Raw genomic sequence first — 55551 nt, 5'->3', positions numbered from 1 at the left:
CTTCGAAACCCCGGAATGCGCTCAAGCGCATTTCTATCGGAGACTTACAAATGGAAAAAGCTCCTTGCGGAGCTTTTTCTTTTTACTGGCGTCCCCAAGGGGATTCGAACCCCTGTACTCACCGTGAAAGGGTGATGTCCTAGGCCTCTAGACGATGGGGACAAAAACTGTCCGACTGCTTGCGGCAGCCATGCTGCCTAAAATCAGGGGCCGCTCTGCGGCCCCGTCTCTGGCTCAGGCATTACTGCCTGGATAATGCTGGCGTCCCCAAGGGGATTCGAACCCCTGTACTCACCGTGAAAGGGTGATGTCCTAGGCCTCTAGACGATGGGGACAGAAAACTGCCCGTACTGCCGGCCCTTACTACCAAATCGCTGAACTGCTTTCCTGCTTCTCCTGCGGTGGTGGAGGTAAGCGGGATCGAACCGCTGACCTCTTGCATGCCATGCAAGCGCTCTCCCAGCTGAGCTATACCCCCCTGTGCGAAGAAGCGAGATTATAGCCTAGCAATACTATGCTGTAAATCGCCTTTGCTAAAATCTTGCGATCACCGCACTGTGCAACCTGAGCGTCTTCAAACAAAAACCCGCCAGCCTTTTGCGTCGGCTGGCGGGCCTGTCATGGCGTCCCCAAGGGGATTCGAACCCCTGTACTCACCGTGAAAGGGTGATGTCCTAGGCCTCTAGACGATGGGGACAGAAAACTGCCCGTACTGCTGGCCACACACGATATTGCCAAACCATTTGCTGTTGGTGGAGGTAAGCGGGATCGAACCGCTGACCTCTTGCATGCCATGCAAGCGCTCTCCCAGCTGAGCTATACCCCCGAACAGGCGGCGAATTATAGCAAAGGGTTTTCCGCAATACAAATATGCCCGGTGAACTTTTTTACTGGAACCGGATGCGGTTCAGGCTGCCCATTGCGCCAGCAGCGACATCAGGCAGCGGGTATCCGCCGGCTTGACGAAATACTCGTCGAAACCAGCCTGCAACGCGCGGGCACGATCCCGCTCATGGCCATAGCCGCTCAGGCCCAGCAGCCGGCAATCCTGCCCGCCCGATAGTGAGCGCACGCGGCGCGCCAGGCTGTAGCCATCGACATCCGGCAGGCCGATATCGAAGATGCAGACTTCGGGCATGCCGGCATCCAGCGCGGCCAGTGCGCCGCTGACGTCATGCCTGACCGTCACCTGATGTCCGGCGTCTTTCAGGAAAGCGGCCAGGGTCTCGGCAGCGTCGACGTTGTCATCCACCAGCAGGATACGCAGAGGATGGGCCGACACATGCGCATGCGCCAGCAGATCAGGCTGCATCTGTCCGGGCGCCACGCCCGGCAGCCGCAGGCGCGGCAGGCGCACGGCGAAACGGCTGCCCTGCCCGACCCCGGCACTGCTGGCGCATACCGTACCTCCATGCAACTCCGTCAGGCTCTTGACCAGCGCCAGGCCCAGGCCCAGCCCGCCCTGCGACCGGTCGGGCGAGCGCTCGGCCTGGGTGAACAGGTCGAACACCTGGGACAGCAGCGCTGGCGCGATGCCTATGCCATTGTCGGTGACGGCCAGTTCGACATGCTCCGGCTGCAGGCTGATCGTGAGCCTGATCTCGCCGCCTTCAGGCGTGTATTTGGCGGCATTGTTGAGCAGGTTGGCGACGATCTGGACCATCCGGGACCGATCGGCAAAGATGCAGGCCGGCTCTTCGGACGGCTTGACCGTCAACAGGTGGCGGCGTGCATCGAGCAGCGGACGCACCTGTTCGACCGCGTCGATCAGAAGCATGTTCAGGTCCAGCGCATGCTGCTCCAGCACCACCAGGCCGCGGGTAACGCGGGAAACGTCCAGCAAGTCATCCACCAGACCAACCATATGGCCGACCTGTCGCGCAATGACCTGGCTCAACTGGTCCACCCGGGCCGCATCGCCCGGCGCGCCCATCAGCAACTGCGCCGCCATGCTGATCGGCGCAATCGGATTGCGCAATTCATGCGCCAGCATCGCCAGGAACTCGTCCTTGCGGCGGTCGGCTTCGCGCAGCGCGGCGGCGGCGCGGTTACGCTCGGTGACATCGCGCACGATCGCAATCAGCACCTCCTCGCCGTGGATATCGATAATGTTGGCGGAGGCCTCGACCTCGATCACGCGGCCATCGGCGCAGCGCAGATAACCGGGATAATCGCGCACGGCCCGTTCCTGGCGCAGTTTCCTGGCATAAGCCAGGCGCTGATCCGTGCAGAATTCAGGCCAGATGCCGACTTCGTAGGAAGTCTTGCCGATGACATCCTCGCGCCGGAAGCCAAGCAGCCGCTCGAAACCGGGATTGACGTCGATGAAGCAGCCGTCCGACAACCGGCTGAAGGCAATATAGTCGGGCGACGCATAGAAGATGCGCCGGTAGATTTCCAGCTCGCTGGCGCCGGTTAATGCGGCCAGCGCGTTGACTTCCGTCTCCATCCTGTGCGTTTCCATTGAACGCCCTTGTTGTCCGGATCCCGAGTCGGACGGCGGCATCAAACGCCGCCACATTTCCGGCCGGTATTGTTCGAAGTCACCCTCATGGCGCGTACTCTGCCATAAAGCCGATGCAGTTTATTAACTTTCGCCAAATTTTTTAACTTATGGCGCGATGTCTCCTCATGGCTCCGTGCCTACCGTTGAAGACGCGCCAGCACCACGTCGCGACCGAAAAGCTCGATCACCGCGTCGATGGACGGCGTCTGCAGCTGGCCGGTCAGCAGAAGACGCAGCGGCATTGCCAGCTGCGGCATTTTCAGCTTGTGGGCTGCCAGCACTTCCTTGAGCATGGCCGACAGCGAGGCCTTGTCCCAGGCAACCGCCCTGAGCCGCTCGGCGTAGTCGGCCAGCGCCGGCTGCACCGCGTCGGTCAGGTGCTGGGCCAGCAATGCCGGATCGGGACGTGGCTGGCGATAGAACAGCATCGCCGCATCGGCCAGCTCCACGACCGTGGCGGCGCGTTCCTTCATCAGTGCAATCACAGCCGGCAATGGCGGCGCGCCATCGAAATCGGCGCCATCCCGCTCCAGCTGCGGCCGGGCCAGGGCGGCCAGCCGCTCGTTGTCGGCCGCCTTGATGTAGTGATTGTTCAGCCAGGCCAGCTTCTCGGGATTGAATTGGGCCGGCGACCGGGACAGGTGGTCCAGGTCGAACCAGCTGCAGAACTGCTCCATGGTGAAGACTTCCTCGTCGCCATGGCTCCAGCCCAGCCGCGCCAGGTAGTTCAGCATCGCTTCCGGCAGGTAACCCTGCGCCGGGTATTCCATCACGCTGACCGCGCCGTGCCGCTTGGACAGCTTCTCGCCATCGGCGCCGAGGATCATCGGCACATGGCCGTAGATCGGCGGCGTGGCGCCCAGGGCCTTCAGAATATTGATCTGGCGCGGCGTGTTGTTGACATGGTCGTCGCCGCGGATCACATGGGTGATGCGCATGTCCCAGTCGTCCACCACCACGCAGAAGTTATAGGTGGGCGTGCCATCGGGACGCGCGATGATCAGGTCGTCCATCTCGCGGTTGGCGATGGTGATCGGCCCCTTGACCGCATCTTCCCAGGTGACCTCGCCTTCCAGCGGATTACGGAAACGCACCACCGGCTTGCGGCCTTCCGGCACCGGCGGCAGCGTCTTGCCCGGCTCCGGGCGCCAGGTGCCGTCGTAGCGCGGTTTTTCGCCGAGCGCGCGCTGGCGCTCGCGCATCGCCTCCACCTCTTCCGGCGTGCAGTAGCAGTAATAGGCGGTGCCGGCCTCGAGCATCTGGGCGATCACTTCGCGGTAACGGTCCATGCGCTGCATCTGGTAGAACGGGCCTTCGTCGTGATGCAGGCCCAGCCACTGCATGCCGTCGATGATGGCCTGCACCGCTTCCGGCGTGGACCGTTCCAGATCGGTGTCCTCGATGCGCAGGATGAACACGCCTTCGAAGCGGCGGGCATAGGCCCAGGCGAAGAGCGCGGTGCGGGCGCCGCCGAGGTGGAGAAAGCCGGTCGGGCTGGGAGCGAAGCGGGTGCGTACGGTCATGGCGGGATATGTGGGCGGCCGCTCTGTCGGGCGGCCTGTGCTGGAAAAACCGCCATTCTAGCGCCTGCGCCGCCCGCCATCCATGCGGCCACGGTCCACCTGCGGCCGCGGCAAGCGCGCGCGGACTGCTAGAATTCACCCTTTATCCAGTTCGCCACTCTCTCTTACCCGAACGCATTTCCCTATGAGCCAGCCACAGCCGCGCAAGCTATTCGTCACGACCGCCCTGCCCTACGCCAACGGCGCATTCCATATCGGCCACATCATGGAGTACATCCAGGCCGACATCTGGGTGCGTTTCCAGCGCATGCAGGGCAACGAAGTCAACTTCGTCGGCGCCGACGACGCGCATGGCGCGCCCATCATGATCGCCGCCGAAAAGGCGGGCGTGACGCCGCAGGAATTCGTCGCCCGCATCGCCGCCGGCCGCAAGCAATACCTGGATGGCTTCCATATCGCCTTCGACAACTGGCATTCCACCGACGGCCCGGAAAACCACCAGCTGTCGCAGGACATCTATCGCCGGCTGCGCGACGGCGCCAAGCTGATTTCGGTGAAGACCGTCGAGCAGTTCTTCGACCCGGTCAAGAGCATGTTCCTGCCCGACCGCTACATCAAGGGCGAGTGCCCGAAGTGCCACGCCAAGGACCAGTACGGCGATTCCTGCGAAGTCTGCGGCGCGGTCTACGCGGCTACCGAACTGATCAACCCGTATTCCACCCTGACGGGCGCCACGCCGGTGATGAAGTCGTCCGAGCATTATTTCTTCCGCCTGTCCGACCCGAAGTGCCGCGACTTCCTGCGCGAATGGGCGCTGGACGACAAGCGCCTGCAGCCGGAAGTGGCCAACAAGGCGCGCGAATGGCTGGAAGGCGACGACGGCCTGGGCGACTGGGACATCAGCCGCGACGCGCCCTATTTCGGCATCGAGATTCCGGACGCGCCGGGCAAGTATTTCTATGTGTGGCTGGATGCGCCGATCGGCTACCTGGCCTCGCTGAAGAACTACTTCGCCAGAACCGGCCGCGACTACGACGCCTTCATGGCCGACCCCGCCACCGAGCAATATCATTTCATCGGCAAGGACATCACCTATTTCCACACCCTGTTCTGGCCGGCGATGCTGCATTTCGCCGGCCTGAAGGTGCCCAACAATGTGTTCGTGCATGGCTTCATCACGGTCAGCGGCGAGAAGATGTCGAAGTCGCGCGGCACCGGCATCTCGCCGCTGCGCTACCTGGAAGTCGGCATGAACCCGGAATGGCTGCGCTATTACATCGCGGCCAAGCTGTCGGCCAAGGTGGAGGACGTGGACTTCAACCCGGAAGACTTCATCGCCCGCGTCAACAGCGACCTGATCGGCAAGTACGTCAACATCGCCAGCCGCGCCGCCGGCTTCATCACCAAGCGCTTCGACGGCCGCCTGGCTTCCGGCTGGGCCAGTGCGGCAGACCCGTTCCTGGCGCGCCTGCGCGAGGCCGGCGCATCGATACAGGCGCTGTATGAAGGCCGCGAGTACGGCAAGGCCTTGCGCGCGGTGATGGAGGAAGCCGACGCGGTGAACGCCTATGTCGACGCCAACAAGCCCTGGGAACTGGCGAAGAACCCGGAAAACGGCGCGCTGCTGCAGGAAGTCTGCAGCCGCCTGATCGAGGCGTTCCGCATTCTGACCATCTATCTGAAGCCGGTGCTGCCGGCGCTGGCGCAGCAGGTGGAAACCCTGCTTAATATCGAGCCGCTGCAATGGTCCGACGTCGGCACGCCGCTGCCGACCGGCCATCGGATCAACACCTATTCCCATCTGATGACCCGGGTGGAACCCAAGATGCTGGACGCGCTGTTCGACGCGCCCGCCGCGCCGGCCGCAGCGCCGACCGACGAGGCGCCGGCCGCTGCCGGCATCGAGCCGCTGGCGCCCGAGATCAAGATCGACGACTTTGCGAAAATCGACCTGCGCATTGCGCTGATCGTCGATTGCGCCGCCGTGGACGGTTCGGACAAGCTGCTGCGCCTGACGCTGGATGTCGGCGAAGGCCGCATGCGCAATGTGTTCTCGGGCATCAAGTCGTCCTACGATCCGGCGCAGCTGGTCGGCAAGCTGACCGTGCTGGTGGCCAACCTGGCGCCGCGCAAGATGAAGTTCGGCATTTCCGAAGGCATGGTGCTGGCGGCATCGGCGTCCGACGAGAAAGCCGACCCGGGCATTTACATCCTCAACCCGTGGCCGGGCGCCAAGCCCGGCATGCGCATCCGCTGAGCTGCCATGGGCCTGGTGCTGCGCGAAGCCACGCTGGCCGATGCCACGCTGCTCGCTGAACTGACGCGGGCCGCGTGGCGCCAGACCGTGGCCGTGACGTCGAGCGGCCATCGCGAAACCGCGGTGCAGGTGGCGGAGCATCTGCAGCATGGCGGCGGCTTCATCCTGCTGATCGACGAGCAGCCGGCCGGCGCGGTGCGCTGGCTGCCGCTGGACGGCGATGCAAATGTGTGGCAGATCCTGCGCATGGGCGTGTTGCCCGACTATCGCGGCAGGCACCTGTCGCAGCATCTGCTGGAGGCGGTGCTGCATCATGCGCAGTCCTGCGATGTCGACGAGCTCAGGCTGGCAGTGCGCGCCGAGCAGACCCGGCTGGTGCATCTCTACGCCGCTTACGGCTTCGAACTGGCGCCGGAACTGGAGTACGGGCTGGCCAACCCGGTGGAGCCGCCGCCGGTGGTGATGCGGCGCCGGTTGCGGCGCTGATATTCAAGGCATTAATTCCCCCCAGCACCTCAGCACCTCACCACCTGAGCGTCTCAGTAATTCGCCTGCGGATCGGGCGACGCCGAGGTGCCGGTCACGCGGCCGGTATCTCGGTCGAAATGCACATTGAACATCCGGGTCTTCTGCGTGGCATCGAGATAGCGCCAGTCCCACACTTCCTCGTTCTTGCGCTTGAATTCCGCCACGCTCTTGGGTTTGCCCAGCAGGCGCCGGACCGCGTCGCGGCTCATGCCGGGCTTGATTTTCCCGAAGGTTTCCTCGGTCAGCACCTGCCGGTAATCCACCAGCTTGCCGCTGCGGTCGATCTCGAACATCCAGGTGCGGCTGCCTTCCGGCCCTTTCGGATATTCCAGCGTGCGCGCACCGTTTTCCTCTTCCCATACTGTATCGGGTTGTCCCATCACGCCGCGCACGTCGGCCTCGGTGGAAATGCCTTTCGCCAGTTTATCCAAGCCAAACTCCTGTATCGGACGTCCTTCCCGGTCGCAGGCGCCGAGCGACAGCAGGCAGGCCAGCGCCAGCAGTCCCGCAAGCAATGTTTTCATAGACTCTCCCGTGACGAAATCCTGCAACACTCAGGGTAGAATAGCGCCTGTTTCCATCCCACACCTTGTTTAAAACCCCATGAAACTCAGCAAGCAGCAGCAAGGCTACCAATCCGAACTGACCCAGTTCCTGTCCACCCTCAAACAGCAGAACCCGAATCTGGAAGCGTCGCAGCGCGAAGGCCGTGCCCGCCTGTGGGACCAGCAGGCGCTCGACCTCGACACCCAGGACCGCCTGAATGCGTCCCGCGTGCGCCAGAAGCCTTACGTCTACCAGAACACCTGATCGCCCTGTGATGACCGTCGACAGCGTGCTGGCGCCCGACACCGTCGCGGCGGACCCGGCGCATGACGACCTGCCGCTGGCGCGGCTGTATGGCGAGCCGCTGCTCAAGCTGCCCAACGACCTGTACATCCCGCCGGATGCGCTGGAGATCTTCCTCGAAGCCTTCGAGGGGCCGCTGGACCTGCTGCTCTACCTGATCCGCAAGCAGAACTTCAACATCCTCGATATCCCGATGGCGCAGGTCACCCGCCAGTATCTGGGCTACATCGAGCAGGTGCGGCTGCATAACCTGGAACTGGCCGCGGAATACCTGCTGATGGCGGCCATGCTCATCGAAATCAAGTCGCGCATGCTGCTGCCGGTGAAGAAGGCTGACGACGAGGAAGCCGCCGACCCGCGTGCGGAACTCGTGCGGCGCCTGCTCGAATACGAACAGATGAAGCTGGCCGCGCGCCAGATCGATGAACTGCCGCAACTCGGCCGCGACACCGTGGCTGCCCAGATCCATATCGAGCAGAGCCTGGTGCTGCGCTGGCCGGAGGTCAATGCGGCGGACCTGCAGGCGGCCTGGGCCGATCTGCAAAAGCGCGCCCGGCTGGTGGCGCATCACACCATCAACCGCGAAACGCTGTCGGTGCGCGCACACATGACGGGTATCCTGCGGCGCCTGCAGTCGGCGCGCTTCGTCGAGTTTTCCGACCTGTTTCAGCCGGAAATGGGCGTGCCGGTGCTGGTCGTCAATTTCATTGCGCTGCTGGAGCTGGCCAAGGAAACCCTGATCGAAATCACCCAGGCCGAGGCGTTCGCGCCTATCTATGTGCGGCTATCCTATACACCAAGCTGAAATCTTTCCCGCCGCGGATCGCGGCGCATTCAAGAAGGCTGATTCATGAAAATCATTTCCTCCATCGACGAGTTGCGCGACCAGATGCGCGGCCAGCTGCGCACCGCCTTCGTGCCCACCATGGGCAATCTGCATGAAGGCCATCTGTCGCTGATGCGGCTGGCGCGCAAGCATGGCGACCCCATCGTCGCCTCCATCTTCGTCAACCGGCTGCAGTTCGGGCCGAACGAGGACTTCGACAAATATCCGCGCACCTTCCATGCCGACGTCGAGAAGCTGGAAAAGGAAGGCGTCTATGTGCTGTTCGCGCCGACCGAAAAGGATCTCTACCCCGAGCCGCAGCAGTTCCGCGTCAGCCCGCCGAACGACCTTGGCGGCATCCTGGAAGGCGAATTCCGGCCAGGTTTCTTCGTCGGCGTCACCACGGTGGTGCTGAAGCTGTTTTCCTGCGTGCAGCCCAGGGTGGCCGTGTTCGGCAAGAAGGATTACCAGCAGCTGATGATCGTGCGCAATATGTGCCGCCAGTTCGCGCTGCCAACCGAGATCATCGCTGCCGAGACCTACCGCGCCGAGGATGGCCTGGCGCTGTCGTCGCGCAATGCCTATCTGTCGGAGCCGGAGCGGGCCGAAGCGCCGGCGCTTTACCGGACCCTGAATGAAGTCGCAGCGGAAGTGCGCAAGGGGCAGCCGGATATCTTCACGCTGGAACGCGACTCGATGGCAAGCCTGGCCGCCCGTGGCTGGAAGCCTGACTATATCTCCATACGCAAGCGCATCGACCTGCAGCCGCCTTCGGCCGGCGATATCGCGCAGGGCGAGCCGCTGGTGGTGCTGGCCGCCGCCAAGCTGGGCGCCACCCGCCTGATCGACAATCTCGAAATCTGATCCTGCCGGCAGCACCGAAGGTCATTCATCGCCCGGCAAGGCCTTGCAATGGGCGACCTCCGGCTGCCGCCGCCTTTCCGCGTCTCTTCCTCTTCCTGCCGGACCGCCCTTCCGTTCATCCTTTCCACTGCCTTTTTTCTGAAGGCAGAAAATTCCTATTGCATATCAATGAGTTGGGATTTTCGCAGCCTGTTTATCAACAGGGTAACCCACATAATCTGTGGAAAACTCCGGGCTTTTCCCGCGCTGGCTGTTGCACCGGCTGCATTCCTCATCGCTTGCATCGGGTCCACTGCACGCCGGGCAATGCCGTTAACTGATCATTTTCTCGACTTCGCGAATTAGTTCTTTTTTTTCAATGACTTGCATTTTTTGCATCCGGCTTATCCACAAACTAGCCCACATTTTTTGTGGAAAAAATTTTGGTGAGCTGGGAACAAAGTTATGCACCGCTCAATAAATATTCCCGTCGATGGTAAAAAAATATTTCCCATACGAATCAGTCACTTGCCGACTAGCCCACAGACTTACTCACAGAGTTAATCACATAAATTGTGGATAAGTATCTCCCATGAAAAAAGCCCGCCTCCGGGGAAGCGGGCTTTCTGGGTGAGCCAGTTCAAGCGACGGCTTTTTCGAAACTCAGTTCGCCGTTGCTGACGTTGACGTCGATGACGTCCTTCGGTCCGAACTTGCCCTGCAGGATCGCCTTGGACAGCGGGTTTTCGATTTCCTGCTGGATTGCCCGCTTCAGCGGCCGGGCGCCATACACCGGATCGAACCCGGCCTCCGCGATTTTCTGCAGTGCCGCATCGCTCATGTGCAGCGCCATGTCCATCTTCGCCAGGCGCTGTTCCAGCACCGCCAGCTGGATCTTGGCGATCGCGCCGATGTTCTTCTCGTCCAGCGCGTGGAACACCACGATCTCGTCGATCCGGTTGATGAACTCCGGCCGGAAATGGCCGCGCACTTCGGCCATCACCGCCAGCTTCACCAGCGCCGGGTCGCTGTCTTCCATCGACTGGATCTTGTGCGAACCCAGGTTGGAAGTCATCACCACCACGGTGTTCTTGAAGTCCACCGTGCGGCCCTGGCCATCGGTCATGCGGCCGTCGTCCAGCACCTGCAGCAGCACGTTGAACACGTCCGGATGCGCCTTCTCGATCTCGTCGAGCAGGATCACGCTGTAGGGCTTGCGCCGCACCGCCTCGGTCAGGTAACCGCCTTCCTCGTAGCCGACATAGCCCGGCGGCGCGCCGATCAGGCGGGCCACTGAATGCTTCTCCATGAATTCGCTCATGTCGATGCGAATCAGCGCCTCTTCGGTGTCGAACAGGAAGCTCGCCAGCGCCTTGCACAGCTCGGTCTTGCCGACGCCGGTCGGGCCCAGGAACATGAAGGAACCATACGGCCGTCCCGGATCGCCCAGGCCGGCACGCGAGCGGCGGATGGCGTCCGACACCGCGACGATGGCCTCGTGCTGGCCGATCACCCGCTTGTGCAGTTCATCTTCCATATGCACCAGCTTGTCGCGCTCGCCCTGCATCATCTTCGACACCGGGATGCCGGTCGCGCGCGACACCACTTCGGCGATTTCCTCGGCCCCGACCTGGGTGCGCACGAGCTGCGGCTTGCCCGGCGTGACTTCGTCGGCATCGGCCTGCTTCAATTGCGCTTCCAGCTCGGGCAGGCGGCCGTACTGCAGTTCGGAGACTTTCTGCCAGTCGCTCTTGCGCTTGGCCTCCTCCATCTGCAGCCGCACCTTTTCCAGCTCTTCCTTGATGTGCTTGCTGCCCTGCACCGCCGCCTTTTCCGACTTCCAGATTTCCTCCAGGTCGGCATATTCCCGCTCCAGCCGCCCGATCTCTTCCTCGATCAGTCCGAAGCGGCGCTGCGATGCCTCGTCGGCTTCCTTGCGCACCGCCTCGCGCTCGATCTTCAGCTGGATCAGGCGACGGTCGAGCTTGTCCATCACTTCCGGCTTGGAATCGATCTCGATCTTGATCTTGGACGCGGCCTCGTCGATCAGGTCGATCGCCTTGTCGGGCAGGAAACGGTCGGTGATATAGCGGTGCGACAGTTCGGCCGCGGCGACGATCGCCGGGTCGGTGATGTCCACGCCATGGTGCACCTCGTAGCGCTCCTGAAGGCCGCGCAAAATGGCGATGGTCGCTTCCACGCTGGGCTCGTCCACCATGATCTTCTGGAAGCGCCGCTCCAGCGCCGCATCCTTCTCGACGTATTTGCGGTATTCGTCCAGCGTGGTGGCGCCGACGCAGTGCAGTTCGCCACGGGCCAGCGCGGGCTTCAGCATATTGCCGGCGTCCATTGCGCCTTCGGCCTTGCCGGCGCCCACCATGGTGTGCAGTTCATCGATGAAGACGATGGTCTGGCCTTCGTCCTGCGCCAGTTCCTTCAGCACCGCCTTGAGCCGTTCCTCGAATTCGCCGCGGTACTTGGCGCCGGCCAAGAGCGCCGCCATGTCCAGCGACAGCACTCGCTTGCCCTTCAGGCTGTCGGGCACCTCGCCATTGACGATGCGCTGGGCCAGGCCTTCGACGATGGCGGTCTTGCCCACGCCCGGCTCGCCGATCAGCACCGGATTGTTCTTGCTGCGCCGCTGCAGCACCTGGATGGCGCGGCGGATCTCGTCGTCGCGCCCGATCACCGGGTCGAGCTTGCCCTGGCGGGCACGCTCGGTCAGGTCCATCGTGTATTTCTTCAGCGATTCGCGCTGTCCTTCGGCGTCCTGGGAATTCACATTGCCGCCGCCGCGCACCGCCGTGATCGCGGCTTCCAGCGCATTGCGGGTCAGGCCGTTTTCACGGGCCAGGCGGCCGGCCTCGGACTTGTCCTCGGTCAGCGCGAGCAGCACCATTTCGCTGGCGATGAACTGGTCGCCATGCTTCTGGGCTTCCTTGTCGGCCAGGTTCAGCAGCGACAGCAGTTCGCGGCCGATCTGGACCTCGCCGCCGGTGCCGCTGACCTTGGGCAGGCGCTGCAGCGCGCTCTTCAGGCCGCTGGTCAGGCCGCCGATATTGGCGCCGGCCCTTTGCAGCAGCGAACGGCTGCCGCCGTCGTCCTGGTTCAAAAGGGCGATCAGCAGATGCACCGGGTCGATGTACTGGTTGTCATTGCCCACGGCCTGGCTTTGCGCGTCGGCCAGGGCTTCCTGGAGTTTGGTAGTGAGTTTGTCGAGTCGCATCGTAATGCTCCTGATAGTTTTAATCTAAGCGACAAATTGGGCTGTTGATTCGCTTTTCAAGCGTGCGCCGAAAGCGCCGGCTGCAGTCACTGTAGCGGCTGCCCGGTCCAAGGCTGGTTGATATAGGTCAAGCGCCGCAGCATGAAGCGCGGCTGATCGCCGGGGCAAGCCGGCCATCGAAAAGAGAAATCGGGAAGCGGGAAACAGGCTGCAACGACAGGGGCGATGCCCTGCGGATTCAGCCCGCCAGTGCGCGGTAGGCGCCGAAGCCGGCGATGCAGCAGGCGATCGAGCCGACCAGATGGAGCGCAATGTGACCCAGCGCCCAGCCGTACTGGCCGCGCTGGAGCAGGATCATCGATTCGGCGGAGAAGGTGGAAAAGGTGGTGAGGCCGCCGAGGAAACCGGTGATGGCGAACAGCCGCCATTCAATCGGCAAGCCGGGGAAGCGCTCGAAGAACGCGACGGCGATCCCGATCAGGAAACCGCCGGCCAGGTTGGCCACCAGCGTGCCGTAAGGCAGGATCGCATGCGCGGTATTGAGCGCAATGCCGAGCAGCCAGCGCAGCCAGGCGCCGAGCGCGGCGCCCATTCCGACCGCAAGCCAGCTCACGCGGCCGGCTCCGACCACCTGCGCAGTGCGGCTTCGTCGCTGCTGCGGGCATCCACCCAGCGCGCGCCTTCGGGCGTCTGCTCCTTTTTCCAGAACGGCGCTTCGCTTTTGAGGTAATCCATGATGAATTCGCAGGCGGCAAACGCCTCGCCGCGATGGGCGGACAGGGTCACCACCAGCACGATCTGCTCCTGCGGCAGCAAGGGGCCGACGCGATGGATCACCAGCGCATCGGCCAAATTGAAACGCGCCGCGGCGCGCGCGACGATATCTTCCAGCGCCTTCTCGGTCATGCCGGGATAATGCTCCAGCTCCATCTCGGCGACGCTGGCGCCTTCATTGATATCGCGCACGGTGCCAGTGAAGGTGGCTACCGCGCCCACGTCGGGCCGGCCTGCGCGCAACTGGCGCACCTCGGTGGATAGATCAAAATCCTCGGTCTGCACGCGTACTGGCATGATTGGCTCCCGCTTCAGCCGCCGGTTACCGGCGGAAAGAAAGCCACTTCACAGCCTTCGGAGAGCGGCGTGGCCTCGTCCGCCATCTGCTGGTTGCAGGCCATGCGCAGCGCGCGGCCTGGCGCGAGCGCCGCCGTCCAGGCTTCGCCGCGCTCGCGCAGATGGCTGCGCAATGCGCCCACGGTATCGACCGCCTGCGGCAGTTCCAGCGTTTCCTGCGACGTCCCCAGCGCTTCGCGGATGCTGGCAAAAAAGCGCAACTGTATCTTCATGACAGGTAGAGCATCTGGTTGAACGGAAGGAAGCGCACCAGGTCGCCGGGCGCAATGGTCTGGCCGGGTGGATTGTCGATCAGGCCCTCACCCCAGACGGTGGAGGTCAGCACGCCCGAGCCCTGGTTGGGGAACAGGTCCAGGCCGCCGCCGGCATTGACGCGGGCGCGCAGGAATTCATTGCGGCGGTCGGCCTTGGGCCAGGCGAAGTCGGCGCGCAGCATGAAGCCGGCCGGCGCTGCGTCGGCCATGCCGGCCAGGCGCCGGATGAAGGGCCGAACGAACAGCAGGAAGGTCACGAAGGAGGACACCGGATTGCCCGGCAGGCCGAGGAAGAAGGCGCTGTCACCGTTGTTGCCGTTGCGGCTGACTTCGCCAAAGGCCAGCGGCTTGCCCGGCTTGACCGCGATCTGCCACATGTTGAGCCTGCCTTCGGCTTCCACCGCCGGCTTGATATGGTCTTCCTCGCCGACCGACACGCCGCCGGAGGTGATGATCAGGTCATGCCCCGCGGCGGCGGCACGCAGGGTATCGCGGGTAGCCTGCAGCGTATCCGGCACGATGCCGTAGTCGGTGATGTCGCAGCCGAGATTCTCCAGCAGGCCGCGCAATGTGTAGCGGTTGGAATTGTAGATCGCGCCCGGCGCCAGCGGCTCGCCCGGCATCGCCAGTTCGTCGCCGGTGAAGAACACCGCAACCCGCGGCCGGCGCAGCACCGGCAGTTCGGCCAGGCCGACCGAGGCCGCCAGGCCCAATTCCTGCGCCCGCAGCAGCGTGCCGGCCGGCAGGATCACGCTGCCGGCGCGGATGTCCTCGCCGGCGCGGCGGATCCAGGCGCCGGCCTGCGGCGCCGCATTGACCTGCACCAGATCGCCGTCAACTTCGCAGGCTTCCTGCATCACCACCGCATCGGCGCCGGGCGGAATCATCGCGCCGGTGAAGATACGGGCAGCGGTGCCGGGCTGCAATGGCTGGCCGACATGGCCGGCCGGGATGCGCTGCGATACCGGCAGCCGCGCCGCGCCGCTGGCGCAGTCGGCGGCGCGCACCGCATAGCCGTCCATCTGGGTATTGTCGGCCGGCGGCACGTCGAGCTGCGAGTACTGGTCGGCCGCCAGCACGCGGCCGTTGGCCTGCAGCGTGGACACGGTTTCGGTGTCGGTCAGCGGGCGCGCCGCGCCCATCAGAAAGTCGAGCGCCTCGCGCACGGTCAGCATGGGTCTGGCATTCATGGTCGCTTCCTAGAGTCCGGTATGGACTGCGATGTACTGCTTGACCTGGGCCGCGTCGGCCGGCATTACCACGAAGCGCTGCGGCAGCGACTCGATGTTCTCGAAGCCGTGCGGCCGCTCGGCGTCATGGCCCAGCGCTTCCTGGATGGTCTCGTTGAACTTGGCCGGCAGCGCGGTCTCGAGCACGATCATCGGCACGCCCGGCTTGATGCACTCCCGCGCCACCTTCACGCCGTCGGCGGTATGGGTGTCGATGGTCAAGCCGTAACGCGCATGCACGTCGCGTATCGTCGCCAGCCTGTCCTGGTGGATGGACTTGCCGGACACGAAGCCGTACTGCGCCACTTTGGCGAATTCATCGCCGTCGCTGCCAGGGCCGCCCGACAGGTCGAAGCCGCCATGGGTCTCGACCTTCCGGAACAGCGCCGCCACCCGCTCGCCATCGCGGCCCAGCAGGTCGTAGATAAAGCGCTCGAAGTTGGACGCCTTGCTGATGTCCATGCTGGGGCTGGTGGTGTGATAGGTCTCGGATGACTTGCGCACCCGGTAGATGCCGGTGCGGAAGAATTCATCCAGCACATCGTTCTCGTTGGTGGCCACCACCAGCTGGTCGATCGGCAGGCCCATCATGCGCGCGATGTGTCCGGCGCAGACGTTGCCGAAATTCCCGGATGGCACGGTGAACGACACCTTCTGCTCGTTCGATGTGGTCGCCAGCAGGTAGCCGCGGAAGTAGTACACCACCTGGGCCACGACGCGCGCCCAGTTGATCGAATTGACCGTGCCGATCTTCTGCGCGCCCTTGTAGGCCAGATCATTCGACACCGCCTTGACCATGTCCTGGCAATCGTCGAACACGCCTTCGACCGCGATGTTGAAGATGTTCTCGTCCTGCAGGCTGAACATCTGCGCGGTCTGGAAGGCGCTCATCTTGCGGTGCGGCGACAGCATGAATACCCGTATGCCCTTCTTGCCGCGCATTGCATATTCGGCCGCGCTGCCGGTGTCGCCCGAGGTGGCACCGAGGATGTTGAGCTCGGCATCCTGGCGGCGCAGGGTGTATTCGAACAGGTTGCCCAGGAGCTGCATGGCCATGTCCTTGAAGGCCAGCGTCGGACCATTGGACAGCGCCTGCAGCATCAGCTTGCCGCCATCCTTTTCCTCCAGCGTGCACAGCGGCGTGATCAGCGCGGCATCCTCGCCCTCGCGGCCGTTGCAGTACACCTCGGCGGAATAGGTTTTCCTCACCAGCGCGCGCAGGTCCTCGGCCGGGATATCGGTGGCGAAGCGCGACAGGATCTCGAAGGCGAGGTCGGCATATGACAGCTTGCGCCAGGCATCGAGTTCGGCGCCGCTGACTTGCGGATAGGCATCCGGCAGGTACAGGCCACCGTCAGGCGCCAGGCCGGCCAGCAGGATTTCGGAAAAGTTCTGGGCTGCGGCATGGCCGCGGGTGGAGATGTAATGCATCGGCTGTCTGGTGGCGTGTGACGTGGGGATGGCGAATTATAAGGCCTTGCCCCGGCGGACGCGGGGCAAGGCCGGGACGGCAGCATGCGCGGCCATGCCGCGCGGACTCAGGCCAGTTGCTCGAGCCTGATCCGGGTGACCCGGCCTTCCACCGTCGGCAGCGCCTCGATGCGGGCAATCGCCGCATCGACATGCTTTTCCTGGGTCTGGTGCGTCAGCAGGATGATGTCGGTCTGGGTCTCGCCCTCGCCCGGCTCCTTCTGCAGCATCGCATCGATCGAGATGGTGGCATCGGCCAGGATGCGGGTGATGTCGGCCAGCACGCCGAGCTTGTCGGCCACGCAGATGCGCAGGTAGTAGCTGGTGGTGACTTCCGACATCGGCAGCACCGGCGTGTCCGACATCGCGTCCGGCTGGAACGCCAGGTGCGGCACTCGGTGACCGGGGTCAGCGGTGGCCAGGCGGGCGATGTCGACCAGGTCGGCGATCACGGCCGAGGCGGTCGGCTCGGCGCCGGCGCCCTTGCCGTAGTAGAGCGTCGCGCCCACCGCGTCGCCCTGCACCAGCACCGCGTTCATCGCGCCTTCGACATTGGCGATCAGGCGCTTGGACGGGATCAGCGTCGGATGCACCCGCAGCTCGATGCCGGCGTCGGTGCGGCGGGCGATGCCCAGCAGCTTGATGCGGTAGCCCAGTTGCTCGGCATAGCGGATGTCGGTGGCGCTGAGCTTGGTGATGCCTTCCACATGCGCTTTCTCGAACTGCACAGGGATGCCGAAGGCAATCGCCGACATCAGCGTGGCCTTGTGGGCCGCGTCCACGCCTTCGATGTCGAAGGTGGGATCGGCTTCGGCATAGCCCAGGCGCTGCGCTTCCTTCAGCACGGTGTCGAAATCCAGGCCCTTGTCGCGCATCTCGGACAGGATGAAGTTGGTGGTGCCGTTGATGATGCCGGCCACCCATTCGATGCGGTTGGCCGACAGGCCTTCGCGCAAGGCCTTGATGATGGGAATGCCGCCGGCCACTGCCGCTTCGAAGGCAACCATCACGCCCTTGTCCTGAGCTGCGCGGAAGATCTCGGTGCCGTGGATGGCCAGCAGCGCCTTGTTGGCCGTGACCACGTGCTTGCCGTTGGCAATGGCCTTCAACACCAGTTCCTTGGCAATGCCATAGCCGCCGATCAGCTCGACCACGATGTCGATGTCGGGATGGTTCACCACCAGGTTCGCATCATCGACCACTTCGCACTGGCCATGGGTCAGCTCGGTGGCGCGGGCCGTGTTCAGGTCCGCCACCATCACAATCTCGATGCCGCGGCCGGCGCGGCGGCGAATCTCTTCCTGATTGCGTTTGAGGACGTCAAAGGTGCCGCCGCCGACGGTGCCTATGCCTAACAAGCCTACTTTGATGGGTTTCATGGTGATTCCGGACTCTGGTGACAAATGATTGGGGATGGGAATGGCGCCGGCATCGGCCGGCTGCCCGAGGCATGCGGACCGCCGGTCCGCCTTTGCCTCTGCGCTTGTTACGCGATGCTGTGACGCCGCCGGTAGCCGTCGAGGAAGCGCGCAATGCGGCCGATTGCTTCGGTCAGGTCGTCGGTATTGGGCAGGAACACGACGCGGAAATGGTCCGTTGTCGGGCAATTGAAGCCGGTGCCCTGCACGATCAGCACCCGCTCTTCCGCCAGCAGCTCATAGGCGAATTGCTGGTCGTCCGCGATCGGGTACATCTTCGGATCGAGCCGCGGGAACATGTACAGCGCCGACTTCGGCTTGACGCAGGTAACGCCGGGGATGTCGGTCAGGAGCTTGTGCGCCAGGTCGCGCTGGCGCAGCAGCCGGCCGCCCGGACGCACCAGGTCGTCGATGCTCTGATAGCCGCCGAGCGCGGTCTGGATCGCGAACTGGCCAGGCGCGTTCGCGCACAGCCGCATCGAGGCCAGCATGTTCAGGCCCTCGATGTAGTCCTTCGCATGCTTCTTCTCGCCCGACACCACCATCCAGCCGGCGCGGTAGCCGCAGGAGCGGTAATTCTTCGACAAGCCGTTCAGGGTGATGAACAGCACGTCGTCGGCCAGCGAGGCCAGCGAGGTATGGGTATTGCCGTCGTACAGGACCTTGTCATAGATCTCGTCGGCAAACACCACCAGCTGGTGCTTGCGCGCCAGTTCGACGATTTCCTTCAGCAGGTCGACGGAGTACAGCGCGCCGGTCGGGTTATTCGGATTGATCACCACGATGGCCCGGGTATTGGGGGTGATCTTCTTCTTGATGTCCTCGATGTCGGGCATCCACTCCGACTGCTCGTCGCAGACGTAGTGGACGGGCGTGCCGCCGGATAGGCTGACCGCCGCGGTCCACAGCGGATAGTCGGGCGCCGGCACCAGCACTTCGTCGCCGGTGTTGAGCAGCGCATTCATGCTCATCACGATCAGCTCGGAGGCGCCATTGCCCAAATAGATGTCGTCGATGGTCACGCCGCCGATGTTCTTCTGCTGGGTGTAATGCATCACCGCCTTGCGCGGCGCGAACAGGCCCTTGGAATCGGTGTAGCCGGAAGCGTTGCCCATGTTGCGGATCATGTCCTGCACGATCTCGTCCGGCGCGTCGAATCCGAAGGCGGCCAGGTTGCCGATGTTGAGCTTGATGATCTTGTGACCATCCTCTTCCATCTGACGTGCCTTTTCCAGCACGGGACCACGGATGTCGTAACAGACGTCTGCCAGTTTCCTGGATTTCTGAATCGGTCGCACGGGGCGCTTCCTTGAAATGTGAGGCGGTCAGGCTGATTGCTGCGCCGCGATAAAAGGGCCATTTTGCCGAAAGCAACTGGTTTTATCAATCGATACCGAAAGTCCGAAGATCGAAAACCGTTACAATGCCCCTCATTTCCGCCTGTGTGCCGGTGTTCGACATGGCCGGCCGATTCATCTCATGAAGCTACACGCCACCTCCACCCAGCAATACCAGACCGTCACTGCCTACGACGAGCACGGCGTCGAGATCAATGCGGTCCAATTTCGCAGCAGCCTGGTCGTGATGCCTGAAATGGCGCCGGTCGATTGGCCGGTCACGTCCTTCGATGCCCTCACCTCCGAGGACTTCAAGCGCATCGACGCCCTCTCGCCCGATGTCGTGATCCTGGGCACCGGCGCCCGCCAGCGCTTCATCCATCCGAAACTGATCGTGTCGCTCAATGCGCGCCGGGTGGGCGTCGAAACCATGGATAACCAGGCGGCATGCCGGACTTACAACATCCTTATGGCCGAGGGCCGTAAAGTGGCGCTGGCCCTGATCCTGGAAACGTCGCAGGGCTGAGAATCCCGACCGGTTGCACAGGTTCGTCCGGGTCCTGATGAATGCCGGATCGCCTGAACGATGTTGAACTTGAAACCCGGAAATCCGGCCCAACATGGCCTGCATTCCCGGGCAGGCGCCACCCGGCGACGATCGCCCGAGCGGTGAACGTTCTCCGTGCCGGCCCGCTCTATGGCTTTGACCGGCACCCATTGGCCGGCAAACATCGACGTAACAACAGGAGAACACTGTGGTAGAGAGCCCACCTGCGCTGCACGATATCGTGCCTGATTTTTCTGCCGACATGACCAGCGGACAGACTTTTCACCTTGCAGACTATCGGGGCAAGAACATCGTTCTGTACTTCTATCCAAAGGACAATACGCCAGGCTGCACGACGGAAGGCATCCGCTTTCGCGAACTGTATCCGGAGTTTCAACAGGCCAATGCCGAGATCTTCGGCGTCAGCCGCGACAGCCTGCGCTCCCATGAAAGCTTTCGCAGCAAGCTTGCGATGCCCTTCCAGCTGATTTCGGATCCCGCTGAAGCCGTCTGCAATCTGTTCAACGTGATCAGAAGCAAAACCATGTATGGAAAAGCCGTGCGGGGCATTGATCGCAGCACATTCATCATTGACGCTTCCGGGCGATTAGTGAAAGAATGGCGTGGAGTGAAAGTGCCCGGGCATGTTGATGAAGTGCTCGAATTCGTGAAGGCTATCCATTAATTCGCTCGATACGTTGAAGCCTAAAAGAAACCTCAGTCCAGAGCCGTTTGAAGAAAAGGACCCTTCCTTTTCCAAAACGGCTTTTTGCATTCTGCGGTACCGCAGCCATTCCATGCACTACCCCGCCAACCGTCCCTCCTGTCCGTCCGCCCACCCGGCCGACGGGCTGCGGACATCCTAGATTGAGGTCCTGATGCCCCTTCCGAAACTACCGACCAAGCCTGCAACGCTGCTATCCCCGAGCGACTATCCCAAGGCGGAAAAAGGCAAGACCGTCAAGCCATCGATCAAGCTGCTTGAACCTGCCGCCACGCCTGCCCAGCCGGAACCGGCTCCCGTCACCCGCGCCAAGCTGCCCGAACCCGCCGCCAAATCGCGCCCGAAGGTATTGAAGGCGGTCGAAACCCGCGCCAAGTCCAGCACCAGCCGCGCCGCCGACAAGGCTGGCAGCACCAAGCTGTTCGTGCTCGACACCAATGTGCTGATGCATGATCCGACCTCGCTGTTCCGCTTCGAGGAACATGATGTCTATCTGCCGATGATGACGCTGGAAGAACTGGACAACCACAAGAAGGGCATGTCCGAGGTGGCGCGCAACGCCCGGCAGGTATCGCGCTCTCTCGACGCGCTGGTTGCCGACATCGATGACAATGCGATCGATGATGGCATCCCGCTGGCCAAGCTGGGCAACAAGGATGCCCGCGGCCGCCTGTACTTCCAGACCAAGCTGCAGAATATCGAGCTGCCTGAAGGCCTGCCGGTGGGCAAGGCCGACAACCAGATCCTGGGCGTGGTGCGCGCGCTCGAAGCGCAGTATCCGGGACGCGCAATCGTGCTGGTGTCCAAGGACATCAACATGCGCATCAAGGCGCGTGCGATGGGCCTGCCGGCGGAAGAGTATTTCAACGACCATGTGCTGGAAGACACCGACCTGCTGTACTCGGGCATCCTGCAGTTGCCGGACGACTTCTGGACCAAGCATGGCAAGGGCATGGAGTCCTGGCAGGAGAGCAAGAACGGCACCGGCTATACCTATTACAGGCTGACCGGGCCGCTGGTGCCGGCGATGCTGGTCAACCAGTTCGTCTACATGGAACCCAGCAATGGCGAGGCATCGTTCTATGGCACTGTCACGCAGATCAATGGCAAGACCGCCGTCATCCGCACCTTGCGCGACTACAGCCACAACAAGAACAGCGTCTGGGGCATCACTGCGCGCAACCGCGAGCAGAACTTCGCGCTGAACCTGCTGATGGATCCGGAATGCGATTTCGTCTCGCTGCTCGGACAGGCCGGCACCGGCAAGACCCTGCTGGCATTGGCCGCCGGCCTGACGCAGGTGCTGGAGACCAAGACCTATAACGAAATCATCGTGACCAGGGTCACGGTGCCGGTCGGCGAAGACATCGGCTTCCTGCCCGGCACAGAGGAAGAGAAGATGTCGCCCTGGATGGGCGCCTTCGACGACAACCTGGAAGTGCTCAACAAGTCGGACAACGATGCCGGCGAATGGGGCCGCGCCGCCACCCAGGACCTGATCCGTTCACGCATCAAGATCAAGTCGCTCAACTTCATGCGCGGCCGCACTTTCGTCAACAAGTACCTGATCATCGACGAAGCGCAGAACCTGACGCCCAAGCAGATGAAGACCCTGATGACCCGCGCGGGCCCCGGCACCAAGATCGTCTGCCTGGGTAACATCGCGCAGATCGATACACCTTATCTGACAGAAGGCTCCAGCGGGCTGACCTATGTGGTGGACCGCTTCAAGGGCTGGTCGCATGGCGGCCATGTGACGCTGGCGCGCGGCGAGCGGTCGCGCCTGGCAGACCATGCAAGCGAGGTGTTGTAACAGCAGGGGAAGCGGGCCGATACCCGCATAGAGACGACCTTACACGTCACTCAACGACAACCGGGCCGGCGAATGCGATTCGCCGGCCCGGTTCTTTTTTCAGGGCTGCGGTTTCCAGGTCATTGCAGACGACAGCACCGCGTCGCCATGCGTTCCCCGCGCACGCCTGGGTTAGAGAATCAGCGTGCCTATCCACCATGCAATCGCCGCCATGAAGGCCGAAGCCGGGATCGTGAAGATCCAGGCCCAGACGATGTTGCCGGCCACCCCCCAGCGCACCGCCGACATCTTCCTGGAAGCGCCAACGCCGACGATAGCGCCGGTAATGGTGTGGGTGGTCGACACGGGCACGCCCATCGCGGTTGCAAGGAACAGCGTGATCGCGCCGCCCGTCTCGGCGCAAAAGCCGCCGACAGGCTTCAACTTGGTGATTTTCTGGCCCATGGTCTTGACGATGCGCCAGCCGCCGAACAGCGTGCCCAGGCTGATGGCGGTGTAGCAGGAGATCACGACCCACCATGGCAAATGCTCATTGGGCGACGAGGCGCCGGCTGCGATCAGCAGCATCCAGATGATGCCCATGGTCTTTTGCGCGTCGTTGCCGCCATGGCCCAGGCTGTACATCGAAGCCGAGACCAGCTGCATGCGACGGAACCACTTGTCGACGCGACGCGGCGTCGAGCGCACGAACACCCAGGACACCAGCACCATCATCAGCGAGCCGAAGATGAAGCCCAGCAGCGGCGACAGCACGATGAACAGGATGGTCTTGAGCAGGCCGCCGGCAATCAGCGAGCCAGTGCCGGCCTTTGCAACCGCGGCGCCCACCAGGCCGCCGATCAGCGCATGCGACGAGGATGAAGGAATGCCGTAATACCAGGTAATCAGATTCCAGACGATGGCGCCTACCAGCGCGCCGAACACAACGTAATGGTCGACCACGGCCGGATCGATCGTGCCCTTCCCTACTGTCGTCGCCACTTTCAGCTGGAACACGAGAATAGCCACGAAGTTGAAGGCGGCGGCCAGGGCCACGGCGGCCTGCGGCTTGAGCACGCCAGTCGATACCACGGTTGCGATCGCATTGGCGGCATCATGGAAGCCGTTCATGAAATCGAATATCAGCGCCAGCGCAACGAGGAATGCGAGAGCATAAATGCTGATCTGTAGAGTTTGCATAATTGTTCTTGGGATTCTATTGAGGCAGGCAGGCGCCAGGGGATGGCGCACGCCAGAGAAGGCGGCATGCAGCCGCCGGCACCGGAAAACGTCAGGCGTTTTCGACGATGATGCCTTCCAGGATATTGGCCACGTCCTCGCAGCGGTCGGTCACGGTTTCGAGGATCTCGTATATGGCCTTGAGCTTGATCAGGTTGCGAACGTCAGGCTCGTCGCGGAACAGCTTGGACATGGCGGCGCGCATCACATGATCGGCGTCCGACTCCAGGCGATCGATCTCGGCGCAGATGGCGAGAATCTCGCGCGAATTGTCCATGTTGTGCAGCAGCGCGACGCCGGCGCGGACCTTTTCCGTGCAGGCCAGGCACAGTTCGGCGAGGCGCTTGGCTTCCGGCGTGGTGTTCTTGATGTCGTACAGGGAGATCGTCTGCGCCGCGTCTTCGAGCAGGTCGAGGATGTCGTCCATGCGGGTAATCAGCTGATGGATGTCGTCGCGGTCCAGCGGCGTGATGAAGGTCTTGTGCAGCATTTCCAGCGTGTTGTGGGTGACCTTGTCAGCCTGCTTCTCGATGCCTTCGATGGCATGCACCCGGTTTTCCAGATCATCGAAACTCGTCATCAGCGCCACCATCTCGCGCGCGCCCTTGACGCACAGGTCGGCATGCTGAATGAACAGCTCGAAAAATTTACCCTCGTTGGGCATCAGACGTCCAAACATGATTGTTTCTCCAGATAAAAAGGGGTGACAGCGTCCTTGCGTTGGCGAGAACAGCGCTTATTCGCTGCTGTACATCGGTGCATTGCCAACGTAGTTGTCAAACTTGGTGAACTGGCCAAGGAAGGTCAGCCGAACCGCCCCGATGGGGCCGTTACGCTGCTTGCCGATGATGATCTCGGCAGTGCCCTTGTCCTGGGAATCGGGGTTATACACTTCGTCACGATAAATGAACAGGATGACGTCGGCGTCCTGCTCGATAGCGCCGGATTCGCGCAGGTCGGACATCACCGGGCGCTTGTTCGGCCGTTGTTCCAGCGACCGGTTCAGCTGCGACAGCGCAATGACCGGGCAGTTGAGCTCCTTGGCCAGGCCCTTCAGGTTACGCGAGATTTCCGAAATTTCCGTTGCCCGGTTTTCGCCGGCCGAGTTGGCCGACATCAGCTGCAGGTAGTCGACGATGATCAGGCCCAGCTTGCCGCACTGCCGCGACAGGCGACGCGAACGGGCGCGCAACTCGATCGAACTCAGCGCCGGCGTCTCGTCTATGTAGAGCTGGGCATCGTTCATTTTCTGGATCGCATGGGTCAGGCGCGGCCAGTCCTCATCGGCCAGCCGGCCGGTGCGCAGCCTGTGCTGGTCGAGCTTGCCCACCGAGCCCAGCATACGCATGGCCAGCTGTGCGCCGCCCATCTCCATCGAGAACACGGCCACCGGCAGGCCGCTGTCGATCGCCACGTTTTCGCCGATGTTGATCGAGAATGCCGTCTTGCCCATCGACGGACGGCCGGCGACGATGACAAGGTCGCCCGGCTGCAGGCCGGACGTCATGCGATCCAGGTCGACAAAACCGGTTGGCACGCCGGTGATGTCGTTCTGGCTGTCGCGGTTGTAGAGTTCGTCGATGCGTTCGACGACCTGGGTCAGCAGCGGCTGGATTTCCTGGAAGCCCTGGGCGCCGCGCGCACCCTCTTCGGCAATGGCGAAGATCTTGGACTCCGCCTCGTCCAGCATGTGCTTGACTTCCTTGCCCTGCGGGTTGAAGGCGTCACCGGAAATTTCGTCCGCGACCGTGATCAATTTGCGCAGCACGCCGCGGTCGCGCACGATCTCGGCATAACGGCGGATATTGGCGGCAGATGGCGTGTTTTGCGCCAGCGCATTCAGATAGCTGAGGCCGCCGACCTCCTCGGCCTTGCCGGAAGAGGACAGCGCTTCATAAACGGTAATCACGTCCGCCGGACGGGAGTTGTTGATTAATTTGACAATATGTTGGAAGATCAAGCGGTGATCGAACCGATAAAAATCTTCCTGGCTAACGAAATCGGCGATGCGGTCCCAGGCAGCATTATCCAGAAGCAGGCCGCCCAGCACGGACTGTTCTGCTTCGATGGAGTGTGGTGGGACGCGTAGGGAATCGACTTGCGGATCGGGACGGCTATTCATGGCGCGCATTATACCTGCTCGCCGCTGGCCAAAGCAGCAGGCTAAAAATTCGCTGACCGAACTGTTTACTGTGCGATACGGCACTTGATAATTGGATGAGCCCTGTTTACATTGGCTGCTCCCTTCACTCGACGCCGCCCATGAGCCAACCTTACCGACTGGACAACTACACCCCGGATGAGAGCATCGGCTATCTGCTCAAACGCGCCGGCGGCCAATTGAGCACGACGATAGACCGCGCGCTTGCCGAGTTCGACATGACGCATGCCCAGCTCGGCATTTTTCTGCGCCTGCTGCACGGCCATGCAGATACTGCAGCCGACCTGGCACGGGAAATGGCCATCGATACAGGCGCGATGACGCGTGCGCTGGATCGGCTGGAAGAAAAGGGTTTCATACGGCGCCTGCGCAGCCATGCCGACCGCCGCATGGTGCAGGTAAGCCTGACGGACAAGGGCAAGAGCCTTGCCGACCAGATGACGCTGGTGGCCATCAACGCGCTGAACCATCACCTGCGCGACTTCACGCCCGAGGAAGTCGCGCAATTCAAGATCTTCCTGCGGCGGATGATAGGCAACAGCTGACTGGGCCGGCGCAGCGCCACCGCGGTGGACGGCAGCACGACAAGCCTAACGCGCAAAAAAAATGCCGGGAATCCCCGGCATTTTTCATCGGATCAGAATCCGACTATCAGGCGTGCTCGCCCTGCACTGCAACGGTCAGTTCCACAGCGACGTCGGTGTGCAGCGAAACGCTGACAGGATGCTCGCCGGTGGTCTTGATCGGACCTTGCGGCATGCGAACCTGCGCCTTTTCAACGGCAAAGCCCTGCTTGCTCAGTGCTTCGGCAACGTCTGCATTGGTGACGGAACCGAACAGGCGGCCATCAACGCCAGCCTTTTGCGAAATCTGAACGGTCAGGCCGTTCATCTTTTCGCCTTGGGCCTGGGCAGCGGCCAGCTTCTCGGCGGCAGCCTTTTCCAGGTCAGCGCGCTTGACTTCGAATTCAGCCACGGCGGCCTGGGTTGCACGGCGCGCCATGCGGTTAGGGATCAGGAAGTTACGGGCGTAACCGTCCTTGACGCGAACGACATCGCCCAGATTGCCCAGATTGACGACTTTATCCAACAGAATGACTTGCATGTTTTTCTCCTATTCCAGTCGTCGATTACGCGTTGTGCAGGTCGGTGTACGGCAGCAGCGCGAGATAGCGTGCGCGCTTGATCGCGGTGTCGACCTGACGCTGGTAGTGGGCACGGGTGCCGGTCAGGCGTGCCGGCATGATCTTGCCGTTTTCCTGGACGAAGTCCTTCAGGGTGTCTACGTCCTTGTAGTCCACCTGCTCGACCTTGGCGGCGGTGAAGCGGCAGAACTTCTTGCGCTTGAACAGGGGGTTCTGCTGCTTGCGCTTTTCCTTGAGCTTGCTCTTGTCGAATTTTTTACCGAATGCCATTTTAGGCTCCTGTATCTATATCACTGTGTTGGTTGACTGCCTCGAAATCGCTGACATGAAACACGAGGCTTTTACTGTTGCGACTCTTGCGAGAGAGAAATCCGGAAAACCGGTAGGTTCCGCCCAGGTCGGCATTGTGGAATCTTCCTGAAATCTCGCCGGCGGCAACCGCGGCGATTTCGAATTCCACCCGTCTGTCTATTCTTGCCTCGGTCTGCTGCGAGACATGCAGCAAACGGGCGGAGACGATCGGGATGCCTGCCGGGGTGTAGCGCAGAACCTCGCGCTCGGCAATTGTTGCAACAAACTGAAACTGGTTCACGCTCCGGGAATATCCCTTGCCTTAGGCAGCGCTGGCTTCAGCGCGGTGGCTCTTGGCGGCGTCTTCCTTCTGCACTGCCTTCATCATCGGCGACGGGCTGGTTTCAGCGCGCTTCATCTTGACGGTCAGGTGACGAAGGACGGCATCGTTGAACTTGAAGCCGGTTTCGATTTCGGCCAGGGTCTCGCTGTCGCATTCGATGTTCAGGCAAACATAGTGCGCCTTGGCAAGCTTCTGGATCATGTATGCCATCTGGCGACGGCCCCAGTCTTCAACGCGGTGAACGATACCGCCGCGGCTGGTAACGATGCCCTTGTAACGCTCGATCATTGCCGGAACCTGCTCGCTCTGGTCCGGGTGAACGATAAATACGATTTCATAATGACGCATGAAAACTCCTTTTGGACTGATTGAAGAATCGCCCACCCCGGCGTCAAGACGAGTGTGGGAAGAGGAAAACCCGCGATCATACTAGAAAGCCTGCATCGACTCAAGCCAATTAACTGCTGCGGCAATATTTTCCTTTAAAAGCTTTTAATTCACGGGGTACACGCTTGCTTTTACACAGCCACTGTATAAAAATACAGGCTGTCATTCCACACAGCTTTACATTCCGGCACCCCGCTTCTTACATTCCAGGTGTTTCCATGATTAAACTTACCGCCCGCCAGGAACAGATCCTCAAACTGATCCAGGATGCCATCGAGAACACCGGCTTTCCTCCTACGCGTGCTGAAATTGCCCAGATACTGGGCTTTCGTTCCGCCAATGCTGCTGAAGAACATCTGCAGGCGCTTGCCCGCAAGGGCGCAATTGAAATATCGCCGGGCACGTCGCGCGGCATCCGCCTGGTGGACGCCTCCCACGACAGAAGCGGCTTGCGCGGCATCATTCCGGCGCCGCACCCGGCAGTCATGCATCTGAGCCTGCCTCTGGTCGGTCGCGTGGCGGCAGGTTCCCCCATCCTGGCGCAGGAGCACATTGATGCGACATACAGCGTCGATCCGTCGCTGTTCCGCAGCCGTCCGGATTACTTGTTGAAAGTACGCGGCATGTCGATGCGCGACGCCGGCATCATGGATGGCGATCTGCTGGCAGTAAAGAAGGCGGACAGCGCCAAGAATGGCGAAATCGTCGTCGCCCGGCTGGGCGATGATGTCACCGTGAAGCGCTACAAAAAGTCTGGCTCGGTGATCGAGCTTCTTCCAGAAAACCCGGACTTTGAAACCATACGGGTACATCCTGGGCGTGAAGAATTCGCACTGGAAGGCCTTGCAGTAGGTTTGCTGCGCGCCTGGAGTTAAGGCAAGAATCTCGGGGCAAGCACTGGCTTTCTGGCTTGCCCCGTTTATTCCGGTTGCCCCGGCTGCTGAAGCACCAGCGCTTGGTCAACGGTTGTTAAATCATCTGCCGTTATACCGATCCCGTTCCATAACGCGCCAGATGGCTGACATGCGTTTCATAGTTAACCTGCTGGCCTGCGTAGCAAATCCAGCCTGCAATGCAAGGCTATCGAGAAATGCGGCGTCTTCGTGGCCTCTTTCCAATGTCCGCGCTATCCCGCCGGGATACGGTCCGGCAGCTCTTTCCCGGCTACCCGTTGATTACCCCGTCTGCCCCTCGTGCCGCCCGCCGCCTTCTTTTGCCGGCTCCTCACCCTGCTGCGCAACACCCGGCGTGCTCCTTCCCTGCCCTCTCCTTCCTGGCTCGGCCTGCAGGATCTGGCGGGCGATCCCGCGCAGGATATTCACCTCTTCAGTCTCAAGGCCGCCGCGGGCGAACATGCGCTTGATGCGCGGCATCAGCTTCTTAGGGCTGGCCGGGTTCAGGAAACCCAGATGAATCAAGGCCTGTTCCAGATGGCCATACATGCCGTCGATCTGCACACTGTCCGCCGATTCGCCGCGGAATCCGACACCCGCCTCCGGCAACGCATCGCCAACCGAGGCCAACCGGCATTCATAGGCGAGCACCTGCACGGCCTGCGCCAGATTGAGCGACGAATAGTCGGGATTGGCCGGGATATTAATCAGCACATTGCAGCGCTGCACCACCTCATTGGGCAACCCGAAACGCTCATTGCCGAACAGTACCGCCGCATGCAGGCCTTCGTTCGCCGCCAAATCGGCGGCCATGCCGCGCGGCGTGAGCACCGGTGGCGAATATTCCCTCAGGCGGGCGCTGACCGCGGCTGCAAAATTGCAGCCAGCCAGTGCCTCATCGACCGTTTCGACAAGCCGCGCGCCGGCCAGAATATCCTGGGCGCCGCTGGCGAATGCCACTGCCTCCACTTCCTGCAATGCATCGTCGCGCCGCGGGCGTACCAGCACGAGTTCGGAGAATCCCATGGTTTTCATGGCACGGGCGGCAGCGCCGATATTGCCCGGACGACTGGTTTCGACCAGCACAAAGCGAACGCGGTGGAAAAGAGACATACTGATTTTCAAGGCTTCATTTAAAATAGCGGGAATTTCGCGGACGAGCTGGCAAGCTGAACGAACCGAGCCAACCGGACCGCATCGCTCATTAATATTCTTTCCATGCGGTCCATTGCCTCACGAGGCATGCGCCATTTTAACGGAACCACTATGCATCCCATGATCAATACGGCGGTCAAAGCCGCCCGCCGCGCGTCCGCCATCATCAACCGCGCCTCCTTCGACCTCGACCGACTGCAGGTCACGGAGAAAAACCACAACGACTTCGTGACGGAAGTCGACCAGGCCGCCGAACAGGCCATCATCGAGGTACTGCGTAGCGCCTATCCGGATCATGCGATCCTGGCGGAAGAATCCGGCGCATCGGCCAACCTGCATGACGAGAATGAAAACGTGTGGATCATCGATCCACTCGACGGCACCACCAACTTCATCCATGGCTTTCCCCAGTACTGCGTATCCATCGCGCTCCAGCAGCGCGGCCAGATCACGCAGGCAGTGGTCTATGACCCGAGCCGCAACGACCTGTTCACCGCTTCCAAGGGCGCTGGCGCCTACCTGAATGAAAAGCGTATCCGCGTTACCCGCCGCGACAGGCTGGCAGACGCGCTGGTCGGCACCGGCTTCCCGTTTTCCAACATGGACGCGCTGGATGAATATCTGAAGATGTTCAAGATCATGACCGAGAAAACCGCCGGACTGCGCCGCCCTGGCGCGGCAGCGCTGGACCTGGCCTATGTCGCCTGCGGTCGCCTCGACGGTTTCTTCGAAAAAAACCTGAAGCCCTGGGACGCCGCCGCGGGATCGCTGCTCATCACCGAAGCGGGCGGCATCGTCGGCACCTTCGCCGGCGAATCCGACTATCTGTACAAGGGCGACATCATCGCCGGCAATCCGAAGATCTTTGCCCAGATGGTCGCGCACCTGTCGCAATTCTCCCGCTGATCCAGCACGCCAACGCACGGCTTCGGCGCGCCACTCTGGCGCGCCTGTTATACTGCGCCCCGCGGCACACTGCCAGTATGCTGCCGCTGTCGACTCCGACCCCTACTTCCCGATCCGTCTGCCGGCTACTGGCGCTCATGGCGGGCCGATCCATCCAATAGAGCTTTATGTCATTTAAAGAACTCGGCTTGTCCGAAGCAATCGTTCGCGCCGTTACAGAACAGGGTTACAACAGCCCCACCCCCATCCAGAAGCAAGCGATTCCCGCCGTCCTCGCCGGCGGCGATCTGCTGGCTGGCGCACAGACCGGCACCGGCAAGACCGCCGGCTTCACCCTGCCCATACTGCACCGGCTTTCCGGCGCGGGCGCGCAGCCTGCCTCGGCCGCACGGCCGATTCGCGCGCTGATCCTGACCCCTACCCGCGAACTCGCGGCGCAGGTGGAAGAAAGCGTGCGCATCTACGGCAAATACCTGAAGCTGACGTCGGCCGTGATCTTCGGCGGCGTCGGCATCCATCCGCAGATCAAGACGCTGAAACAGGGCGTCGACATCCTGGTTGCCACCCCCGGCCGCCTGCTGGACCATATGCAGCAAGGCACGATCGATCTGAAGAAAATCGAAATCCTGGTGCTCGACGAAGCCGACCGCATGCTGGACATGGGCTTCATCCGCGACATCCGCAAGGTGCTGGCCGCGCTGCCGCCGAAGCGCCAGAACCTGCTGTTTTCCGCGACCTTCTCCGACGAGATCAAGGCGCTGGCCGACGGCCTACTGGATTCTCCGGCGATGATCGAGGTGGCGCGCCGCAATTCGACCGTGGAAGTCATTGCGCAAAAAATTCACCCGGTGGACCGCGATCGCAAGCATCCGCTGCTGGCCCATCTGATCAAGGCCCACGACTGGCGTCAGGTACTGGTGTTTACCCGCACCAAGCACGGCGCGAATCGGCTGGTGGAGCAATTGGGCAAGGATGGCATCACCGGCATGGCGATCCATGGCAACAAGAGCCAGTCGGCGCGCACGCGGGCCCTGGCCGAGTTCAAGGATGGCAGCCTGCAGGTGCTGGTAGCGACCGATATCGCCGCCCGCGGCATCGATATCGATCAGTTGCCGCATGTGGTGAATTACGATCTGCCGAATGTGCCGGAAGACTATGTGCACCGCATCGGCCGCACTGGTCGCGCAGGCGCCACCGGCGAAGCGGTTTCACTGGTATGCGTGGATGAGCACATCATGCTGCGTGACATCGAGCGCCTGATCAAGCGTGAACTGCCGAGGGAGGTGATTGCCGGCTTCGAGCCGGATCCGACTGCACGGCCGCAGCCTATCCAGCTGCGCAGCGGTAACGGCGGCGGCAGAAACAATGCGCCGCGGGCCAATGCCCAGCCACGCTCAAGGACAGCGGCGGCACCGGCGGGCAGGACAGCCGGCAGCGGCACGGGCAATCGTGGCGCCGGGTCGGAAAACCGGCGCGGCGACAACCGCTCACGCAAGTTCGGCTAGTCCCTCATGCCGCAAAACAGCGCCGCGACAGCGGCGCTGTTGCATTACTTACTCCGCGTTGCGCGCCGTACGGCGTTTTCTGGCAGGCAGCGGCGCGATCGGGCTGTAGACGACATTCTTCAGTGTCCTGCCTTCGCGTGGCTGTGGAATCGGCAAACCCAGCATGGTCCTGACCTTGTTGATCGACATGCCAGTCACATCATGAATCCGCACCAGGAGTCCTGCCGAAACGCCAATCTTGTTGTTGCGCAGCTTGCTGATTACCGGCGGCGGCACCATTAGCTTGCGCGACAGAGCAGCATCGCTTGTCACTTTCAGGTTGGCCATCAACGCATCCAGCATCGGTCCATGGTTGCAGCTAGCAGACGAACCAGCCACCGATTCCAAGTCATTCATCGTTTTTTCCTTATCCGTTTTTTCAGGTGTCATTGCGCACAACGTTGCTGTTGCGTCCTGCATCGTGGGAACGCGAATTAAAGAATGAGAATCATCATTTATGGAAAACTGTTGTTTTCGACAAATAGCCTTTACGACTCATAACTATGTCCTCATGGAAACGACATGATAGGTCAAAGCGTTGAGAAATTCAATAATTTGACATATTTGTTATTTTTTATGAGAATTAACAAAATCATGAATGCGGAGTCCAATATGACTGAAGGTGTGTGCACTACCCAGCAAGCAGCAACGTTGCTCGGCATGTCGGTGACCTCTGTGCAGCATCTTGTCGAGTCGGGGGAAATCGAAGCCTGGAAGACCCGCGGCGGCCATCGCCGCATTCCACTCGCTGCCGTGCACGCCTACAAGGCGACCATCGGCAAGACGCCGCCTCAGGGTGATGAGCGTTTCACCGTGCTGATCGTTGAAGACAATCCGGTGCAACGCGGCATTTATGAGGCACAACTCGCCTCATGGCAGATGCCGATCGAGGTCAGGATGTGCGAGAACGGTTACAAGGCCCTGATCGATATCGCCGGCGTGCGGCCAGACATACTCCTGTTGGATATCGTCATGCGGGGCATAGACGGTTATGAGGTGATGCAAACCGTGATGTCCTATTCAGAGTTATCGGACATCAATATTGCGGTGCTGACCAGCCTCAGCCTGGAAGAACTGGACGCAAGGGGCGGTCTGCCCAAAGGCGTCACCTACTTCCCCAAGCCCATCGTCTACGAGGAATTGAAGGGTTATATCCGCGCCTGCCATGCGCAGAAGGCCAAGCGCGCGGCAGTGCGTTCACTGGTCTAGCTTCTTGGGGGACTGTCAGGCAATCGGTGACCCGGTCGACCGGATCAGCCACAAGCCGGTCTCCGGCCATTCCGCTGGCCGGGGAATCCGGCCTGGAGCTGGCACTTGGCCGCATGATGCCCGACGATGCCTGCGCGACTTTCGCGCGCCGGGCGGAGATGCCAGCCGTGGCGCGCCTGTCTGCCGCAGTCAACGCCAGCGCGCGCCAGTTCCTCCGCTCCGGTTCCTTTATCCCGATTTCGTCGCGCAGGTACTGGCCGCGCTCATGCACGGCGGCGCCGATCCCCACCGCCTGAAACTGGAACTGACGCTGATTGCCAAGGCGTGGAAACGGCGCCGCGACACGACTTCCCCGGCTTCTCATGGCTGCCCGGCATACCAGGACTGCCTGCCTGGCAAGCCGCTGCCGCAATCTGGAGCGTACTGCGCCATCCAGGGCATGCCCGGACCGCACTTTGCGTGATGCCCCAGTCTCCCTTTGGCGTAGCCGGTCGCATACAATCCTGTCTTTGGCCTGCTGCATCACGGCAGTGCCAGCCCGACACCCTTACTTTATTGCATGCAAGCACGCGTTCGGCCCAAGGCCGTGGCGCAACAGGCAAGCAATCGGACGGACACAGCGTTGAAACCCACTGAAAATACCAGCTTTCTGCAAAACATCGATAAACAGACGCCCATGATGCAGCAATACCTGCGCATCAAGGCCGCTTATCCGCACATCCTGCTGTTCTACCGCATGGGCGACTTCTACGAACTGTTCTTCGACGACGCCGAGAAGGCGGCCCGCCTGCTCGGCATCACGCTGACGCAGCGCGGCACGTCCAATGGCGCGCCGATCAGGATGGCCGGCGTGCCCTTCCATTCGGTGGACCAGTACCTGGCGCGGCTGGTGCGGGCCGGCGAATCGGTCGCGATTTGCGAACAGATCGGCGACCCCGCCACCAGCAAGGGCCCGGTGGAGCGCAAGGTGGTGCGCATCATCACGCCCGGCACGCTGACCGATGCCGACCTGCTGCCGGAAAAGGCCGAGCGCCCGCTGCTGGCGCTGTGCCGCCATGCCCAGCGCAAGACCATGTCGATTGGCCTGGCCTGGCTGTCCATGGCCAGCGGCGCGCTGCGCCTGCTGGAGTTCTCCGGCGAACCCGGCTTCGTGCAGGCGCGGCTGCGGCACGAACTGGAACGCATCGCGCCGGCCGAGATCCTGCTGGGCGAAGACTGCGATGCCGATGCCGAGTGGGTGGCGCATGCGACCACGGTGCCGGCCTGGCATTACGACGTGCCTGCCGGCGAAAAGGCCTTGCTGGCGCAACTGTCGTCGGCCACGCTGTCCGGCTACGGCGCCGACGGCCTGCATGCCGCGCTGGGCGCCGCCGGCGCGCTGCTGCGCTATGCGCAGTCGACGCAAAGCCAGAGCCTGCAGCATGTGCGCTCGCTGACGGTGGAAAGGGAAAACGAATTCATCGGCCTGGACGCGGCCACCCGGCGCAACCTGGAACTATCGGAGTCGCTGCGCAGCCAGGACCCCGGCCCCACCCTGTTCTCGCTGCTCGATCACTGCCGCACCACCATGGGTTCGCGCATGCTGCGCCACTGGCTGCATCATCCGCTGCGCGAGCGCCAGATTGCGCAGCGGCGCCATGCCGCGATCAATGCGCTGCTGCGCGCCGACGGCTGCGCCGGCCTGTCGGACAGCCTGTGCGACGTGCCCGACATCGAGCGCATCACCACCCGCATCGCCCTGCTGTCGGCGCGGCCGCGCGACCTGGCCGGCCTGGCGCGCGGCCTGCAGCAGCTGCCCGCCATCCGCGGCTGCATCGACAGCTGCCTGCGCGATGCGGACGCGTCGCTGCTGGTCAGCCTGGGAAACCGGCTGGCCACGCCGGATGCCTGCCTGGACCTGCTGACGCGCGCCATCATGCCGGAGCCGGCCGCCATGGTGCGCGACGGCGGCGTGATCGCGGCCGGCTTCGATGCGGAACTCGACGAGCTGCGGGGCCTGTCGCAGAATGCCGGCCAGTTCCTGCTCGACCTCGAAACCCGCGAACGGGCACGCACCGGCATTGCCAACCTGCGGGTCGAATACAACAAGGTGCATGGCTTCTACATCGAAGTCACCCACGGCCAGACCGACAAGGTGCCCGAGGACTACCGGCGCCGCCAGACCCTGAAGAATGCCGAGCGCTATATCACGCCCGAACTGAAGGCGTTCGAGGACAAGGCGCTGTCGGCTCAGGAGCGCGCGCTGTCCCGTGAAAAGCTGCTGTATGAACAGCTTCTGCGCGACCTGGCCGGGCATATCGACACCTTGCAGTCGGTGGCCCGTGCAATCGCCGAGACCGACGTGCTGATGTCCCTGGCCAGCCATGCGCTGCGCCATGGCTGGTGCGCGCCGCTGCTGGTCGACGAGCCCATGCTCGCCATCGAGCAGGGCCGCCACCCGGTGGTGGAAAACACGATCGAGCGCTTCATCGCCAATGACTGCGTGCTCGGCGACGACAAGCGCCTGCTGCTCATCACCGGCCCCAACATGGGCGGCAAGTCGACATACATGCGCCAGGTTGCGCTGATCACGCTGCTGGCCTATGTCGGCAGCTTCGTTCCCGCGGCCAGCGCCACCATCGGGCCGATCGACCGCATCTATACCCGCATCGGCGCAGCCGACGACCTTGCCGGCGGGCGCTCGACCTTCATGGTCGAGATGACGGAGTCGGCGGCCATCCTGAACGGCGCAACCGCCCAGTCGCTGGTGCTGATGGATGAAGTCGGCCGCGGCACCTCGACCTTCGACGGCCTGGCGCTGGCCTGGGCAATCGCCAGGCACCTGATCGAAACCACCCGCAGCTTCACCTTGTTCGCCACCCACTACTTCGAACTGACGCAGTTGCCGGAGGCTTATCCGTCCGCGGCGAATGTGCACCTGTCGGCGGTGGAGCACAAGGACAGCATCGTCTTCCTGCATGCGGTGCAGCCCGGCCCGGCCTCGCAAAGCTATGGGCTGCAGGTGGCACAGCTTGCCGGCGTGCCGCCGGCGGTGATCCGTGCCGCCCGCCGCCACCTGGCAGAACTGGAAGCGCATTCGATGCAGCCGTCGCCACAGTTCGACCTGTTCTCCGCCGCCCCGGTCGAACCGGAAGACGAGGCGCCGCCTGCGCCGGGCGCGCTGGCGCAGGCCGTGGCCGAACTCGATCCGGACGCGATGGCGCCGCGCGAGGCGCTGGACGCCCTGTACCGCCTCAAAGCGCTGTTGCAGCAAGAAGGCGAATGACTGCGCTGCATGCGCGCTGCATGGCGCTGATGCTGGCGCTGGCCCTGCCTGCGGCGCCAGCATCAGCCCAGCCCATGCCATTCAGCTTCGGCGCCATTGGCCATGTATTTCGCGGCGCGGCCGACGACGGCTTGATGCGCAAGGCCATCATCGAGAGCGACGCGGACAACCTAGCCTTCGTGGTGGTCAATGGCGTCAAGGCGGCGGATGAACCCTGCGGCGACGCGCTCTACGACCAGCGCCTGGCGCTGCTGTCCCAGGCCAAGAACGGCGTGGTGCTGTCGCTGGCTGGAAGCGACTGGGCCGACTGCAAGCGCAGCAATGGCCGTCCGGCGGCGATGGAACGGCTCACCCGGGTCAGGGACGTGTATTTTCAGGACGAGATGAGCTTTGGCGCGACCCGGCTTCCGCTGTCGCGCCAGTCGACCTCGAGCAAATTCCGCAGCTATGCCGAAAATGCGCGCTGGGAAGTGGGCAATATCGTGTTCGCCACCATCAACCTGCCGGCACCCAATAACCATTACCTGACCGATGCCGGCCGCAATGGAGAATTCGAAGACAGGCTGATCGCCAATCGTTACTGGCTGCAGCGCACCTTTACCTTCGCCCAGCGGGAAAAGCGGGATGGCATTGTCCTGTTCTGTGACGGCAACCCGGCGGTGCTGTCGGGACGCACCGGCGTACGAAGTCCGGACGGCACGCGGGATGGCTTCGTTGAAGTACGGCGCCAGATTCTGGCGCTGGCCGGCAGCTATGGCGGCAAGGTGCTGGTAGTGCATGGCAGCGCCCGCCTGCCGGCGCCGAAGAGCATCCGCTGGCGCGGCAATCTCGGGGAACTGGCCCTGCCGGCGGCATGGCTCAAGGTCAATGTCAGGCCGGATGACGCAACGCTGTTCTCGCTAAGCGAGCGTTAACCAAAAAGAAAAGGCCCCGCTCGCGGTTTCGTTTGCACGAATTGGCTGAGCGGGGCCGCCCGGGTGCCGGGCGTGAATGCCGGTCTAGTGGACCTGTATCGTACGGAAGGCGTCGCCTTCATCGTCGTCATCGTCGTCATGATGACCGTGGCCATGGGCGCCATGCACATGGCCATGCGCGATTTCCTCGTCCGTTGCAGGGCGGACCTCGGTCACATTGAGTTCGAAGCGCAGCGCCATGCCTGCCAGCGGATGATTACCATCCAGAACGACCTTGTCGTCGGCAATATCGGTGACGGTGAAGATCATTGTTTCCTCTTCGCTGCCCGAGTCGGGCATGCCCTCGAACTGCATGCCGACCTGCGTGTCTTCGGGAAAGCGGTTACGCGGCTCTACCTTGACCAGCTCGGCGTCGTATTCGCCGAATGCATCTTCCGGCTCGACCTGGATCTGGCCCTGATAGCCCTGCTCCTTGCCGTCCAGTGCGGCTTCGATTGCCGGCAGCGTGTTTTCGTAGTCGCCATGCAGATAGACCATGGGTTCGCTGCTTTCCTCGATCAGATTGCCCTGGGCATCCGATAATTTGTAGTGGACCGTCACTACGGTGTTCTTGGCAATCTTCATGACCCTTCCTTTCAGTGAATATGACGGCGATTATACGCGGCGCGTCGGATGCCATTGGGCTGACCTGCTGCTGCCCGTTTCCGGGATAATACCGCCATGAAAAAAATGACCCTGTTAGGCGATATCACGCCGGCCCAGTTCTTACGCGACTACTGGCACAAGAAACCTCTTTTGATCCGACAAGCGCTACCGGGTTTCCGGCCTTTGCTGCCAAGGGACGATTTGTTTGCGCTCGCCGCGCGGGACGACGTCGAGTCCAGGCTGATCACGCGCGACGGCGGCAAGTGGAACCTGCAGTCCGGCCCGCAGGCCACTCTCCCCGATCCGGCCCGCAAGGACTGGACGCTGCTGGTGCAGGGCGTGAATCTGCATGACGATGCGGCCGACGCCCTGCTGCGGCAGTTCCGCTTCATTCCCGACGTGCGGCTTGACGACCTGATGATCAGCTATGCCAGCGATGGCGGCGGCGTCGGACCGCATTTCGACTCCTACGACGTATTCCTGCTGCAGGCGCATGGACAGCGCCGCTGGCGCATCAGCGCCCAGAAAGACCTGTCGCTCGTGGAAGGCATGCCGCTGAAGATCCTGGCCAATTTCGAGGCGGAAGAGGAATTCCTGCTGGAGCCGGGCGACATGCTGTACCTGCCGCCGCATTACGCGCATGACGGCACGGCGGTCGGCGAATGCATGACCTATTCGATTGGCTTTCGCGCGCCGGCCTACCAGGAACTTGGGGAAGCCTTTTTGCAGTTCATGGCCGACAGCATCGACCTGCCCGGCCGGTATGCCGACCCGGACCTGTCGCCCGCGAAAAATCCGGCGGAAATCGGCAAACCTATGCTCGACGCCGTTGCCGCGGAACTGGCGAAGGTGCGCTTTACGGAAGACGATATCGCGATTTTCCTTGGCGAATACATGTCCGAGCCCAAGCCGGCTGTGTACTTCGATGCCCCGAGTCCTCTACTGCAGCCCGCCAAGTTTCGCCAGCGCGTGCTGAAAAAGGGTGTGAAGCTGTCGCGCAAGACCAGCATGCTGTATGCCGGCAAGCATCTTTTCATTAATGGCGAGTCATTCGCCATCGGTCGCGCCGATCGCAAGGCGCTACTGCTACTGGCTAATGAACGGTCGTTGAGCGGCGAGGAAGTGGCAGCAAGTTCGGAAGATGTCCAGGAAGCCTTGTACACATGGTACGAAGATGGATGGTTGTCACCGGGGTAATGCCGTTCGTAAACTTTTGTTACATAAAAGGCGGAGCAAAACCGGTTTTTGCGTTCGCCGGAGAAGTTGGCTTTATCCCAATGGCAAATGATTCCGCTATAATGGCTGGCTTAGGAAATCTGGCTTGTGCGGTGCATCATTGAATACCCGACACGGGCTCTGTATGCCTATCGAGCGATACCACCGGAAACCATTCGTCGTAAATTGCTAATCCACTGAGGAAATTTCATGAAAAAAACATATCTGATCGCTACCCTGCTGGCTGCTGTTGCTCTGTCTGCTTGCGGCAAGAAAGAAGAAGCTGCTGCTCCTGCGGCCGCACCGGCTGTTGAAGCGCCTGCCGCTGCTCCGGCTGCCGCGCCTGCTGCACCGGCTGCTGAAGCGCCTGCCGCTGCTCCGGCCGCTGACGCTGCTGCTGCACAAGCCGCTTCCGCCGCATCCGACGCTGCTGCAGCCGCTTCCGCTGCTGCTTCCGCAGCTTCCGAAGCCGCCAGCGCCGCTGCTGCCGCCAAGTAATCAGCCTAGCGATCTCAAACCGGCCTTCTGGCCGGTTTTTTTTCGTCTAGTGAAAGCGTTGAGAACCGCATGGGAACAGGAAGGCGGCACAGGCGATTGATCGGCCAGAGGCACGATGCACGCCTTCAGAGCGGCCTGGCGCTCAGGCTTCGATGCCGGTCCAGCCGAAGCCCTCGGCCTGACAGGCGATCATGATGTCGGGCCCGCCGCCAATGAGCACGCTCTCGAGCGCCTGGCGGGCCAGTTCAGGGGTATTGTTCTGCTGGCTCAGATGCGCGCCAACGATGCGCTGCAGCCGGCTGCGGTCGAGCGCCGCGAGGATATCGGCCGCGGTGTCGTTCGACAGGTGCCCATAGGCGCCGCCGATGCGCTGCTTGAGCGACCAGGGATAGCGTGAGTTGGCCAGCATGTCGCGGTCATGATTGCATTCCAGCACCAGCGCATCGCAGCCACCCAGCGCCTGCACCAGGTGCGGCGTGGACTGGCCGGCATCGGTCAGCACGCCCAAACGGGCCTTGCCGTCATCGATCACATACTGTACCGGTTCACGGGCATCATGCGGCACCGTGTACGGCGTCAGTTCGAGTTCGCCTATCTGCACGGCGTCGCCATCGCGACAGATATTGATGGTCACATCATGGCAGTCGCGCTGTACTGCCTGCCAGGTGCCGTAACTCAGCCAGACCGGCACCCGGTGACGACGGGCAAACTTGAACACGCCGCCGACATGGTCCGAATGCTCGTGGGTGACGACGATGCCGTTGAGCTCGCCCGGCAGCATGCCCAGGCGCGCCAGACGGCGTTCGGTTTCGCGGATACCGAAGCCGCAGTCCAGCATGACACTGGTACGGGCGGCGCCGGGCGCGGAACCGCCCGATATCAGCAGCGCATTGCCTTCGCTGCCGCTGCCCAGACTGGCAAATCTCAAACCCTTACCCGTCCTTACTTCAGTTGCTCGGTCAGCAAGGCCAGGATGCGATCGCCGGTCTTGGAGGTTTCCGGATTGCCTTCGTTGTTGAGCACGCTGACCTGGCTGACCTCGCCGGCCGGCTTGACCGAGATCTGGTAGCGCTGTGCCTGCTTGGACTTGTCATCCTTGGAGCTGGAGAAGAGCCGGCTCAGGAAGCCCTTCTGGGCGACCTTGCCATTGGCGTCCTGATTCTGGTCCACGTAGCGCACGTAATACACGCCCTGCGAGCGGTTGCGGTCTTCGACCGTGAAGCCCACCCGGTCCAGCGCCAGTCCGACGCGACGCCAGGCGCGCTCGAAGCTTTCGTCGACCTGGACCACGCCGCCGTTGGGTGCGCGTACCAGCTTGGCACGCGACTGATCGACTGGCGGGGCATTGGCGACCAGCGCCTTGGCGCGGGTATTCTCGACGCCCAGGCGTGCCAGCAGGCGCGACAGGAATTCGGCTTCCAGCTCGGGATCGGCCGGACGCGGCGTCCAGACGGTTCTTTCCTTTTCCACGCCGGTCAGCACTTCCTGCGCGCCGCGATGGCTGATGTAGACCTCGGTGCCGCCGTCGGCGGTGCGCTCGAACCGGGTGCGGAACTTGTCGCGCTCGCCGGTGGAGTAGAAGGAATCCAGCGCCTTGCCCAGCGTATTGCGCAGGAAGCCTTCGGGTATCTTGGCGCGGTTTTCCGCCCAGTCGGTTTCCATCACGCCCGCTTCCTGATTTTCGGAAGCGATCAGAAAGCCGGAGTCCTGCCAGAACTCCTTGACCTGCGGCCACAGCACTTCCGGCGCCATCTTCACCACCAGCCAGCGCTGGCTGCCGTCGCGTTCCACCCTGGCCTGCTCCGTCACGCGGGGCGCCACCGGCGTCGCCGTGGCGGACGCCGCAGGTGCAGCCGCCGTGGCGCTTTGCGCCATGTTGAAACCGGATGCGGTAGCGGTGCCGCGGTTGGTGGACTCGGGCAGTGCATAACGGTTATCACGCTGCAACTGGGTCAGGTCGGGAGGCACTTCCAGCGACTTGCCCTTGCTGACAGCGGTCGACGCGCTCTTGTAATCGATGCGTTCCGGTTCGAGCAGGGTGCCGAAGGAGGAATTGATGGAGCCGCAGCCAGCGAGGCTGGCCAGGGCGAGCGCATAAGCGATGCTGCGCTGCACGGTGCTGCGTTCTGCCATAGGGGTGATCTTCCGAGAGGTCATGGTCGTGCTGAATCAGAAAGAAGGGACGGCATGGCCGCCCCGGACCAGCAAAGCTGGCTATTGTAATACACCGGACTCGCGCAGCGCCGCACGCACCGTCTCGTGCAGGCCGTCGGCCAGCGGCACCAGCGGCAGCCGGATGCCATGCTCCATCAGGCCCATTTCCGCCATCGCCCACTTCACCGGCACCGGGTTGGGCTCGACGAACAGCTTGTTATGCAGAGGCAGCAGGCGGTTGTTGATGCGCACCGCTTCGGCGACGTTGCCGGCCATGGCGGCCACGCACAGTTCATGCATGGCGCGCGGCGCCACATTGGCGGTGACGGAGATATTGCCCTTGCCGCCGCACAGCATCAGTGCCATCGCGGTCGGGTCGTCGCCCGAATACACGGCAAAGGATGCCGGCGCCAGGCGGATCAGGTCGGTGTCGCGGCCGATGTTGCCGGTGGCTTCCTTGACGCCCACCACGCCCGGCACCTGGGCCAGGCGCAGGATGGTTTCATTGGACATGTCGGCCACGGTGCGGCCCGGCACGTTGTACAGGATGACCGGCAGGTCGACTGACTCGGCGATCTTCCTGAAATGCTGGTACATGCCTTCCTGGGTCGGGCGGTTGTAATACGGCACCACCTGCAGCGATGCATCGGCGCCGACTTCCCTGGCATAGCGGGTCAGTTCGATCGCTTCCGCGGTGGAGTTGCCGCCGGTGCCTGCGATGATGGGAATGCGGCGGGCAGTATGCTCGACCGCCACCTTGATCAGTTCGCAATGCTCTTCCACCGACACCGTGGGCGATTCGCCGGTGGTGCCGACGATGACGATGCCATCGGTGCCTTCGGCAATGTGCCAGTCGATCAACTTGCGCAGGCCGGGCAGGTCGAGACTGCCGTCGGCATGCATGGGAGTGACGATTGCTACGATGCTGCCCTGGATCATGATGTTGTATGAGGGAAAATTGTTTAAGGGGACGATTGTAGCGGATACCGTTGGACGGCGGTACCGCACATCCACATTCGGTTACAAGGTCAGCGAGCGCACCGGATCGGCATCGGGATCATAGCGCAGCGCGCAGATGCGCTGCACCAGCGCCGGCTTGGGCTGGGCCAGGTAGCCATCCTCGTAAGCCAGCACCCGCATGCCGTTGCCATGCAGCCTGACCTGTTCGAGCAGTTCGCCTGGCTGCAGCAGGAAATCCGGGCTGGACGGCCTGCCATATTGGCCATTGCCCGCCGCGAAAGTTTCATAAATCAGCATGCCGCCGGGCGCCAGCGCGTCCAGCAGCGGCGCCAATAGCGGCCGGTGCAGATAGTTGGTCACCACGATCCCGGCGAACCGGCGCCCGGCATACGGCCATGGCGCGCCGCTTTCCAGGTCATGCAGTTCGCAGCGGATGCCGGGCGCGGAACAGGCAGCCAGCGCCTGTTCGTCGCGGTCCACCGCCAGCACCGGATGGCCCAGTTCGGCCAGCAGGCGGGCATGGCGCCCGCTGCCGCAGGCCAGGTCCAGCACCTCGCCCGGCGGGATCAGCGGCGCGAAACGCCGCACCCAGGGCGAGGCGGCAGCCACGGGAGCATGCGCCGCCATCAGTTGTAGGACAGGCCCATGACTTCGCGCACGTCGCGCATGGTTTCCTGCGCCATGCGACGCGCCTTCTCGCAGCCGTCGGCGATGATGGCGCGCACCAGCGTCGGGTCGTCCAGGTATTGCTGGGCGCGCTCGCGCATCGGCTCCTGCTCCTTCAGCACCGCGTCGATCACGGGCTGCTTGCATTCCAGGCAGCCGATGCCGGCGCTGCGGCAGCCGGTCGATGCCCATTGCCTGGTCGGCTCGTCGGAATAGACCTTGTGCAGCTGCCAGACCGGGCAGCGCTCCGGCTCGCCCGGGTCGGTGCGGCGCACGCGCGCCGGGTCGGTCGGCATGGTGCGCATTTTCTTGGTGACCGATTCGCGGTCTTCCCGCAGGCCGATGGAATTGCCATAGCTCTTGGACATCTTCTGGCCATCGAGACCCGGCAGGCGGGACGCCTCGGTCAGCAAGGCGCGCGGCTCGACCAGGATCAGCTTGCGGCTGCCTTCGAGATAGCCGAACAGGCGCTCGCGGTCGATCATGGACAGGTTCTGCGCCTCGTCCAGCATCGCCCGCGCCTGCTCGATGGCGTCAGCGCTGCCCTTTTCCTGAAACTCGGTGCGCAGCTCTGCATAGAGACGGGCGCGCTTGCCGCCCAGCTTCTTCACCGCTTCCTTCGCCTTTTCCTCGAAATCCTTTTCCTTGCCGTAAATGTGATTGAAGCGGCGCGCCAGTTCTCTCATCATTTCAATGTGAGGCACCTGATCCTCGCCCACCGGCACCATGCTGGCGCGGTAGATCAGCACGTCAGCCGCCTGCAGCAGCGGATAGCCGAGGAAGCCATAGGTTGCCAGGTCGCGGTCGGCCAGCTTCTCCTGCTGGTCCTTGTAGGTCGGCACCCGCTCCAGCCAGCCCAGCGGCGTGGTCATCGACAGCAGCAGGTGCAGTTCTGCATGCTCGGGCACCTTGGACTGGATGAACAGGGTGGACTGCGCCGGGTCGATGCCGGCGGCCAGCCAGTCGATCACCATGTCCCAGGTGCTTTTTTCAATGATGCTCGGATCGTCGTAGTGCGTGGTCAGGGCATGCCAGTCAGCGACGAAAAACAGGCATTCATGCTCGGACTGGAGCTTCACCCAGTTCTTCAGGGCGCCGTGGAAATGGCCAAGGTGCATTACGCCGGTGGGGCGCATGCCGGAGACTACGCGATCAGGGTACATGTTGGTTCAGCTCAAAAGAAAAGTCAGGGGGGAAATCAGCGCCATCAGCGCGGTGTTGGCGACCATCATCACCGGCGCCATCCAGTACTTCAGGAAGCCCAGCATGGCCAGGCCCAGCACGATGAAGAAGCCATAGTTTTCCAGCTGCGCGTACTTGTAGGCATAGGGCGCGGGCAGGATGCTGGTCAGCACCCGGCCGCCGTCCAGCGGCGGCACCGGGAACAGGTTGAATGCGAAGATCACGAGGTTGGTCAGGATGCCGGCCTGCGCCATGCGCATGAAGTAGTCGCCGGCATCCATGAACATGCCGAAGACGATCACGGCAACCATCCACAAAAAGGCCATCAGCAGGTTGGCGCCCGGTCCCGCCAGCGCCACCCAGGCCATGTCGCGCTTGGGATTGCGCAGGTTGCGGTATTCCACCGGCACCGGCTTGGCATAGCCGAACAGGAAGGGACTGCCGACGAAGAACAGCACGATGGGAATGAGCAGCGTGCCTACCGGGTCGATATGCTTGGCCGGATTCAGACTCATGCGGCCTTCCATGAAGGCGGTATTGTCGCCGAAGTAGCGCGCCGCATAGGCATGCGCGGCCTCGTGCAGCGTGATCGCGAACAGGATGGGCAGCGCGTAGACGGCAAAGGTCTGGATCAGATTGTTCATCGCACGGATTTTAACAGAGGCAAATTGTGGGTCTGGCCAGCTCAGAGCCCGAACGGTGCGGCATCGCCCAGGCCCTGGCGCACCAGGATGGGCTCGCTGCCGCTCAGATCGATGATGGTGGTCGGTTCAAGCTGGCAGGCGCCGCCGTCGATGATGAGGTCGATCACCTTTTCCAGGCCATCGCGGATCTCTTCCGGGTCGGACAGCGGGTGTTCCTCGTCTGGCAGGATCAGGGTGGTGCCCAGCAGCGGCTCGCCCAGCTCTTCCAGCAGCGCCTGGGCAATGGCGTTGTCCGGCACGCGCAGGCCGATGGTCTTGCGCGACGGGTGGCTCAGGCGGCGCGGCACTTCCTTGGTGGCTTCCAGGATGAAGGTATAGGCGCCGGGCGTGGCAGCCTTGAGCAGCCGGTACTGGCGGTTGTCGACCCGCGAATACTGGGCGATCTCGCTCAGGTCGCGGCACAGCAGCGTCAGGTGGTGCTTGTCGTCGATGCCGCGGATGCGGCGCAGGCGGTCGACCGCGGCCTTGTCGTCGAGCCGTGTCACCAGCGCGTAACAGGCGTCGGTCGGCAAGGCGACGATGCCGCCGGACCGGATGATCTGGGCTGCCTGCCTGATCAGGCGCAGCTGGGGATTGTCTGGATGGATCTGGAAAAATTGGCTCATCGAATAAAAAAGGCGGAAGCTTCACGCCGCCGCCCTCCTGGAATGAAAATGACTGCCGACTCAGCGCATCCCGCGCAGCGCGGCGATGCGCTGCTCGATCGGCGGATGGGTCGAGAACAGGTCGAGGAAACCGGGCTTGTCATGGATGCCCAGCGTGGCAACCGATTCCGGCAGGTGGCTGGGCTCGACGCCGCCGAGGCGGGCCAATGCCTTGACCATCGGCTGCGGGCTGCCCAGCAGCTGTGCCGAGCCGGCGTCGGCGCGGAACTCGCGATGGCGCGAGAACCAGGCCACGATCATCGACGCGGCAATGCCGAACACGATCTGGCACACCATCACCGTGACCATGTAGCCGATACCGGGGCCGCTGTTGTTGTCGCGCGAGATCGCACGGTCGACCACGTAACCGACCACGCGCGACAGGAACACCACGAAGGTGTTGACCACCCCCTGCACCAGCGTCATGGTCACCATGTCGCCGTTGGCGATGTGCGCAATCTCGTGGCCCAGCACGGCCTCGACCTCGTCGCGCGTCATGCCCTGCAGCAGGCCGGTGGAGACGGCGACCAGCGCCGAGTTCTTGAAGGCGCCCGTGGCGAAGGCATTCGGCTCGCCTTCGTAGACCGCGACTTCGGGCATGCGGATGCCGGCCCGGTCGGACAGCTTCTGCACCGTGTCGAGCAGCCACAGCTCGGTGGAATTGGCGGGCGCATCGATCACCTGGGCGCCGGTCGACCATTTCGCCATGGGTTTGCTGATCAGCAGCGAGATGATGGAACCCGTGAAGCCCACCACTGCCGAGAACACCAGCAGCATCGGCAGGTTGAGCCCGGAGCCGGTCAGGAAGCGGTTCACGCCCAGCAGCGACAGCACCACGGACAGCACGACGAGCACCGCGATGTTCGTCGCCAAAAACAGGAAAATTCGTTTCATTGCTTGGTCTCCCCTTTGAACGCCCTGCATATGCGGCCGGGCGCCGGGCTCTTCAAGAGCCGGCGCCCGGCCGGAACCCAACTTCAGCCAACTTCAGATAACCCAGTCGTGCCAGACCGGTGTGACGCTGGATGGCAGCGGCGGCAGCGCGCCAAGGTCGACGCGCGACTCGCCCGGGCCATGGAAGTCCGAGCCGCGCGAGGCCAGGAAGCCGTAGCGCTGCGCGACCCTGGCATATTCGTCGTACTGGTCGGGCGTGTGGCTGCCGGTGATGACCTCGATGGCGGTGCCGCCCAGGTCCCTGAACTCGGAGAACAACGCATCGTAGGCCATCGGATCGAAATTGTAGCGGCCGGGATGGGCGATCACGGCGGTGCCGCCGGCCGCCCTGATCCATTCGACCGACTGCTGCAGCGTGGCCCAGCGATGCGGCACGTAACCGGGCTTGCCTTCGATCAGGTAATTGCGGAACACCGACGGCACGTCGCGGCAGATGCCGCGGTCGATGATGTAACGCGCAAAATGGGTGCGGGAAATCAGGTCCGGGTTGCCGGCATAGGCCAGCGCGCCCTCATAGGCAGCAGGTATGCCGGCCACAGCCAGCTGCTCGGCCATTTCGCGGGCGCGCAGCTCGCGGCCCGAGCGGGTGCGGGCCAGGCCGGCCAGCAGCACCGGGTTGCGCTCATCCACATGCAGGCCGACGATATGCACCGTCTGGCCGGCCCAGGTGATGGAGATTTCCACGCCGGGCACGAAAGGCAGGCCCAGCGATGCGGCGGCGACGCGCGCTTCGGCGATGCCGCCGACCTCGTCGTGGTCCGTCAGCGCCCAGACATCGACGCCGTGCGCCTTGGCGCGCGCCGCCAGCGACGCGGGCGCGAGTACGCCGTCGGACACATTGGAATGACAGTGAAGATCAAAGTTGCGCATGCGGTATCGGGACCAGGTTCTGCTTGGGAAGGCATGATTGTACGCTGGCGGTTGCGCGGCCGCTGGCACAGGAGCTTGTTATTGCTCTAAGCCAGAAAGCCTTCAATGATGTCGGCCAGGATCTCGGGCTGGTCATGATGCAGCATGTGGCCGGCGTTTTCTATCATGCGGGAAGTCACCTTCGGTATGGTGGCGATGCGGCGGTCGATTTCAAGCCTGGCCTCTTCCCGCGCGCCCATCCAGCGCCAGAGGTCGGTATCGCTGGCTTCCATGTACAGCGTGGGCGCTTCGATGCGCGCCCAGCAGGCCATGGTTTCGTCGCGCTGGTACAGCAGCGGGCTGATTCCCTTGTGGGCCGGATCGCCCAGGATTTCCCAGACGCCTGGCGCGGTTTCACGCGCCCAGTGGCCCGACAGGAAGGCGGCGCGCTCGTCGGAGAGGCGCGGATTGGTTTTCTGCAGCCGCGCCGCGACCTCGGCCTGGGAGCCATAGGACCGCATCGCCGGCGGCGTGCGCAATTCATTGAGCCATTTTTCGATGCGACGCGGCGCCTGTTCCGGGCGGCTGGTCGGCATGCCCACGCCTTCGAGGTTGATCAGCCGCGCAATCCGCTGCGGCCGCACGCCGGCATAGGTCGTCACCACGTTGCCGCCCATGCTGTGGCCGAGCAGGTTGATCGCTTCGTTCGGCGCATAGTGGTCGAGTATTGCGTCCAGGTCGCCCAGGTAATCGTTGAACCAGTAGGTGTCGGAATGGGCCGACTCGGTCAGCCCGAAGCCGCGCCAGTCAGGGGCGATCACATGCCAGTCCTTTTTCAGGCAGTCGACCATGAACTGGAACGAGGCGGACACGTCCATCCAGCCGTGCACCATGAACAGCTTGGGCGCGCCGGCGTCGCCCCAGTGCCGGACGTGGTAGCGCAGGCGGCGGATGGTCAGGAATTCGGAGCGGGATGGTTTCATGGTGAACTTGTGTCTGGTGTCTGGTGGGGAAAGAGGCGCCAAGCGATAATACGGTCGCTCTTCTGCCAACCTTGCCGAAAAGCAGCTCAAAAAGAACGATCGTTCGATAATTATAATGGAGACAGCATGATATCCGCCAGCAACAACGCTGCGCCCGCGACCGACGACTATGACACGCTCTACCAGGGCTTTCACTGGCACGTGCCGCCCGACTTCAACATCGCGCAGCTGTGCTGCATCCGCTGGGCAGGCGATCGGCAGCGCATCGCCATCCATTACGAGGATGATGCCGGCAATGCCGCGCGCCTGAGCTACGCCGACCTGCTGCGCGATGCCAAACGCCTGGCGCAGGTCATGCTCCGGCATGGCCTGACCCGCGGCGACCGGGTCGCCATCGTGCTGCCGCAGCGCCCGGAAACCGCCGTGGCGCATATTGCCTGCCATCTGATCGGCGCGGTCGCGATGCCGCTGTCCATCCTGTTCGGCCCGGAAGCGCTGGCTTACCGGCTGCAGGACAGCGCCGCTACGATGGCCATCGTCGACCAGGCAGCGATTGCGGCGATGAACGAGGTGCGCCGCGACTGCCCGGCGCTCAGGCGGCTGCTCGGCATACAGTGCGACAGCGAACTGGACTGGGCATCGGAACTGGCGGACTCGGACGGCAATCTGGAAGCGGTGGCGACCGGCGCACACGATCCGGCCATCCTGATCTATACCAGCGGCACCACCGGCGCGCCCAAGGGAGCCTTGCTGCCGCAATCGGCCCTGCTGGGCAACCTGACCGGCTTCGTCGCCTCGCAGAACTGGTTTCCGCAGCAGGGCGACGTGTTCTGGTCGCCGGCCGACTGGGCCTGGACCGGCGGCCTGATGGACGCCCTGCTGCCATCGCTGTATTTCGGCATGCCCATCGTCGGCTACCGCGGCCGCTTCTCGGCGGAAACGGCCTTCCGCCTGATGGAGAAATACGGCGTCACCAACACCTTCCTGTTCCCCACTGCGCTGAAGATGATGATGAAGGCGATCCCGGCGCCGCGCGAGCATTTCCGGCTGCGGCTGCGCGCCATCATGAGCGCCGGCGAAGCGGTGGGCGACGCGGTCTTCCACTGGGTGCAGGATGCGCTGGGCGTGACCGTCAATGAAATGTTCGGCCAGACCGAGATGAACTACATCGTCGGCAACAGCGCCGGTCGCTGGCCGGCGCGGCCGGGCAGCATGGGCCGGCCCTACCCCGGCCACCGGGTGGCGGTGATCGACGACGACGGCAATCCGGTGGCGCCCGGCGTGGTGGGCGAAGTGGCGCTGCACCGCACCGACATCCATGGCCATCCCGACCCGGTGTTCTTCCTCGGCTACTGGAATAATCCGCAGGCGACCGCGGCAAAGTACAGCGGCGACTGGTGCCGCACCGGCGATCTGGCCAGCAGCGATGCCGATGGTTATCTGTGGTACCAGGGACGGGCGGACGACATGTTCAAGGCCGCCGGCTACCGCATCGGCCCATCGGAAATCGAGAACTGCCTGGTCAAGCATCCGGCGGTGGGGAATGCGGCGGTGGTGCCCAAGCCGGACCCGGAGCGCGGCAATATCGTCAAGGCGTTCATCGTGCTGGCCGAGAATGCGGGCATTGCCGACGAGGCCGCCCGCCAGCGCCTCGTGGCGGAACTGCAGGAACATGTGCGGGGCAAGCTTGCGCCCTACGAATACCCGAAGGAAATCGAGTTCCTCGATGCGCTGCCCATGACCACCACAGGCAAGGTGCAGCGCAGGGTACTGCGCGAGCGGGAAGCGCAGCAGGCGACGCCGGCGGGCTGAAGTTCCGTTCCCTGGAACCAGCCGGCGCGGCGGGGACTACTTCTTCTCGCCGTTCTTGGCCTGGGCCTGTTCGGCCTCCTTGCGAATGTTCTCGCCCGCCTTTTCCATGCCGGCGCCGGCTTTCTCGGCCAGCTTGTTGATGCCTTCGGTGGCCTTGACCGCGGCCTGGTCGATCTTCTGGCCTACCTGCTCGGCCGGCCCTTCGGTGCGCGCCGTATCGTTGCGCTGGCAGCCCGCCAGCGCGGCCAGCAGCATGCCCAGCGCGATCGCCGAGGTAACTGGTGTTTTCATGTCGAACTCCCGATGTTTGTGCGTTGATCTGTACATTGCAGTGTAGCGTTGCCGCCGCAGCCCGCAATCCGCTATCAGCAGCCCAATTGCGCAAGCTCCAACTCGGAAAATCCGGCGGCGCGGCGCGCTTCCATGTTGAACGGCCCGCGCAGCGGCGGCGCCTTGTAGCGGCTGGCAAGCTCGGCGTAGGTCGCCACCGGCTCCAGCCCGCGCGCGCGGCACAGGTGGCCGTACCAGCGGTTGCCGATGGCCACATGGCCGATTTCGTCGCGCAGGATGATGTCGAGGATGGCGGCCGCTTCCAGGTCGCCGGCCTGGGCCAGCTTGGCCCGCACCGGCGGCGACGCATCCAGCCCGCGGGCTTCAAGCGTGCGCGGGACCAGCGCCATGCGGGCCAGCACATCGCCGGCGGTCTTCTCGGCCATGTCCCACAGGCTGTTGTGTGCGCTGAAGTCGCCGTAGGCATGGCCCTGCGTGGCCAGGTGCGCCGACAGCAGCGAGAAGTGATGCGCCTCCTCGGCCGCCACCTGCAGCCAGTCGGCGTAGTAATCGGCCGGCATGCCGGCGTAGCGCCAGATGGCGTCCAGCGCCAGGTTGATCGCATTGAACTCGATATGCGCCAGCGCATGCAGCAGTGCCGCCCTGCCCTCCACCGTGCGCATCGAGCGCCGCTGCACTGAAAGCGGCGGCACCAGTTGCGGCCGGGCCGGCCGGCCCGGCACGCCGGGCGGCGCGGCCAGTTCAAGCTCGGACGCAAGGCGCACAGTTCCCTGCAGCCAGCGCTGGCGCAATGCAGTGACGCCCGCTACCTTGCTGGCCGGATCGGCTTCGAGCAGCCAGTGCAGGGCAGCGGCGCGCAATTCCTCGTTGATGGCTTGTTCGGTGGTCGGTGAATTCATGGAGGCGGCGGTAAAATACGGCTCGTCAAAAACCTTCCATTCTACGAAAAATTCATGGCCATTTACCAATTGGGCGACCTCGTCCCTGACGTTCATCCGACCGCTTACGTAGCGGAAACCGCGACCGTGATCGGGCGGGTCAAGCTGGAGGCGCACACCAGCGTCTGGTCCAATGTCACGATTCGTGGCGACAACGACCAGATCACCATCGGCGAGAACAGCAACATCCAGGAATCGGCGGTGCTGCATACCGATCCCGGCTTTCTGCTGACGCTGGGACGCGGCGTAACCGTCGGCCATCAGGCAATGCTGCATGGCTGCACCATCGGCGACAACACGCTGATCGGGATTCAGGCGGTGGTCTTGAATAACGCGAAGATAGGCCGCAATTGCCTGGTTGGCGCCGGTGCGCTGGTCACGGAAAACAAGGAGTTTCCGGACAATGCGCTCATCATCGGTTCGCCTGCCAAAGTGGCGCGGATACTTTCGGACGAGGAAGTCGCCGGCCTTCAACGCCCCAGCGCCGGTTATGTACAGCGAGCGCAGGACTTCAAGACTAGCCTGAAGCGAATCGACTGATGACAGATACCCTGCAGAAATTCATGTTTGAAGACACGCCTGTGCGCGGCGAGCTGGTGGAGCTTTCCGACACCTGGCGCGAGATCCTTTCCCGGCGCGACTATCCGCGCCCGGTGCGCGCGCTGCTGGGCGAGATGCTGGCAGCCGCGGCGCTGCTGTCTGCCAACCTGAAGTTCAATGGCGCGCTGGTGATGCAGATCCATGGCGACGGCCCGCTGCATCTGCTGGTGGTGGAATGCGATGCCGAGCTGAAGATGCGCGCCACCGCCAAGCTGGCGCCGGATGCGGTGGTGGCGGACGACATCACGCTGACCGAACTGGTCAACCGTAACGGCAACGGCCGCTTCGCCATCACGCTCGACCCCAAGGACAAGTTGCCCGGCCAGCAGCCCTACCAGGGCATCGTGCCGCTGGACGGCGGCTCGGTGGCGGTGATCATCGAGAACTACATGATGCGTTCCGAGCAGCTCGACACCAGGATGTGGCTGGCGGCCGACGACCAGGTGTCGCGCGGCCTGCTGCTGCAGAAGCTGCCGACACAGGGCGGCGTGGGCGCGCCTTCGTCCGACGATGCGCTGGAAGCCTGGGACCGCACGGTGATGCTGGCCTCGACGCTGCGTCCGGACGAACTGCTGAGCACCGATATCCAGACGGTGATGCGGCGGCTGTTCTGGGAAGAGACGATACGGGTATTCGATCCGCTGAGCCCGGCCTTTCACTGCACCTGCAACCGGGAACGGGTGGGCAACATGCTGAAGATGCTGGGCCAGGAGGAAGTCGAGGCGGCGATTGCAGAGGTCGGCCATCTGGCCATCGACTGTGACTTCTGCGGGCAGCATTATGACTTCGACAAGGTCGATTGCGCGCAGCTGTTTGCGGCCGAGTCGACCGTGGATGCACTGCAAACGCCAGGGCCGAGCCGGCATTGAAAAGGCGGCGTTTTCGTGCTCATCGCAGGGTGCAATAGCCGGAGGGTATCCACAGTGGGCGGTGAGACGATAAGGGAATGCCGAGCTTGCCGTGATTGACAATCCGCGGAATGCCCCTGCGGGGTTATTCCGCCCTACGCAACCGTAGACGTTGTAGGGTGCAATACCCGAAGGGCATTGCACCGCGGGCCGTGGAACGACAAGGGAATGCGGAGTTCTGCCGTGATCGACGGTCTGCGGAATGCCCCTGCGGGGTATTCCGCCCTACGAGGGTTGGACAGGGTGCTTGATCCAGATAAAAGGCGCCATGCTTGATGGCGCTTTTTTTACTGCTGCTTCTTGCGCGGCGGCGGTTTCTTCACCGGCTTCACCGGCGCCGCCACTTCCTGCAGCGGCGGGCTGGTGTTCGGATCAAGGATCTGCACGAAGATCTCGTTTTCCTTGATCATGCCGAGTTCATAACGCGCCCTCTCCTCGACCGCGCCGGTGCCCTCCTTCAGGTCCTGCACTTCCGAAGCAAGCTTGCCGTTGCGTGCCCGCAGTTCGTCATTCTTCCTTTGCGCGGCGAACACCTGCTGGTCCAGGTCCCAAACCCTGAGCCATCCGCCCTTGCCCAACCAGAGCGGAAACTGAACCAGGATGAGCAAGGCCGCAAGACTAAACAGAATCAGACGCATGGACGCACTTCGCAAGTATCAGCCGGCGGCACGCACCGCCGGCGGGGGCGGGTTACTTCAGGTTGTAAAACGCTTCGCGGCCAGGGTAGCTGGCGATGTCGCCCAGGTCTTCCTCGATGCGCAGCAGCTGGTTGTACTTGGCCATGCGGTCCGAACGGGACATCGAGCCGGTCTTGATCTGCAGCGCATTGGTGCCGACGGCGATGTCGGCGATGGTCGAGTCCTCGGTCTCGCCCGAACGGTGCGAGATCACCGCGGTATAGCCGGCGCGCTTGGCCATTTCGATCGCGGCGAAGGTCTCGGTCAGGGTGCCGATCTGGTTGATCTTGATCAGGATCGAGTTGGCGATGTCCTTCTGGATGCCTTCACGCAGGATCTTGGTGTTGGTGACGAACAGGTCGTCGCCCACCAGCTGGATGCGCTTGCCCAGGGTCTTGGTCAGCGTGGCCCAGCCGTCCCAGTCGTTTTCCGCCATGCCATCTTCGATCGAGATGATCGGGTATTTGTCGCACCAGGTCGCCAGCAGGTTGGTGAAGTCCGACGACGACAGCGCCAGGCCTTCGCCGTCCAGGCGGTACTTGCCGTCCTTGTAGAACTCGGAAGCGGCGCAATCCAGGCCCAGCGCAATCTGGGTGCCCGGCTCGTAGCCGGCCTGCTCGATGGCCTGCAGGATCAGCTTGATCGCCGCTTCATGGTTGGCGACCGACGGGGCGAAACCGCCTTCGTCGCCGACCGCGGTGGTCAGCTTGTTCTCGTGCAGGATCTTCTTCAGCGTATGGAACACCTCGGCGCCGTAGCGGATCGCTTCGCGGAAGCTGGGCGCGCCGACCGGGATGATCATGAATTCCTGCAGATCCAGGTTGTTGTCGGCATGGGCGCCGCCGTTGATCACGTTCATCATCGGCACCGGCATCTGCATCGAACCCGAACCGCCGAAATAGCGGTACAGCGGCAGGCCGGCTTCCTCGGCAGCCGCCTTGGCCACGGCCATCGACACGG

General features: G+C 62.9%; 55 protein-coding genes and 5 tRNA genes. 20 read left to right on the top strand and 40 right to left on the bottom strand.

Features of this window, described 5'->3' with window-relative positions:
• Positions 1-86 precede the first annotated feature (86 nt).
• From IGW04_RS13115 to gltX, 7 genes are all read right to left on the bottom strand, one after another.
• Positions 87-162 (bottom strand) — tRNA-Glu (locus IGW04_RS13115).
• 97 nt (positions 163-259) lie between these two features.
• Positions 260-335, bottom strand: a tRNA-Glu gene (locus tag IGW04_RS13110).
• 67 nt (positions 336-402) lie between these two features.
• Positions 403-478 (bottom strand) — tRNA-Ala (locus IGW04_RS13105).
• 143 nt (positions 479-621) lie between these two features.
• Positions 622-697 (bottom strand) — tRNA-Glu (locus IGW04_RS13100).
• A gap of 53 nt (positions 698-750) precedes the next feature.
• Positions 751-826, bottom strand: a tRNA-Ala gene (locus IGW04_RS13095).
• 81 nt (positions 827-907) lie between these two features.
• Positions 908-2449, bottom strand: a complete 1542-nt coding sequence (locus IGW04_RS13090; protein ID WP_194713526.1) for a hybrid sensor histidine kinase/response regulator — start codon at positions 2447-2449, stop codon at positions 908-910.
• A gap of 194 nt (positions 2450-2643) precedes the next feature.
• Entirely contained in the window at positions 2644-4029 is a 1386-nt protein-coding gene (gltX, locus tag IGW04_RS13085) for a glutamate--tRNA ligase (RefSeq protein WP_194713525.1), read from the bottom strand.
• A gap of 184 nt (positions 4030-4213) precedes the next feature.
• On the opposite strand from gltX, the gene metG reads away from it, so the two are divergent.
• Together metG and IGW04_RS13075 are read left to right on the top strand one after the other, a co-directional pair.
• The gene (gene metG, locus IGW04_RS13080) at positions 4214-6286 is read left to right on the top strand and encodes a methionine--tRNA ligase (RefSeq protein WP_194713524.1); all 2073 of its coding nucleotides are present in this window, start codon (positions 4214-4216) and stop codon (positions 6284-6286) included.
• A gap of 6 nt (positions 6287-6292) precedes the next feature.
• Positions 6293-6772: a GNAT family N-acetyltransferase gene (locus IGW04_RS13075; RefSeq protein WP_194713523.1), complete on the top strand. Its 480-nt coding sequence runs from the start codon at positions 6293-6295 to the stop codon at positions 6770-6772.
• Positions 6773-6825: 53 nt separating this feature from the next.
• Here IGW04_RS13075 and bamE read toward each other — a convergent pair whose 3' ends face one another.
• A complete protein-coding gene (bamE, locus tag IGW04_RS13070; protein WP_194713522.1) occupies positions 6826-7338 on the bottom strand; it encodes an outer membrane protein assembly factor BamE domain-containing protein in 513 nt (170 codons plus the stop codon).
• Positions 7339-7417: 79 nt separating this feature from the next.
• On the opposite strand from bamE, the gene IGW04_RS13065 reads away from it, so the two are divergent.
• Genes IGW04_RS13065 through panC form a run of 3 tightly spaced genes read left to right on the top strand, consistent with a single transcriptional unit; the run spans position 7418 to position 9353 of the window.
• A complete protein-coding gene (locus IGW04_RS13065) occupies positions 7418-7624 on the top strand; it encodes a DUF3460 family protein (protein ID WP_194713521.1) in 207 nt (68 codons plus the stop codon).
• A gap of 10 nt (positions 7625-7634) precedes the next feature.
• Positions 7635-8468 (top strand): segregation and condensation protein A, encoded by an 834-nt coding sequence (locus IGW04_RS13060; protein ID WP_194713520.1) that lies wholly within the window; start codon positions 7635-7637, stop codon positions 8466-8468.
• Between the two features lie 45 nt (positions 8469-8513).
• Positions 8514-9353 (top strand): pantoate--beta-alanine ligase, encoded by an 840-nt coding sequence (gene panC / locus IGW04_RS13055; RefSeq protein WP_194713519.1) that lies wholly within the window; start codon positions 8514-8516, stop codon positions 9351-9353.
• 619 nt (positions 9354-9972) lie between these two features.
• On the opposite strand, the gene clpB is transcribed toward panC, so the two are convergent.
• The 8 genes from clpB to IGW04_RS13015 form a co-directional block, all read right to left on the bottom strand.
• Entirely contained in the window at positions 9973-12558 is a 2586-nt protein-coding gene (gene clpB, locus IGW04_RS13050; RefSeq protein ID WP_194713518.1) for an ATP-dependent chaperone ClpB, read from the bottom strand.
• 238 nt (positions 12559-12796) lie between these two features.
• Entirely contained in the window at positions 12797-13171 is a 375-nt protein-coding gene (gene crcB / locus IGW04_RS13045; protein WP_194713517.1) for a fluoride efflux transporter CrcB, read from the bottom strand.
• Positions 13168-13629 carry a molybdopterin synthase catalytic subunit MoaE gene (moaE, locus tag IGW04_RS13040; protein WP_194713516.1) on the bottom strand — a complete coding sequence of 154 codons (462 nt, stop codon included), beginning with the start codon at positions 13627-13629 and terminating at the stop codon, positions 13168-13170. Before moaE ends, crcB begins: the two co-directional genes overlap by 4 nt.
• Positions 13630-13643: 14 nt before the next feature.
• Positions 13644-13901, bottom strand: a complete 258-nt coding sequence (moaD, locus tag IGW04_RS13035) for a molybdopterin converting factor subunit 1 (protein WP_194713515.1) — start codon at positions 13899-13901, stop codon at positions 13644-13646.
• Positions 13898-15133, bottom strand: coding sequence for a molybdopterin molybdotransferase MoeA (locus IGW04_RS13030; RefSeq protein WP_228527071.1), 1236 nt, complete (start codon positions 15131-15133; stop codon positions 13898-13900). Before IGW04_RS13030 ends, moaD begins: the two co-directional genes overlap by 4 nt.
• A gap of 9 nt (positions 15134-15142) precedes the next feature.
• Positions 15143-16603 carry a threonine synthase gene (gene thrC, locus IGW04_RS13025; RefSeq protein ID WP_194713514.1) on the bottom strand — a complete coding sequence of 487 codons (1461 nt, stop codon included), beginning with the start codon at positions 16601-16603 and terminating at the stop codon, positions 15143-15145.
• A 107-nt stretch (positions 16604-16710) separates the two neighbouring features.
• On the bottom strand, positions 16711-18021 hold the full coding sequence (locus tag IGW04_RS13020; RefSeq protein ID WP_194713513.1) for a homoserine dehydrogenase: 1311 nt from the start codon (positions 18019-18021) through the stop codon (positions 16711-16713).
• Between the two features lie 107 nt (positions 18022-18128).
• Positions 18129-19358, bottom strand: coding sequence for a pyridoxal phosphate-dependent aminotransferase (locus IGW04_RS13015; protein WP_194713512.1), 1230 nt, complete (start codon positions 19356-19358; stop codon positions 18129-18131).
• A gap of 181 nt (positions 19359-19539) precedes the next feature.
• On the opposite strand from IGW04_RS13015, the gene IGW04_RS13010 reads away from it, so the two are divergent.
• From IGW04_RS13010 to IGW04_RS13000, 3 genes are all read left to right on the top strand, one after another.
• Positions 19540-19923, top strand: a complete 384-nt coding sequence (locus IGW04_RS13010; RefSeq protein WP_194713511.1) for an Mth938-like domain-containing protein — start codon at positions 19540-19542, stop codon at positions 19921-19923.
• Positions 19924-20152: 229 nt separating this feature from the next.
• Positions 20153-20629 (top strand): peroxiredoxin, encoded by a 477-nt coding sequence (locus IGW04_RS13005; RefSeq protein ID WP_323744854.1) that lies wholly within the window; start codon positions 20153-20155, stop codon positions 20627-20629.
• 193 nt (positions 20630-20822) lie between these two features.
• A complete protein-coding gene (locus tag IGW04_RS13000) occupies positions 20823-22481 on the top strand; it encodes a PhoH family protein (protein WP_194713510.1) in 1659 nt (552 codons plus the stop codon).
• A 171-nt stretch (positions 22482-22652) separates the two neighbouring features.
• Here the strand turns inward: IGW04_RS13000 and IGW04_RS12995 are convergent, their stop codons facing one another.
• The 3 genes from IGW04_RS12995 to IGW04_RS12985 all read right to left on the bottom strand — a co-directional run bounded on the left by IGW04_RS12995 (position 22653) and on the right by IGW04_RS12985 (position 25830).
• Positions 22653-23660, bottom strand: a complete 1008-nt coding sequence (locus IGW04_RS12995) for an inorganic phosphate transporter (protein ID WP_194713509.1) — start codon at positions 23658-23660, stop codon at positions 22653-22655.
• Positions 23661-23751: 91 nt separating this feature from the next.
• Positions 23752-24378 carry a DUF47 domain-containing protein gene (locus tag IGW04_RS12990; RefSeq protein ID WP_194713508.1) on the bottom strand — a complete coding sequence of 209 codons (627 nt, stop codon included), beginning with the start codon at positions 24376-24378 and terminating at the stop codon, positions 23752-23754.
• A gap of 57 nt (positions 24379-24435) precedes the next feature.
• Positions 24436-25830 (bottom strand): replicative DNA helicase, encoded by a 1395-nt coding sequence (locus tag IGW04_RS12985; RefSeq protein WP_194713507.1) that lies wholly within the window; start codon positions 25828-25830, stop codon positions 24436-24438.
• 131 nt (positions 25831-25961) lie between these two features.
• On the opposite strand from IGW04_RS12985, the gene IGW04_RS12980 reads away from it, so the two are divergent.
• The gene (locus IGW04_RS12980; protein WP_194713506.1) at positions 25962-26405 is read left to right on the top strand and encodes a MarR family winged helix-turn-helix transcriptional regulator; all 444 of its coding nucleotides are present in this window, start codon (positions 25962-25964) and stop codon (positions 26403-26405) included.
• A 106-nt stretch (positions 26406-26511) separates the two neighbouring features.
• Here IGW04_RS12980 and rplI read toward each other — a convergent pair whose 3' ends face one another.
• From rplI to rpsF, 4 genes are read right to left on the bottom strand one after another with little or no spacing between them, the layout of a single operon-like run.
• The gene (rplI, locus tag IGW04_RS12975; protein WP_194713505.1) at positions 26512-26964 is read right to left on the bottom strand and encodes a 50S ribosomal protein L9; all 453 of its coding nucleotides are present in this window, start codon (positions 26962-26964) and stop codon (positions 26512-26514) included.
• A gap of 25 nt (positions 26965-26989) precedes the next feature.
• On the bottom strand, positions 26990-27274 hold the full coding sequence (gene rpsR, locus IGW04_RS12970) for a 30S ribosomal protein S18 (protein ID WP_194713504.1): 285 nt from the start codon (positions 27272-27274) through the stop codon (positions 26990-26992).
• A 1-nt stretch (position 27275) separates the two neighbouring features.
• Positions 27276-27596 carry a primosomal replication protein N gene (priB, locus tag IGW04_RS12965; protein WP_194713503.1) on the bottom strand — a complete coding sequence of 107 codons (321 nt, stop codon included), beginning with the start codon at positions 27594-27596 and terminating at the stop codon, positions 27276-27278.
• A 21-nt stretch (positions 27597-27617) separates the two neighbouring features.
• Positions 27618-27986: a 30S ribosomal protein S6 gene (gene rpsF / locus IGW04_RS12960; protein WP_194713502.1), complete on the bottom strand. Its 369-nt coding sequence runs from the start codon at positions 27984-27986 to the stop codon at positions 27618-27620.
• 257 nt (positions 27987-28243) lie between these two features.
• On the opposite strand from rpsF, the gene lexA reads away from it, so the two are divergent.
• On the top strand, positions 28244-28900 hold the full coding sequence (gene lexA, locus IGW04_RS12955) for a transcriptional repressor LexA (protein ID WP_194713501.1): 657 nt from the start codon (positions 28244-28246) through the stop codon (positions 28898-28900).
• A gap of 300 nt (positions 28901-29200) precedes the next feature.
• Here lexA and IGW04_RS12950 read toward each other — a convergent pair whose 3' ends face one another.
• The gene (locus tag IGW04_RS12950) at positions 29201-30031 is read right to left on the bottom strand and encodes an RNA methyltransferase (protein ID WP_194713550.1); all 831 of its coding nucleotides are present in this window, start codon (positions 30029-30031) and stop codon (positions 29201-29203) included.
• Between the two features lie 153 nt (positions 30032-30184).
• Here IGW04_RS12950 and IGW04_RS12945 point away from each other — a divergent pair, with 153 nt between their 5' ends.
• On the top strand, positions 30185-30979 hold the full coding sequence (locus IGW04_RS12945; protein ID WP_194713500.1) for an inositol monophosphatase family protein: 795 nt from the start codon (positions 30185-30187) through the stop codon (positions 30977-30979).
• Between the two features lie 167 nt (positions 30980-31146).
• Positions 31147-32484, top strand: coding sequence for a DEAD/DEAH box helicase (locus IGW04_RS12940; protein WP_194713499.1), 1338 nt, complete (start codon positions 31147-31149; stop codon positions 32482-32484).
• A 48-nt stretch (positions 32485-32532) separates the two neighbouring features.
• On the opposite strand, the gene IGW04_RS12935 is transcribed toward IGW04_RS12940, so the two are convergent.
• Positions 32533-32913 carry a hypothetical protein gene (locus IGW04_RS12935; RefSeq protein ID WP_194713498.1) on the bottom strand — a complete coding sequence of 127 codons (381 nt, stop codon included), beginning with the start codon at positions 32911-32913 and terminating at the stop codon, positions 32533-32535.
• 132 nt (positions 32914-33045) lie between these two features.
• Here IGW04_RS12935 and IGW04_RS12930 point away from each other — a divergent pair, with 132 nt between their 5' ends.
• The 3 genes from IGW04_RS12930 (at position 33046) to IGW04_RS12920 (ending at position 37911) form a co-directional block, all read left to right on the top strand.
• Positions 33046-33732, top strand: coding sequence for a response regulator (locus IGW04_RS12930; RefSeq protein WP_323744853.1), 687 nt, complete (start codon positions 33046-33048; stop codon positions 33730-33732).
• Positions 33733-34408: 676 nt separating this feature from the next.
• Positions 34409-36997 carry a DNA mismatch repair protein MutS gene (gene mutS, locus IGW04_RS12925; protein WP_194713497.1) on the top strand — a complete coding sequence of 863 codons (2589 nt, stop codon included), beginning with the start codon at positions 34409-34411 and terminating at the stop codon, positions 36995-36997.
• Complete coding sequence (locus tag IGW04_RS12920) at positions 36994-37911, top strand: hypothetical protein (protein WP_228527070.1); 918 nt, start codon at positions 36994-36996, stop codon at positions 37909-37911. Before mutS ends, IGW04_RS12920 begins: the two co-directional genes overlap by 4 nt.
• An 84-nt stretch (positions 37912-37995) precedes the next feature.
• Here the strand turns inward: IGW04_RS12920 and IGW04_RS12915 are convergent, their stop codons facing one another.
• The gene (locus tag IGW04_RS12915; protein ID WP_194713496.1) at positions 37996-38535 is read right to left on the bottom strand and encodes an FKBP-type peptidyl-prolyl cis-trans isomerase; all 540 of its coding nucleotides are present in this window, start codon (positions 38533-38535) and stop codon (positions 37996-37998) included.
• A 96-nt stretch (positions 38536-38631) separates the two neighbouring features.
• Between IGW04_RS12915 and IGW04_RS12910 the strand changes: the two genes are divergently transcribed.
• Together IGW04_RS12910 and IGW04_RS12905 are read left to right on the top strand one after the other, a co-directional pair.
• Positions 38632-39753: a ribosomal protein uL16 3-hydroxylase gene (locus tag IGW04_RS12910; RefSeq protein ID WP_194713495.1), complete on the top strand. Its 1122-nt coding sequence runs from the start codon at positions 38632-38634 to the stop codon at positions 39751-39753.
• Positions 39754-39981: 228 nt separating this feature from the next.
• Positions 39982-40269 carry a hypothetical protein gene (locus IGW04_RS12905; protein WP_217344185.1) on the top strand — a complete coding sequence of 96 codons (288 nt, stop codon included), beginning with the start codon at positions 39982-39984 and terminating at the stop codon, positions 40267-40269.
• Between the two features lie 142 nt (positions 40270-40411).
• On the opposite strand, the gene IGW04_RS12900 is transcribed toward IGW04_RS12905, so the two are convergent.
• The 10 genes from IGW04_RS12900 to IGW04_RS12855 form a co-directional block, all read right to left on the bottom strand.
• On the bottom strand, positions 40412-41197 hold the full coding sequence (locus IGW04_RS12900) for an MBL fold metallo-hydrolase (RefSeq protein ID WP_194713493.1): 786 nt from the start codon (positions 41195-41197) through the stop codon (positions 40412-40414).
• A gap of 14 nt (positions 41198-41211) precedes the next feature.
• Positions 41212-42402: an outer membrane protein assembly factor BamC gene (gene bamC, locus IGW04_RS12895; protein ID WP_228527069.1), complete on the bottom strand. Its 1191-nt coding sequence runs from the start codon at positions 42400-42402 to the stop codon at positions 41212-41214.
• Positions 42403-42483: 81 nt separating this feature from the next.
• Positions 42484-43362: a 4-hydroxy-tetrahydrodipicolinate synthase gene (dapA, locus tag IGW04_RS12890; RefSeq protein WP_194713491.1), complete on the bottom strand. Its 879-nt coding sequence runs from the start codon at positions 43360-43362 to the stop codon at positions 42484-42486.
• Between the two features lie 81 nt (positions 43363-43443).
• Positions 43444-44010, bottom strand: a complete 567-nt coding sequence (locus tag IGW04_RS12885) for a class I SAM-dependent methyltransferase (RefSeq protein WP_194713490.1) — start codon at positions 44008-44010, stop codon at positions 43444-43446.
• Positions 44010-45212: a tryptophan--tRNA ligase gene (locus IGW04_RS12880; protein ID WP_194713489.1), complete on the bottom strand. Its 1203-nt coding sequence runs from the start codon at positions 45210-45212 to the stop codon at positions 44010-44012. The genes IGW04_RS12885 and IGW04_RS12880 overlap by 1 nt, the downstream gene beginning before the upstream one ends.
• A gap of 6 nt (positions 45213-45218) precedes the next feature.
• Positions 45219-45875 carry a site-2 protease family protein gene (locus tag IGW04_RS12875; protein WP_194713488.1) on the bottom strand — a complete coding sequence of 219 codons (657 nt, stop codon included), beginning with the start codon at positions 45873-45875 and terminating at the stop codon, positions 45219-45221.
• Between the two features lie 41 nt (positions 45876-45916).
• A complete protein-coding gene (locus IGW04_RS12870) occupies positions 45917-46540 on the bottom strand; it encodes an L-threonylcarbamoyladenylate synthase (RefSeq protein ID WP_194713487.1) in 624 nt (207 codons plus the stop codon).
• A gap of 60 nt (positions 46541-46600) precedes the next feature.
• Positions 46601-47473 carry a protease HtpX gene (gene htpX, locus IGW04_RS12865; protein WP_194713486.1) on the bottom strand — a complete coding sequence of 291 codons (873 nt, stop codon included), beginning with the start codon at positions 47471-47473 and terminating at the stop codon, positions 46601-46603.
• Between the two features lie 93 nt (positions 47474-47566).
• Positions 47567-48403, bottom strand: coding sequence for a 3',5'-nucleoside bisphosphate phosphatase (locus IGW04_RS12860; RefSeq protein ID WP_194713485.1), 837 nt, complete (start codon positions 48401-48403; stop codon positions 47567-47569).
• Between the two features lie 86 nt (positions 48404-48489).
• Positions 48490-49365, bottom strand: coding sequence for an alpha/beta fold hydrolase (locus IGW04_RS12855; RefSeq protein WP_194713484.1), 876 nt, complete (start codon positions 49363-49365; stop codon positions 48490-48492).
• Between the two features lie 126 nt (positions 49366-49491).
• Here IGW04_RS12855 and IGW04_RS12850 point away from each other — a divergent pair, with 126 nt between their 5' ends.
• Positions 49492-51177, top strand: coding sequence for an acyl-CoA synthetase (locus IGW04_RS12850; RefSeq protein ID WP_194713483.1), 1686 nt, complete (start codon positions 49492-49494; stop codon positions 51175-51177).
• A gap of 36 nt (positions 51178-51213) precedes the next feature.
• Here IGW04_RS12850 and IGW04_RS12845 read toward each other — a convergent pair whose 3' ends face one another.
• Together IGW04_RS12845 and IGW04_RS12840 are read right to left on the bottom strand one after the other, a co-directional pair.
• A complete protein-coding gene (locus IGW04_RS12845) occupies positions 51214-51468 on the bottom strand; it encodes a hypothetical protein (RefSeq protein ID WP_194713482.1) in 255 nt (84 codons plus the stop codon).
• A 74-nt stretch (positions 51469-51542) separates the two neighbouring features.
• On the bottom strand, positions 51543-52367 hold the full coding sequence (locus tag IGW04_RS12840) for a ferritin-like domain-containing protein (protein WP_194713481.1): 825 nt from the start codon (positions 52365-52367) through the stop codon (positions 51543-51545).
• Positions 52368-52421: 54 nt separating this feature from the next.
• Between IGW04_RS12840 and IGW04_RS12835 the strand changes: the two genes are divergently transcribed.
• Both IGW04_RS12835 and hslO read left to right on the top strand, forming a co-directional pair.
• Positions 52422-52946, top strand: coding sequence for a gamma carbonic anhydrase family protein (locus IGW04_RS12835; RefSeq protein WP_194713480.1), 525 nt, complete (start codon positions 52422-52424; stop codon positions 52944-52946).
• On the top strand, positions 52946-53875 hold the full coding sequence (gene hslO / locus IGW04_RS12830) for an Hsp33 family molecular chaperone HslO (RefSeq protein ID WP_194713479.1): 930 nt from the start codon (positions 52946-52948) through the stop codon (positions 53873-53875). Before IGW04_RS12835 ends, hslO begins: the two co-directional genes overlap by 1 nt.
• A gap of 326 nt (positions 53876-54201) precedes the next feature.
• Here hslO and ftsB read toward each other — a convergent pair whose 3' ends face one another.
• Both ftsB and eno read right to left on the bottom strand, forming a co-directional pair.
• Positions 54202-54552, bottom strand: coding sequence for a cell division protein FtsB (ftsB, locus tag IGW04_RS12825; RefSeq protein WP_194713478.1), 351 nt, complete (start codon positions 54550-54552; stop codon positions 54202-54204).
• A gap of 52 nt (positions 54553-54604) precedes the next feature.
• Positions 54605-55551 (bottom strand): phosphopyruvate hydratase (gene eno, locus IGW04_RS12820; RefSeq protein WP_194713477.1); only part of this gene is annotated, 947 nt, incomplete at its 5' end.

The sequence above is a fragment of the Noviherbaspirillum soli genome, assembly GCF_015352955.1.
Taxonomy (GTDB): Bacteria; Pseudomonadota; Gammaproteobacteria; order Burkholderiales; family Burkholderiaceae_D; genus Noviherbaspirillum_A; species Noviherbaspirillum_A soli.
This window is presented reverse-complemented; position numbering and strand designations above follow the sequence as displayed.

Coding starts and splice junctions, on each gene's coding strand:
- IGW04_RS13090 (WP_194713526.1), bottom strand. CDS start 2,449: ATGGAGACGGAAGTCAACGCGCTGGCCGCATTAACCGGCGCCAGCGAG.
- gltX (WP_194713525.1), bottom strand. CDS start 4,029: ATGACCGTACGCACCCGCTTCGCTCCCAGCCCGACCGGCTTTCTCCAC.
- metG (WP_194713524.1), top strand. CDS start 4,214: ATGAGCCAGCCACAGCCGCGCAAGCTATTCGTCACGACCGCCCTGCCC.
- IGW04_RS13075 (WP_194713523.1), top strand. CDS start 6,293: ATGGGCCTGGTGCTGCGCGAAGCCACGCTGGCCGATGCCACGCTGCTC.
- bamE (WP_194713522.1), bottom strand. CDS start 7,338: ATGAAAACATTGCTTGCGGGACTGCTGGCGCTGGCCTGCCTGCTGTCG.
- IGW04_RS13065 (WP_194713521.1), top strand. CDS start 7,418: ATGAAACTCAGCAAGCAGCAGCAAGGCTACCAATCCGAACTGACCCAG.
- IGW04_RS13060 (WP_194713520.1), top strand. CDS start 7,635: ATGACCGTCGACAGCGTGCTGGCGCCCGACACCGTCGCGGCGGACCCG.
- panC (WP_194713519.1), top strand. CDS start 8,514: ATGAAAATCATTTCCTCCATCGACGAGTTGCGCGACCAGATGCGCGGC.
- clpB (WP_194713518.1), bottom strand. CDS start 12,558: ATGCGACTCGACAAACTCACTACCAAACTCCAGGAAGCCCTGGCCGAC.
- moaE (WP_194713516.1), bottom strand. CDS start 13,629: ATGCCAGTACGCGTGCAGACCGAGGATTTTGATCTATCCACCGAGGTG.
- moaD (WP_194713515.1), bottom strand. CDS start 13,901: ATGAAGATACAGTTGCGCTTTTTTGCCAGCATCCGCGAAGCGCTGGGG.
- IGW04_RS13030 (WP_228527071.1), bottom strand. CDS start 15,133: ATGAATGCCAGACCCATGCTGACCGTGCGCGAGGCGCTCGACTTTCTG.
- thrC (WP_194713514.1), bottom strand. CDS start 16,603: ATGCATTACATCTCCACCCGCGGCCATGCCGCAGCCCAGAACTTTTCC.
- IGW04_RS13020 (WP_194713513.1), bottom strand. CDS start 18,021: ATGAAACCCATCAAAGTAGGCTTGTTAGGCATAGGCACCGTCGGCGGC.
- IGW04_RS13010 (WP_194713511.1), top strand. CDS start 19,540: ATGAAGCTACACGCCACCTCCACCCAGCAATACCAGACCGTCACTGCC.
- IGW04_RS13000 (WP_194713510.1), top strand. CDS start 20,823: ATGCCCCTTCCGAAACTACCGACCAAGCCTGCAACGCTGCTATCCCCG.
- IGW04_RS12995 (WP_194713509.1), bottom strand. CDS start 23,660: ATGCAAACTCTACAGATCAGCATTTATGCTCTCGCATTCCTCGTTGCG.
- IGW04_RS12990 (WP_194713508.1), bottom strand. CDS start 24,378: ATGTTTGGACGTCTGATGCCCAACGAGGGTAAATTTTTCGAGCTGTTC.
- IGW04_RS12985 (WP_194713507.1), bottom strand. CDS start 25,830: ATGCGCGCCATGAATAGCCGTCCCGATCCGCAAGTCGATTCCCTACGC.
- IGW04_RS12980 (WP_194713506.1), top strand. CDS start 25,962: ATGAGCCAACCTTACCGACTGGACAACTACACCCCGGATGAGAGCATC.
- rplI (WP_194713505.1), bottom strand. CDS start 26,964: ATGCAAGTCATTCTGTTGGATAAAGTCGTCAATCTGGGCAATCTGGGC.
- rpsR (WP_194713504.1), bottom strand. CDS start 27,274: ATGGCATTCGGTAAAAAATTCGACAAGAGCAAGCTCAAGGAAAAGCGC.
- rpsF (WP_194713502.1), bottom strand. CDS start 27,986: ATGCGTCATTATGAAATCGTATTTATCGTTCACCCGGACCAGAGCGAG.
- lexA (WP_194713501.1), top strand. CDS start 28,244: ATGATTAAACTTACCGCCCGCCAGGAACAGATCCTCAAACTGATCCAG.
- IGW04_RS12950 (WP_194713550.1), bottom strand. CDS start 30,031: ATGTCTCTTTTCCACCGCGTTCGCTTTGTGCTGGTCGAAACCAGTCGT.
- IGW04_RS12945 (WP_194713500.1), top strand. CDS start 30,185: ATGCATCCCATGATCAATACGGCGGTCAAAGCCGCCCGCCGCGCGTCC.
- IGW04_RS12940 (WP_194713499.1), top strand. CDS start 31,147: ATGTCATTTAAAGAACTCGGCTTGTCCGAAGCAATCGTTCGCGCCGTT.
- IGW04_RS12935 (WP_194713498.1), bottom strand. CDS start 32,913: ATGACACCTGAAAAAACGGATAAGGAAAAAACGATGAATGACTTGGAA.
- IGW04_RS12930 (WP_323744853.1), top strand. CDS start 33,046: ATGATAGGTCAAAGCGTTGAGAAATTCAATAATTTGACATATTTGTTA.
- mutS (WP_194713497.1), top strand. CDS start 34,409: ATGATGCAGCAATACCTGCGCATCAAGGCCGCTTATCCGCACATCCTG.
- IGW04_RS12920 (WP_228527070.1), top strand. CDS start 36,994: ATGACTGCGCTGCATGCGCGCTGCATGGCGCTGATGCTGGCGCTGGCC.
- IGW04_RS12915 (WP_194713496.1), bottom strand. CDS start 38,535: ATGAAGATTGCCAAGAACACCGTAGTGACGGTCCACTACAAATTATCG.
- IGW04_RS12910 (WP_194713495.1), top strand. CDS start 38,632: ATGAAAAAAATGACCCTGTTAGGCGATATCACGCCGGCCCAGTTCTTA.
- IGW04_RS12905 (WP_217344185.1), top strand. CDS start 39,982: ATGAAAAAAACATATCTGATCGCTACCCTGCTGGCTGCTGTTGCTCTG.
- bamC (WP_228527069.1), bottom strand. CDS start 42,402: ATGGCAGAACGCAGCACCGTGCAGCGCAGCATCGCTTATGCGCTCGCC.
- dapA (WP_194713491.1), bottom strand. CDS start 43,362: ATGATCCAGGGCAGCATCGTAGCAATCGTCACTCCCATGCATGCCGAC.
- IGW04_RS12885 (WP_194713490.1), bottom strand. CDS start 44,010: ATGGCGGCGCATGCTCCCGTGGCTGCCGCCTCGCCCTGGGTGCGGCGT.
- IGW04_RS12880 (WP_194713489.1), bottom strand. CDS start 45,212: ATGTACCCTGATCGCGTAGTCTCCGGCATGCGCCCCACCGGCGTAATG.
- IGW04_RS12875 (WP_194713488.1), bottom strand. CDS start 45,875: ATGAACAATCTGATCCAGACCTTTGCCGTCTACGCGCTGCCCATCCTG.
- IGW04_RS12870 (WP_194713487.1), bottom strand. CDS start 46,540: ATGAGCCAATTTTTCCAGATCCATCCAGACAATCCCCAGCTGCGCCTG.
- htpX (WP_194713486.1), bottom strand. CDS start 47,473: ATGAAACGAATTTTCCTGTTTTTGGCGACGAACATCGCGGTGCTCGTC.
- IGW04_RS12860 (WP_194713485.1), bottom strand. CDS start 48,403: ATGCGCAACTTTGATCTTCACTGTCATTCCAATGTGTCCGACGGCGTA.
- IGW04_RS12855 (WP_194713484.1), bottom strand. CDS start 49,365: ATGAAACCATCCCGCTCCGAATTCCTGACCATCCGCCGCCTGCGCTAC.
- IGW04_RS12850 (WP_194713483.1), top strand. CDS start 49,492: ATGATATCCGCCAGCAACAACGCTGCGCCCGCGACCGACGACTATGAC.
- IGW04_RS12845 (WP_194713482.1), bottom strand. CDS start 51,468: ATGAAAACACCAGTTACCTCGGCGATCGCGCTGGGCATGCTGCTGGCC.
- IGW04_RS12840 (WP_194713481.1), bottom strand. CDS start 52,367: ATGAATTCACCGACCACCGAACAAGCCATCAACGAGGAATTGCGCGCC.
- IGW04_RS12835 (WP_194713480.1), top strand. CDS start 52,422: ATGGCCATTTACCAATTGGGCGACCTCGTCCCTGACGTTCATCCGACC.
- hslO (WP_194713479.1), top strand. CDS start 52,946: ATGACAGATACCCTGCAGAAATTCATGTTTGAAGACACGCCTGTGCGC.
- ftsB (WP_194713478.1), bottom strand. CDS start 54,552: ATGCGTCTGATTCTGTTTAGTCTTGCGGCCTTGCTCATCCTGGTTCAG.